49 protein-coding genes and 1 pseudogene (1 of these 50 running past the window's edge) are annotated in these 57,671 nt (G+C 71.5%); 21 read left to right on the top strand and 29 right to left on the bottom strand.

The window, feature by feature from the left end; all coding sequences use genetic code 11:
• A partial coding sequence (locus OO52_RS36495; protein WP_030649997.1) for a biotin carboxylase N-terminal domain-containing protein occupies positions 1–183 on the bottom strand: 183 nt, incomplete at its 3' end.
• Between the two features lie 378 nt (positions 184–561).
• On the opposite strand from OO52_RS36495, the gene OO52_RS36500 reads away from it, so the two are divergent.
• A complete protein-coding gene (locus tag OO52_RS36500) occupies positions 562–1,131 on the top strand; it encodes a hypothetical protein (RefSeq protein WP_199820006.1) in 570 nt (189 codons plus the stop codon).
• Here the strand turns inward: OO52_RS36500 and OO52_RS36505 are convergent.
• The 4 genes from OO52_RS36505 to OO52_RS36515 form a co-directional block, all read right to left on the bottom strand.
• Entirely contained in the window at positions 1,103–1,720 is a 618-nt protein-coding gene (locus OO52_RS36505) for a Maf family protein (RefSeq protein ID WP_030652114.1), read from the bottom strand. The genes OO52_RS36500 and OO52_RS36505 overlap by 29 nt on opposite strands.
• A 32-nt stretch (positions 1,721–1,752) precedes the next feature.
• Positions 1,753–1,881, bottom strand: a complete 129-nt coding sequence (mmpB, locus tag OO52_RS54065; RefSeq protein WP_267881564.1) for a morphogenic membrane protein MmpB — start codon at positions 1,879–1,881, stop codon at positions 1,753–1,755.
• A gap of 83 nt (positions 1,882–1,964) precedes the next feature.
• Entirely contained in the window at positions 1,965–2,174 is a 210-nt protein-coding gene (locus OO52_RS36510; RefSeq protein WP_030652117.1) for an acyl-CoA carboxylase epsilon subunit, read from the bottom strand.
• Positions 2,175–2,197: 23 nt separating this feature from the next.
• Positions 2,198–3,820, bottom strand: a complete 1,623-nt coding sequence (locus OO52_RS36515) for an acyl-CoA carboxylase subunit beta (protein WP_030652121.1) — start codon at positions 3,818–3,820, stop codon at positions 2,198–2,200.
• A gap of 110 nt (positions 3,821–3,930) precedes the next feature.
• Between OO52_RS36515 and OO52_RS36520 the strand changes: the two genes are divergently transcribed.
• Entirely contained in the window at positions 3,931–4,791 is an 861-nt protein-coding gene (locus OO52_RS36520) for a biotin--[acetyl-CoA-carboxylase] ligase (protein WP_030652124.1), read from the top strand.
• Positions 4,792–5,005: 214 nt separating this feature from the next.
• Entirely contained in the window at positions 5,006–6,130 is a 1,125-nt protein-coding gene (locus OO52_RS36525; RefSeq protein ID WP_030652126.1) for an adenylate/guanylate cyclase domain-containing protein, read from the top strand.
• A gap of 25 nt (positions 6,131–6,155) precedes the next feature.
• On the opposite strand, the gene OO52_RS36530 is transcribed toward OO52_RS36525, so the two are convergent.
• Complete coding sequence (locus tag OO52_RS36530; protein WP_234337943.1) at positions 6,156–6,773, bottom strand: hypothetical protein; 618 nt, start codon at positions 6,771–6,773, stop codon at positions 6,156–6,158.
• 152 nt (positions 6,774–6,925) lie between these two features.
• On the opposite strand from OO52_RS36530, the gene OO52_RS36535 reads away from it, so the two are divergent.
• The 3 genes from OO52_RS36535 to hutH all read left to right on the top strand — a co-directional run bounded on the left by OO52_RS36535 (position 6,926) and on the right by hutH (position 10,674).
• Positions 6,926–7,720, top strand: coding sequence for an enoyl-CoA hydratase/isomerase family protein (locus OO52_RS36535; RefSeq protein ID WP_030652130.1), 795 nt, complete (start codon positions 6,926–6,928; stop codon positions 7,718–7,720).
• A gap of 184 nt (positions 7,721–7,904) precedes the next feature.
• Complete coding sequence (locus OO52_RS36540) at positions 7,905–9,047, top strand: GGDEF domain-containing protein (RefSeq protein WP_030652132.1); 1,143 nt, start codon at positions 7,905–7,907, stop codon at positions 9,045–9,047.
• A gap of 88 nt (positions 9,048–9,135) precedes the next feature.
• Positions 9,136–10,674, top strand: coding sequence for a histidine ammonia-lyase (hutH, locus tag OO52_RS36545; RefSeq protein WP_030652135.1), 1,539 nt, complete (start codon positions 9,136–9,138; stop codon positions 10,672–10,674).
• Between the two features lie 52 nt (positions 10,675–10,726).
• On the opposite strand, the gene OO52_RS36550 is transcribed toward hutH, so the two are convergent.
• Positions 10,727–11,521, bottom strand: a complete 795-nt coding sequence (locus OO52_RS36550) for a hypothetical protein (protein WP_231406430.1) — start codon at positions 11,519–11,521, stop codon at positions 10,727–10,729.
• A 42-nt stretch (positions 11,522–11,563) separates the two neighbouring features.
• Positions 11,564–11,890 carry an LAETG motif-containing sortase-dependent surface protein gene (locus OO52_RS36555; RefSeq protein ID WP_030652140.1) on the bottom strand — a complete coding sequence of 109 codons (327 nt, stop codon included), beginning with the start codon at positions 11,888–11,890 and terminating at the stop codon, positions 11,564–11,566.
• Between the two features lie 109 nt (positions 11,891–11,999).
• Here OO52_RS36555 and OO52_RS36560 point away from each other — a divergent pair, with 109 nt between their 5' ends.
• The 5 genes from OO52_RS36560 to OO52_RS36580 all read left to right on the top strand — a co-directional run bounded on the left by OO52_RS36560 (position 12,000) and on the right by OO52_RS36580 (position 19,727).
• Positions 12,000–12,344 (top strand): hypothetical protein, encoded by a 345-nt coding sequence (locus OO52_RS36560; RefSeq protein ID WP_196944368.1) that lies wholly within the window; start codon positions 12,000–12,002, stop codon positions 12,342–12,344.
• A 227-nt stretch (positions 12,345–12,571) separates the two neighbouring features.
• Positions 12,572–13,819: a L,D-transpeptidase gene (locus tag OO52_RS36565; protein WP_030652146.1), complete on the top strand. Its 1,248-nt coding sequence runs from the start codon at positions 12,572–12,574 to the stop codon at positions 13,817–13,819.
• Positions 13,820–13,930: 111 nt separating this feature from the next.
• A complete protein-coding gene (locus tag OO52_RS36570) occupies positions 13,931–15,376 on the top strand; it encodes an ABC transporter permease (RefSeq protein ID WP_030652149.1) in 1,446 nt (481 codons plus the stop codon).
• A 119-nt stretch (positions 15,377–15,495) separates the two neighbouring features.
• Entirely contained in the window at positions 15,496–16,179 is a 684-nt protein-coding gene (locus OO52_RS36575) for an ABC transporter ATP-binding protein (protein WP_030652152.1), read from the top strand.
• 302 nt (positions 16,180–16,481) lie between these two features.
• Positions 16,482–19,727 carry a S8 family peptidase gene (locus tag OO52_RS36580; protein ID WP_234339856.1) on the top strand — a complete coding sequence of 1,082 codons (3,246 nt, stop codon included), beginning with the start codon at positions 16,482–16,484 and terminating at the stop codon, positions 19,725–19,727.
• A 69-nt stretch (positions 19,728–19,796) separates the two neighbouring features.
• On the opposite strand, the gene OO52_RS36585 is transcribed toward OO52_RS36580, so the two are convergent.
• On the bottom strand, positions 19,797–20,705 hold the full coding sequence (locus tag OO52_RS36585) for a helix-turn-helix transcriptional regulator (RefSeq protein ID WP_030652157.1): 909 nt from the start codon (positions 20,703–20,705) through the stop codon (positions 19,797–19,799).
• 170 nt (positions 20,706–20,875) lie between these two features.
• Between OO52_RS36585 and OO52_RS36590 the strand changes: the two genes are divergently transcribed.
• The gene (locus tag OO52_RS36590) at positions 20,876–21,916 is read left to right on the top strand and encodes an NAD(P)-dependent alcohol dehydrogenase (protein ID WP_030652160.1); all 1,041 of its coding nucleotides are present in this window, start codon (positions 20,876–20,878) and stop codon (positions 21,914–21,916) included.
• A 516-nt stretch (positions 21,917–22,432) separates the two neighbouring features.
• On the opposite strand, the gene OO52_RS36595 is transcribed toward OO52_RS36590, so the two are convergent.
• The 8 genes from OO52_RS36595 to OO52_RS36630 form a co-directional block, all read right to left on the bottom strand.
• Positions 22,433–23,158: a hypothetical protein gene (locus OO52_RS36595; RefSeq protein WP_030652161.1), complete on the bottom strand. Its 726-nt coding sequence runs from the start codon at positions 23,156–23,158 to the stop codon at positions 22,433–22,435.
• Between the two features lie 120 nt (positions 23,159–23,278).
• Entirely contained in the window at positions 23,279–25,507 is a 2,229-nt protein-coding gene (locus OO52_RS36600) for a DEAD/DEAH box helicase (protein ID WP_030652163.1), read from the bottom strand.
• Complete coding sequence (locus tag OO52_RS36605) at positions 25,504–26,334, bottom strand: hypothetical protein (RefSeq protein WP_158712603.1); 831 nt, start codon at positions 26,332–26,334, stop codon at positions 25,504–25,506. The genes OO52_RS36600 and OO52_RS36605 overlap by 4 nt, the downstream gene beginning before the upstream one ends.
• A gap of 416 nt (positions 26,335–26,750) precedes the next feature.
• The gene (locus OO52_RS54365) at positions 26,751–27,434 is read right to left on the bottom strand and encodes a hypothetical protein (protein ID WP_063738835.1); all 684 of its coding nucleotides are present in this window, start codon (positions 27,432–27,434) and stop codon (positions 26,751–26,753) included.
• A gap of 7 nt (positions 27,435–27,441) precedes the next feature.
• Complete coding sequence (msrA, locus tag OO52_RS36615) at positions 27,442–28,107, bottom strand: peptide-methionine (S)-S-oxide reductase MsrA (RefSeq protein WP_030652168.1); 666 nt, start codon at positions 28,105–28,107, stop codon at positions 27,442–27,444.
• 88 nt (positions 28,108–28,195) lie between these two features.
• Complete coding sequence (locus OO52_RS36620; protein ID WP_030652179.1) at positions 28,196–29,314, bottom strand: hypothetical protein; 1,119 nt, start codon at positions 29,312–29,314, stop codon at positions 28,196–28,198.
• Between the two features lie 54 nt (positions 29,315–29,368).
• Entirely contained in the window at positions 29,369–31,000 is a 1,632-nt protein-coding gene (locus tag OO52_RS36625) for a M48 family metalloprotease (protein WP_030652181.1), read from the bottom strand.
• Positions 31,001–31,225: 225 nt separating this feature from the next.
• Positions 31,226–32,353: a hypothetical protein gene (locus OO52_RS36630; protein ID WP_030652183.1), complete on the bottom strand. Its 1,128-nt coding sequence runs from the start codon at positions 32,351–32,353 to the stop codon at positions 31,226–31,228.
• Between the two features lie 516 nt (positions 32,354–32,869).
• On the opposite strand from OO52_RS36630, the gene OO52_RS36635 reads away from it, so the two are divergent.
• Positions 32,870–34,027, top strand: a complete 1,158-nt coding sequence (locus OO52_RS36635; protein WP_030652186.1) for a cystathionine gamma-synthase — start codon at positions 32,870–32,872, stop codon at positions 34,025–34,027.
• A 6-nt stretch (positions 34,028–34,033) separates the two neighbouring features.
• Here OO52_RS36635 and OO52_RS36640 read toward each other — a convergent pair whose 3' ends face one another.
• From OO52_RS36640 to OO52_RS36650, 3 genes are all read right to left on the bottom strand, one after another.
• A complete protein-coding gene (locus OO52_RS36640; RefSeq protein WP_030652190.1) occupies positions 34,034–34,282 on the bottom strand; it encodes a hypothetical protein in 249 nt (82 codons plus the stop codon).
• 97 nt (positions 34,283–34,379) lie between these two features.
• The gene (locus tag OO52_RS36645; protein WP_030652193.1) at positions 34,380–34,883 is read right to left on the bottom strand and encodes a sigma factor-like helix-turn-helix DNA-binding protein; all 504 of its coding nucleotides are present in this window, start codon (positions 34,881–34,883) and stop codon (positions 34,380–34,382) included.
• Between the two features lie 139 nt (positions 34,884–35,022).
• Entirely contained in the window at positions 35,023–35,529 is a 507-nt protein-coding gene (locus OO52_RS36650; protein WP_030652195.1) for a MarR family winged helix-turn-helix transcriptional regulator, read from the bottom strand.
• Positions 35,530–35,691: 162 nt separating this feature from the next.
• On the opposite strand from OO52_RS36650, the gene ilvA reads away from it, so the two are divergent.
• The 3 genes from ilvA to OO52_RS36665 all read left to right on the top strand — a co-directional run bounded on the left by ilvA (position 35,692) and on the right by OO52_RS36665 (position 38,982).
• A complete protein-coding gene (gene ilvA, locus OO52_RS36655) occupies positions 35,692–36,921 on the top strand; it encodes a threonine ammonia-lyase (RefSeq protein ID WP_030652199.1) in 1,230 nt (409 codons plus the stop codon).
• A gap of 229 nt (positions 36,922–37,150) precedes the next feature.
• Entirely contained in the window at positions 37,151–38,134 is a 984-nt protein-coding gene (locus tag OO52_RS36660; RefSeq protein WP_030652202.1) for a daunorubicin resistance protein DrrA family ABC transporter ATP-binding protein, read from the top strand.
• Positions 38,131–38,982, top strand: coding sequence for an ABC transporter permease (locus OO52_RS36665; RefSeq protein WP_030652205.1), 852 nt, complete (start codon positions 38,131–38,133; stop codon positions 38,980–38,982). Before OO52_RS36660 ends, OO52_RS36665 begins: the two co-directional genes overlap by 4 nt.
• Before the next feature lie 106 nt (positions 38,983–39,088).
• Here OO52_RS36665 and greA read toward each other — a convergent pair whose 3' ends face one another.
• Positions 39,089–39,586, bottom strand: a complete 498-nt coding sequence (gene greA / locus OO52_RS36670) for a transcription elongation factor GreA (protein WP_030652208.1) — start codon at positions 39,584–39,586, stop codon at positions 39,089–39,091.
• A 200-nt stretch (positions 39,587–39,786) separates the two neighbouring features.
• Positions 39,787–40,185, bottom strand: a complete 399-nt coding sequence (locus OO52_RS36675) for a DUF4307 domain-containing protein (protein WP_030652211.1) — start codon at positions 40,183–40,185, stop codon at positions 39,787–39,789.
• Between the two features lie 101 nt (positions 40,186–40,286).
• Between OO52_RS36675 and mca the strand changes: the two genes are divergently transcribed.
• Both mca and OO52_RS36685 read left to right on the top strand, forming a co-directional pair.
• A complete protein-coding gene (gene mca / locus OO52_RS36680; RefSeq protein ID WP_078629940.1) occupies positions 40,287–41,168 on the top strand; it encodes a mycothiol conjugate amidase Mca in 882 nt (293 codons plus the stop codon).
• Positions 41,161–41,409, top strand: a complete 249-nt coding sequence (locus tag OO52_RS36685; RefSeq protein ID WP_106972123.1) for a hypothetical protein — start codon at positions 41,161–41,163, stop codon at positions 41,407–41,409. The genes mca and OO52_RS36685 overlap by 8 nt, the downstream gene beginning before the upstream one ends.
• Positions 41,410–41,419: 10 nt before the next feature.
• Here the strand turns inward: OO52_RS36685 and OO52_RS36690 are convergent, their stop codons facing one another.
• Complete coding sequence (locus tag OO52_RS36690) at positions 41,420–44,626, bottom strand: tetratricopeptide repeat protein (protein WP_030652220.1); 3,207 nt, start codon at positions 44,624–44,626, stop codon at positions 41,420–41,422.
• A 508-nt stretch (positions 44,627–45,134) separates the two neighbouring features.
• Here OO52_RS36690 and OO52_RS36695 point away from each other — a divergent pair.
• The gene (locus OO52_RS36695; protein WP_030652223.1) at positions 45,135–47,168 is read left to right on the top strand and encodes a thioredoxin domain-containing protein; all 2,034 of its coding nucleotides are present in this window, start codon (positions 45,135–45,137) and stop codon (positions 47,166–47,168) included.
• Between the two features lie 83 nt (positions 47,169–47,251).
• Here the strand turns inward: OO52_RS36695 and OO52_RS36700 are convergent, their stop codons facing one another.
• A complete protein-coding gene (locus OO52_RS36700) occupies positions 47,252–48,457 on the bottom strand; it encodes a glycosyltransferase (protein ID WP_063738836.1) in 1,206 nt (401 codons plus the stop codon).
• Positions 48,454–49,680: a glycosyltransferase gene (locus tag OO52_RS36705; RefSeq protein ID WP_037630192.1), complete on the bottom strand. Its 1,227-nt coding sequence runs from the start codon at positions 49,678–49,680 to the stop codon at positions 48,454–48,456. The genes OO52_RS36700 and OO52_RS36705 overlap by 4 nt, the downstream gene beginning before the upstream one ends.
• A 506-nt stretch (positions 49,681–50,186) precedes the next feature.
• Between OO52_RS36705 and OO52_RS36710 the strand changes: the two genes are divergently transcribed.
• Entirely contained in the window at positions 50,187–51,614 is a 1,428-nt protein-coding gene (locus tag OO52_RS36710; protein WP_051818777.1) for an ArnT family glycosyltransferase, read from the top strand.
• 69 nt (positions 51,615–51,683) lie between these two features.
• The gene (locus OO52_RS36715; protein WP_078877242.1) at positions 51,684–54,125 is read left to right on the top strand and encodes a galactose oxidase early set domain-containing protein; all 2,442 of its coding nucleotides are present in this window, start codon (positions 51,684–51,686) and stop codon (positions 54,123–54,125) included.
• On the opposite strand, the gene OO52_RS36720 is transcribed toward OO52_RS36715, so the two are convergent.
• From OO52_RS36720 to trhA, 4 genes and pseudogenes are all read right to left on the bottom strand, one after another.
• The gene (locus OO52_RS36720; RefSeq protein WP_030652237.1) at positions 54,122–54,832 is read right to left on the bottom strand and encodes a Mut7-C RNAse domain-containing protein; all 711 of its coding nucleotides are present in this window, start codon (positions 54,830–54,832) and stop codon (positions 54,122–54,124) included. The genes OO52_RS36715 and OO52_RS36720 overlap by 4 nt on opposite strands.
• A gap of 33 nt (positions 54,833–54,865) precedes the next feature.
• Positions 54,866–55,507 carry a TetR/AcrR family transcriptional regulator gene (locus tag OO52_RS36725; RefSeq protein ID WP_030652240.1) on the bottom strand — a complete coding sequence of 214 codons (642 nt, stop codon included), beginning with the start codon at positions 55,505–55,507 and terminating at the stop codon, positions 54,866–54,868.
• A pseudogene (locus tag OO52_RS36730) lies at positions 55,504–57,104 on the bottom strand (MFS transporter). Before OO52_RS36730 ends, OO52_RS36725 begins: the two are co-directional and overlap by 4 nt.
• A 113-nt stretch (positions 57,105–57,217) precedes the next feature.
• Positions 57,218–57,671, bottom strand: the 3' portion of a protein-coding gene (trhA, locus tag OO52_RS36735; RefSeq protein ID WP_030652243.1) for a PAQR family membrane homeostasis protein TrhA. The gene runs 260 nt beyond the window's last position; 454 of the gene's 714 nt are visible here — the last part of the coding sequence; the start codon falls outside the window, past its right edge — the gene reads right to left on this strand; it ends in the stop codon at positions 57,218–57,220.

Below are 57,671 nucleotides of genomic sequence, written 5' to 3' on the forward strand. Positions count from 1 at the left end.
GACCAGGTAGCTGGTGGCCGGGGTGTCACCGCCCAGGGCGAACGCCTCATCCGCGGCGCGGACATGCAGAGCGTCCCGGTCCGGGTCGGCGTAGACGGCCACGCTCGCGATCCCGGCGTCCCGGCAGGCCCGGGCCACGCGGACAGCGATTTCGCCACGGTTGGCGATGAGCACCTTGCGCACGATTGAGGCTCCCTCCTTGAAACAAGCCGAGTTTAGGGACTGCCGACACGGCACTTCGACCCGTCCCCTGTGGTGAGCTTGCCCACACGGAGCGTGATACGAGGCCCGCTCGACCCGCGAAAGCCCATGTCGCACCTCGGTACGCAGGACTCCTGCGGAAAACCCTAGCCCTGCCATGTGGCCAAGGTCTCTGTGAAGGCGTGCTGCGGCCCACTCGGATTCTTTGTCGAGTCCCTACGAATGGCCCAATGATTCTTTGCCGGCGCCCGAACCCTTGTCCCTGGGTTTACCCGTTAGTAGCGTTCGCGCTGTCTTGAACGTACCTGGGGTAACAGGCTGCTGGTGTGAGAGTGGGTGGGACCGGTGGTGCGCAGACCGGTGGCAGGGGTCGTGGCGGTCGTCCTCCTCGCGGAGGCCGTCTTCATCGCCGCGCTGAACTGGTTCCTCGGAGTGGTCGTCGACCGGCAGGACATGTCCCTGGCCGGCCTCGACCCGGACGTCATGTCGATGTCCTCGAAGATCGGCGGAGTGGTCTTCGGCCTCTACTTCGCGCTGTGCGCGCTGGTGGCCGCGCTGGTCGCGATACGTGACCGCGCCCCGGCGGGTCTCGGCCGCGTCCTGCTGATCAGCGCGGCCGTGGTGCACGGCCTGCTCGGCGCCTTCGCCTGGGGCCTGGTCGGCTGGACGGCGTTCCTGTTCATGGTGGTCGTACTCGGGCTGATCGTGCTGCTCCTGATGACGTACGACCGCGCGGGTGGCCCGGAGGGCACGGCACCCGGCGGCACGCCCGGGGAGGACGCCGGACCGGCCGCGCGGGCGGAGCCGGGCGCGGCTCCCGTGGGCGCGGGCGCGCCGGTGAGCCGTACGGACGAGCCGCAGGACGGGGACGACGAGCCGCAGGACTCGGTCCCCGCCCAGATCACCGCTCCGGTGCCCACAACTCCGTGATGCCCACGCCCAGTTCGGCGAGGAGCTTGCGGACCAGGGGCATGCTGATGCCGATCACGTTGCCGTGGTCGCCGTCGATGCCCTCGATGAACGGCGCCGAACGGCCGTCCAGGGTGAACGCGCCGGCGACGTGCAGCGGCTCCCCGGAGGCCACGTAGGCGGCGATCTCCTCGTCGCTGGGCTCGCCGAACCGGACGACGGTGGAGGCGGTCGCCGACACGTACCGCTTGGCCTCCGTGTCCCAGACGCAGTGACCCGTCTGGAGCACTCCGGCCCGCCCGCGCATGGCCTTCCAGCGGGCGGTGGCCTCCTCGGCGTCGGCCGGTTTGCCGAGCGCCTGCCCGTCCAGCTCCAGCACCGAGTCGCAGCCGATCACCAGGGCGCCCCGCACCTCCGGCTTCGCCGCCACGACGCTCGCCTTGGCCTCGGCGAGGGCGAGGGCCAGCTCCGCCGGGGTGGGCGCGGTGACGGCGTCCTCGTCGACGCCGCTCACGATCACCTCGGGGGCGAGGCCGGCCTGCCGGAGCAGGGCCAGCCGGGCGGGGGACTGGGAGGCGAGCACGAGTCGCCTGCGGCATTTGGCAGTCATGCGGTCAGGTTAGTCAGGATGCGCCGTTCGGCTCACCTCAGGCCGCTGATGATCATGAACAGCACCATGGCCAGGGCCACGAGAAGACCGAGCCGCCGAAGCATGTCCTGCGCGTCGCGCAGGTCCTTCGGCGGCTCGTTCTCCGGGTCTGACCACAGCACTCCACCAGCGTGGGGCTTCGGCCGGGGAGGGCGCCTGAGTACGGCTACTCAAGTTCGCGCCCGGGTGTGGTTCCCGCGATCCCTCAGCTCGGCCAGTAGGTGCGGGTCCAGGACGTCGGGCCCGGCCGGGGTACGCGGTGGGCCGCGATCCGGGACGGGTCGGACCACGCGTCCCTCGGGCGGTCCGCGCCGGACGGCGTCGCCGCTGCCGCCGCGGCGCGGGCGCGGACCACCGCCAGTGCGGCGGCCAGCTCCTCCGGGGTCGGGTTGCCTCGTACAACCTTGATGTTCATGACCGCTCCCAGGGTCCGCGGGCCTAGAGGGGGATGTTGCCGTGCTTCTTCGGAGGCAGGGATTCCCGCTTGGTGCGCAGCTGACGCAGCCCCCGGACGATGTGCGCGCGGGTGTCGGACGGCATGATCACCGCGTCGACGTAGCCGCGCTCGGCCGCGACGTAGGGGTTGAGCAGGGTGTCCTCGTACTCCTGGATCAGCCGGGCGCGCACCGCCTCCGCGTTCTCGGGGTTCTCGCCGCTCGCCTCCGCCTCCGCGATCGTGCGGCGGTGCAGGATGTTGACCGCGCCCTGCGCGCCCATGACGGCGATCTGGGCGGTGGGCCAGGCCAGGTTCAGGTCGGCGCCCAGGTGCTTGGAGCCCATGACGTCGTAGGCGCCGCCGAAGGCCTTGCGGGTGATCACGGTGATCAGCGGGACGGTGGCCTCGGCGTAGGCGTAGATCAGCTTGGCGCCGCGCCGGATGATGCCGTCGTGCTCCTGGTCGACGCCCGGCAGGAAGCCCGGCACGTCCACGAAGGTCAGCACCGGGATGTTGAAGGCGTCGCAGGTCCGCACGAAACGGGCGGCCTTCTCGCTCGCCGTGATGTCGAGGCAGCCGGCGAACTGCATCGGCTGGTTGGCGACGACACCGACCGGGTGGCCCTCGACCCGTCCGAACCCGGTGAGGATGTTCGGCGCGAACAGGGCCTGCGTCTCGAAGAACTCGGCGTCGTCCAGCACGTGCTCGATCACCGTGTGCATGTCGTACGGCTGGTTGGCGCTGTCCGGTACGACGGTGTCCAGCTCGCGGTCCTCGTCGCTGAGGGAGAGGTCCGCCGCCTCCGGGAAGACCGGGGGCTCGGACAGATTGTTGGACGGCAGGTACGACAGCAACTGCTTGACGTACTCGATGGCGTCCTTCTCGTCCCCGGCCATGTGGTGGGCCACGCCGGAGGCGGTGTTGTGGGTGCGGGCGCCGCCCAGCTCCTCGAAGCCGACGTCCTCGCCGGTGACGGTCTTGATGACGTCCGGACCGGTGATGAACATGTGCGAGGTCTGGTCGACCATCACCGTGAAGTCGGTGATGGCGGGCGAGTAGACCGCGCCGCCCGCGCAGGGCCCGACGACGAGCGAGATCTGCGGGATGACACCGCTGGCGTGGGTGTTGCGCCGGAAGATCTCGCCGTACGCGCCCAGGGAGGCGACACCCTCCTGGATGCGGGCGCCGCCGGAGTCGTTGATCCCGATGACCGGGCAGCCGGTCTTCAGGGCGAAGTCCATGACCTTGACGATCTTCTGGCCGTAGACCTCGCCGAGGGCGCCGCCGAAGACGGTGAAGTCCTGCGAGAAGACCGCGACCGGGCGGCCGTCGACCGTGCCGTAGCCGGTGACGACGCCGTCCCCGTACGGGCGGTTCTTCTCCAGCCCGAAGTTGGTCGACCGGTGCCGGGCGAACTCGTCCAGCTCGACGAACGACCCCTCGTCGAGCAGCAGTTCGATCCGCTCACGCGCCGTCAGCTTGCCCTTGGCGTGCTGCTTCTCGACGGCGCGCTCCGAGCCGGCGTGCGTCGCCTCGTGGATGCGGCGCTGGAGATCCGCGAGCTTCCCCGCGGTCGTGTGGATGTCGATCTCTTGGATCTCGTGACGCTCTTCCGGCTCGGACATCGGGATGCGGCTCCCTGCCTGCTCAAAAGGGGGGACGGTTACTCATCCGTAGACTAGTGGCGGGCCTGCGGATCAGCAGTGCGTCGTTTACCACACCTAGGGTGGCTTGCATGACGCCGCAGAATCCATCAGACGACAGCCGCTGGTCCGACCTGGACCGTCCGCCCCTGAACGGCGCCGCCCTGCGCCGTGGGCTGGTCAGGGAGGAGGGCCTGTACTGCGACATCGAGGTGGTGCAGCGGACCGGTTCCACCAACTCCGACCTGGCCGCCCTGGCCGCCGCCGGGAACGCCGACGAGGGCGCGGTCCTGGTGGCGGAGGAGCAGACGGCGGGCCGGGGCCGGCTGGACCGCCGCTGGACGGCTCCGCCGCGGTCGGGTCTGTTCTTCTCGGTCCTGCTCAAGCCCACCGAGGTGCCGGTGGCCCGCTGGGGGTGGCTGCCGCTGCTGACGGGCGTGGCGGTGGCGACCGGGCTGTCCCGGGCGGCGGGCGTCGACACGGCGCTCAAGTGGCCCAACGACCTGCTGGTGACCGTGGGCGGGGAGGAACGCAAGGCCGGGGGCATCCTCGCCGAGCGGGCCGGCGACGACGGCGTCGTCATCGGCGTCGGCATCAACGTCTCGCTCAGGGCGGACGAGCTGCCGGTCCCGCAGGCGGGCTCCCTGGCCCTCGCCGGTGCGCTGGGTACGGACCGGGACCCGCTGCTGCGGGCGGTGCTGCGGTCGCTGGAGGGCTGGTACGGGCGCTGGCGGGCCGCGGGGGGCGATCCCTCGGCGAGCCGGCTCCAGGAGACGTACACAGCGGGCTGCGCGACCCTCGGGCGCATGGTGCGGGCCGAGCTCCCGGGCGACCGCTCGGTGGTGGGGGAGGCCGTGGCGCTGGACGGCGACGGGCGGCTGATCATCGCCACGGAGGACGGGGTGCAGGAGCCGGTGGGCGCGGGCGACATCGTCCACCTGCGGCCGGCGTAGAGCGCACCGAAAGCGCGCGGGGAACCGCGCGACCAGCCACAATGGAGCCGCAGCCGGGCACGGCGATCACGCGCCGTCGGACCACGCCGGTTCGCTCGACCGGTGCCGGGAGCGCGTGCCGTCGGCCCAACCCAACGGAGTGAGCTGGCGCACACCTGCCGTAGAGTTGAGGCCGGTCGATACCTGACCGCGGCAGATCGGAAGGGCAGCAGGCGTGACCGTCGACGACACGGGCTCCGGCGCTGGCGGGGACGGCCGGGTGGACCCCCACGCCCCCGAGACCGGCGATGACCCGCTGGCCCTGCGTCTCGAACAGCTCATCCTGGGCGCCGAGCGCCGCTACACCCCGTTCCAGGCCGCCCGCAGCGCCGGCGTCTCCATGGAGCTGGCGTCCCGGTTCTGGCGGGCGATGGGCTTCGCGGACATCGGCCAGGCCAAGGCCCTCACCGAGGCCGACGTGCTGGCCCTGCGCCGCCTCGCCGGCCTGGTGGAGGCGGGACTGCTCAGCGAGGCCATGGCCGTGCAGGTGGCCCGGTCCACCGGGCAGACCACCGCCCGGTTGGCGGAATGGCAGATCGACTCATTCCTGGAGGGCCTGACCGAGCCCCCGGAGCCGGGCATGACCCGCACCGAGGTGACGTACCCGATCGTCGAGCTGCTCCTGCCCGAGCTGGAGGAGTTCCTCGTCTACGTCTGGCGGCGCCAGCTCGCCGCGTCGGCGGGCCGGGTCGTCCAGACCGCCGACGACGAGGAGATGGTCGACCGGCGGCTCGCCGTCGGCTTCGCCGACCTGGTCGGCTTCACCCGGCTCACCCGCCGCATGGAGGAGGAGGAGCTGGGCGAGCTGGTCGAGGCGTTCGAGACGACCGCCGCCGACCTGGTGGCGGCGCGCGGCGGCCGGCTCATCAAGACCCTCGGCGACGAGGTGCTGTACGCGGCGGACGACGCCGGCGTGGCCGCGGACATCGCGCTGCGGCTGGTGGAGACGCTGGCGAACGACGAGACCATGCCCGAGCTGCGGGTCGGCATGGCGTTCGGCACGGTGACCACCCGCATGGGCGATGTGTTCGGCACGACGGTGAACCTGGCCTCCCGGCTGACCTCGATAGCGCCGCGCGACGCCGTCCTCGTGGACAGCGCGTTCGCCGAGGAGCTGATCCGCAGCGGCGAGGCGCCCGCCTCGGAGGCGGAGGCGGCGGAGGCCGCGGCGGCGGCCGAGAAGGAGGGCGAGGACCCACCGGTGTACCGCTTCGCGCTCCAGCCGATGTGGCAGCGCCCGGTGCGCGGGCTCGGCGTCGTCGAGCCGTGGCTGCTCATGCGCCGCGACGGCCAGTCGTAGCCGCCCGCGGCCGGACGGGCAGGCCCTAGCCGTCCCGGCCGCCGAACAGGTCCACGCACAGCCCTATCACCGGTACGCACACCCCGCCCGGACCGGGCTCCGCCGGGCCGTGGCTCGGGGTGGGGGTCGGGGTCGGTGTGGGGGTCGCCGGGGCGGGGCGCGGGGCGGACGTCGCCGGCGCGGGCGGCCGGCTGGTGGCGCTCGGCGGACCCGGGGTCCGGCTCGGCAGGGCGGTCGGTACGGCGGTGTCGCCGGGCGTCGTCGTGGCGGTGCCCGGGCCCGGTGCCGTACGGACCGGGGATCCGGCGGGTGTGGGCGCGAGGCTCCTGCCGCCCATGGCGGAGGTCGCGGACGGCAGCGCGGTGGGGGCGGCGGCGATGGTGGCCGCGGTGTTGGCGGTGCGGTCCGTGGGCCCGCCGCCCGGGTCGAGCCGGGGCTCGGCCTCCGCCGTGCCGGGGGCGCCGACCGTCGAGTCCGGGGCGGCCCGGACCAGGCTGAGCACGCCCGCGGCCAGGGCGAGGCCGCCGGCGGCGAGCAGCACCTTGCGCGGCCGGGGCTTGCGATGCCGACCGCGCCGTACTCCCGGCGTACGCTCCGGCGCGCGTTCCTGCTCCGCGTCGGAGTGTGCAGGTATCGGTGTCATGGGTCCCGCACGCTATGCGCTCGTGTGGGCGGTGTGCGCGAAGAAGGGTGGGATGTCACTCGAACGGGTGTAGCCCCCTGGACTTCACGGGACGGGACACGGCTGCGATGATCGGGCCGACGGCAGTTAACCCGCGTTAACCGGAGGGTGTCATGAGCGAGGAGCGGTTCGGGGAGTTCGTGCTGGTGCGGCGGCACGGGCACGTCGCGGAGCTGGTGCTGGACCGGCCCAAGGCGATGAACGCGGTCTCCACGGAGATGGCCCGCTCCCTCGCGGGCGCGTGCGCCGCGCTCTCCGCCGACCGGGACGCCCGCGTGGTCGTCCTGACCTCGTCGCACGAACGGGCGTTCTGCGTGGGGGCGGACCTGAAGGAGCGGAACTCCTTCACGGACGCCGACCTGGTAAGGCAGCGGCCGGTGGCGCGCGGGGCGTACACCGGCGTGCTGGAGCTGCCGATGCCGACGATCGCGGCGGTGCACGGCTTCGCGCTGGGCGGCGGATTCGAGCTGGCGCTGTCCTGCGACCTGATCGTGGCCGACCGTACGGCCGTGGTGGGGCTGCCGGAGGTGTCCGTGGGTGTGATCCCGGGCGGCGGCGGCACCCAGTTGCTGCCCCGGCGGGTCGGCGCGGCCCGCGCGGCCGAGCTGATCTTCTCCGCGCGGCGGGTCGAGGCGGCGGAGGCGGCCGAACTGGGTCTGGTGGACCGGCTGGTGGAGCCCGGCCGGGACCGCGAGGAGGCGCTGGCACTGGGCGAGCGGATCGCCGGGAACTCGCCGGTGGGCTTGCGGGCGGCGAAGCGGGCGCTGCGGTTGGGGCACGGGCTGGACCTGCGGGCCGGACTGGAGGTGGAGGACGCGGCCTGGCGCTCGGTGGCCTTCTCGGGCGACCGGGCGGAGGGGGTGGCGGCGTTCAACGAGAAGCGCAAGCCGGAGTGGCCGGGCGAGTAGGGGCTCCCGAAGGGGCGCGGGACACTGCGCGACCGGCGACCGGCGACCGGCGACCGGCGACCGGCGACCGCGCGCCCGTACCCGCTCCCGGCAACGGCCCGCGGCGCCGGGCCGGTAGCCGCACATTCCACCTGATCGCCGCACCCATGCACGCAAAACCCTCATTCCTCCCTAACCTGGAGTAATGGGTGAGGACAAGCGGCTGGCCGCAGTCGTGGCGCTGGCGCAGGGCATGGCGGCGGCGCACACCCCGCGGGAGTGCTGGCAGGCCGCCGCTCTGGGCGCCTGTCACGCGCTGGACGGCAGCTTCGCCGCGCTGTCCGTGTGGGAACGCGAACTCGGCCGGCTCCGGGTCCTCGTGAACGTGGGCGACCGTGCCCCGGACGAGGAGGAGTTCCCGGAGGCCGAGACCTACCCGGTGCACCAGTTCCCGGAGATCACCGAGTTCCTGCACGAGCGGTGGGCGGGCGGCGGCGGTCCCAACGCCTGGGTGGAGACGGCCGGGGGCACGGCGAAGGGCACCCCCGGCTACTTCCACCAGCGGGTCGCCGCCCTGCGCCGGCGCGGTCGCGGCTGCTGCGTGGTCGCCCCCGTCGTCCTGCACGGCCGGGCCTGGGGCGAGCTGTACGTGGCGCGGGCGGTCGGCGAGCCCCTCTTCGCGCGGGCCGACGCCGACTTCGCGACCGTCCTCGCCGCCGTCGTGGCCGCGGGCATCGCGCAGACCGAGCGGCTGGAGGAGGCCCGCAGGCTCGCGTTCACCGACGCCCTCACCGGTCTGGCCAACCGCCGTGCCGTGGACGTACGCCTGGAGGAGGCCGTGGAGCGGCACCGGGCGGAGGGCGTGGTCGTCAGCCTGGTCGTCTGCGACCTCAACGGGCTCAAGCGGGTCAACGACACCCTCGGGCACGCCGTCGGCGACCGCCTCCTCGAACGCTTCGGCTCGGTGCTGTCGCTGTGCGGCGCGATGGTGCCGGGCGCGCTGGCCGCACGGCTCGGCGGGGACGAGTTCTGTCTGCTCGCGGTCGGCCCGCCCGCCGACGACGTGGTGAAGGCGGCCGACGAACTGTGCCGGCGGGCCGGGGAACTGGAGCCGGGGGAGGGGGTCGCCTGCGGGGTCGCCTCGACCGAGGACGCGATCGGGGAGGTGCGGGACGCCCGCCGGCTGTTCCGGCTCGCGGACGCCGCCCAGTACCGGGCCAAGGCGCTGCGCCTGGACCGGCCGGTGGTGGCCGGGCGGGAGGGGCCGGAGGACCCGGTCGTGCGGCTGGCCGACGCGCCGCCGCCCGCGCGGGCCGAGCGGCGCCGGTTCCGCGGACGCCGTCCGTGAGGCGAAGCCCACACCGCGCGGTAAGGGTCTCTCCCGGTCCCCACTAGTGACACCAAGGCATTCAATGCGTACGCTCCTGAATATGGATATGCACACTGTGGTGGTGGGGACGTCCGGTGTCACGGCGTCCGACGTTCTCGCCGTGGCGCGCGGCGGTGCCCGCATCGAGCTGTCGGCGGAGGCGGTGGCGGCCCTCGCGGCGGCCCGGGAGATCGTGGACGCCCTCGCGGCCAAGCCCGACCCGGTCTACGGCGTCTCCACCGGCTTCGGCGCCCTGGCGACCCGGCACATCAGCCAGGAACTGCGCGCCCAGCTACAGCGCAACATCGTCCGTTCGCACGCCGCCGGCATGGGCCCCCGGGTGGAGCGCGAGGTCGTGCGGGCCCTGATGTTCCTGCGCCTGAAGACCGTCTGCTCCGGGCACACCGGTGTGCGGCCCGAGGTCGCGCAGACCATGGCCGACGTCCTGAACGCCGGGATCACCCCGGTCGTGCACGAGTACGGCTCCCTCGGCTGCTCCGGCGACCTGGCCCCGCTGTCCCACTGCGCCCTCACCCTCATGGGAGAGGGGGAGGCGGAGGGCCCGGACGGCACCGTCCGGCCCGCCGGCGAGCTGCTCGCCGAGCACGGGATCGCCCCCGTCGAACTGCGCGAGAAGGAGGGCCTCGCCCTCCTCAACGGCACCGACGGCATGCTCGGCATGCTGATCATGGCCCTCGCCGACCTCGACACCCTCTACAAGTCCGCCGACGTCACCGCCGCCCTCACCCTGGAGGCGCTGCTCGGGACCGACAAGGTGCTCGCGCCCGAGCTGCACGCCATACGGCCCCATCCGGGCCAGGGCGCCTCCGCCGCGAACATGCTCGCGGTGCTCAAGGGCTCCCAGCTCACCGGGCACCACCAGGACGACGCCCCGCGCGTCCAGGACGCCTACTCGGTGCGCTGCGCCCCGCAGGTCGCCGGCGCCGGCCGCGACACCCTCGCGCACGCCCGTCTGGTCGCCGAGCGCGAGCTGGCCTCCGCCGTGGACAACCCGGTCGTCCTGCCCGACGGGCGCGTGGAGTCCAACGGCAACTTCCACGGCGCTCCCGTGGCCTACGTCCTGGACTTCCTCGCCATCGCCGCCGCCGACCTCGGCTCCATCGCCGAGCGCCGCACCGACCGGCTGCTGGACAAGAACCGCAGCCACGGCCTGCCGCCGTTCCTCGCCGACGACGCCGGCGTGGACTCCGGTCTGATGATCGCCCAGTACACGCAGGCGGCGCTGGTCAGCGAGTTGAAGCGGCTCGCCGTACCGGCCTCCGCGGACTCCATCCCGTCCTCCGCCATGCAGGAGGACCACGTCTCCATGGGCTGGTCGGCCGCGCGCAAGCTGCGCACCGCCGTGGACAACCTCACCCGGGTCATCGCCATCGAGCTGTACGCGGCCACCCGCGCCGTGGAACTGCGCGAGGGCCTCACCCCGGCGCCCGCCTCCCAGGCGGTCATCGAGGCCGTCCGGGCCGCGGGTGTGCAGGGACCTGGTCCGGACCGGTTCCTGGCGCCCGACCTGGCCGCGGCCGACGCGTTCGTGCGCGGCGGTGAGCTCGTGGCGGCCGTGGAGAAGGTCACCGGCCCGCTCCGGTGAACACGCGGGGGCCCCGGCAGCTGCCGGGGCCCCCGAACGCTATGACGGAACGTCACTTCAGCTTGGCGGCCTGCGCCTTCACGACCGGAGCGGAGACCGTGTAGGCCTTCTTGCTCATCATCGCGCCGATGTTGATGGTGGTGTACGTGGCGAGGGTGTTCCCGTGCCGCACGACCTCGGCGTGCAGCGGCAGGGAGCCGTCCTTGCCCGCGTCGTTGGTCGCCGTGAAGGCCACCGACGCGTCACCGGTGCCCGAGGACTTCTCCTCGGCGATCTTCGTGAACTTGCCCTTCTCGCCGTCCTGCTCGCCGGAGAAGCCGCCCGCGCAGGCCTTGACCGCGTCGGAGACCGACTTCAGGGCCTGCTCGGCGCCGTCGCCGTCGTACGAGGCCAGCGTGACCACGGTGACGTCCAGGTCCATGGACTCGTTGATCGCGTCCTCGAACTTGCCGTCGGCCAGGTCGTCCAGGGACGTGGCGTCGTCCGTGGGGTCCTTCTTGTCCTCCGTGGCCATGCGGCTGGTGTTCGCCGCCGGCTCACCGGGCGCGATGCCGGTGAACGCCTGGAGTACCGGCTCGCACTTGGCGTCGTCGGACGTCACCTTGCCGCGGTCGGGGACACCGCCCTCGACGGGGCCCACCTCGTACCCGGGCACCTCGCCCTTGGCGATGATCAGCTTCTTCAGTTCGGCGGCGCTGAGCGCCTTCGCGGCCGGCTTCGCCGCGTCCGAGCCCTTGGCGTCCCCGGAGTCCTTCGACCCCCCGTCGCCACAGCCCGTGATGAGGGCGAGCGACAGCGCGCTCACAGCTGCGGTGGCGCACAGCCGCACGCCCGATGATCTCTTCATGAGCGAACTATGAGCGGGCTGTCAAAGTTTCGTCAAGGACGATTAAAAGCCCAGGCGTTCCCGGCGCACCGAATACACGACGAATCCGGCACCCACGGCGAGGAAGAGGCTGCCGCCGACGACGTACGGCGTGGTGTCGAAGCTTCCCGTGTCGGCCAGTTCGGTCTCCTCGGCCGTCACCCGGTCCGCCCCCTCGGCGGTCGCCACCGTCACCGCTCTGGCCTGCGTGACCTGCGTCGGCGCGGACGTGTGCGCCGCCTGTCGTGCCGGAGCGTCCTGCGAGGCGTTCGCGGACGGGACGAACCACAGGGCGCACAGCAGGGTGCCCGCGGCGGTGGCGGTCAGCAGCGGACGGCGAGCGGATGACACGGAATATCGATCCCCTTGTGACGCTGGCGAATTGGCCGTGTGGGGCGATGTTAGTGAAAGGCGCGGGTCACAGGAAAGTCACGGGAGGTTTCGGTCGTACGCTCCCGCCATGAGCACAGAAGAGACATCACGTTTTGTGCGGCTTCGCGTGGAGCTGGTGCTGGAAGTACAGGACGACGACGAGGTGGCCAAGGCCGCGCTGCGCCGGATCGCCCAGGACCCGGAGCTGCCGGAGGGGGAACGGGCCCAGGCCGAGGCCGCTGTGACGGAAGACACCGCGGAGGCCCTGGCGTATCTCGTGGACCCGTTCGACCTGGTCAGCCACGTGCCCGGAGTGGAACTCCAGCAGGCGTCCTGGTCCAGCGAGCGGGTCGACTACGACCCCGATTCGCCCGACTGGGACCTGGACGAGGATGATGGGGGCGACGACGAGGAAGAGGACGGCATCGGCTGAGCGTCGCGGGGCACCCAGGACCCCGGACGGCAACCGCCGTCCGGGGTTTCGTCGTCCCAGGGGACGCACGGACCGACTCCCGCACCACCCCCACGTCCGCGATCGCGGACGTGGGATGCCCCACAGGCCGACGGGCTGGGGAACGGGACTGACCGGCCGTAGCGTTGAAGGCTCTTGGCGGGGACTCTCGGGGTTATCGCGACTCGGCAACGATGGAGAAGTTTGTGATGACGGACAGTAAGCGGCGCAGGCGCCTGACGGCCGCGTCCGCTCTGCTCGGTGGCGTGCTGGTGCTGACGGCGTGTTCCGGCGGCGACGCCGGCGCCACTTCCGGCGGCAATGACACCTCGCAGGCCAAGGCCGACGAGGCGGCGGCCAAGAAGTCGTCGGAGGCGCAGATCACGATCACGCCCAAGGACGGCTCCAACAACGCCTCGATCAACAACTCCGCGACCGTCACCGTGCGCAAGGGCACGCTCACGACCGTCACGATGACCGGCCAGGACGGCAAGACCGTCGCCGGCCAGCTGTCCGCCGACAAGAAGAGCTGGAAGCCCACCGTCCAGCTGGAGCGCTCCACCACCTACAAGCTCGCCGCGGAGGCCAAGGACTCCGAGGGCCGCATAGCCCACGAGAACGCGTCCTTCACCACCGTCTCCCCGGCCAACAGCTTCATCGGCACCTTCACCCCGGACAACGGCGCCACGGTCGGCGTCGGCATGCCGGTGTCGATCAACTTCGACAAGGCGATCACCAACAAGGCGGCCGTGCAGAAGGGCATCACGGTCAGCTCCAGCAGCGGCCAGGAGGTCGCCTGCCACTGGTTCAACGCCAACCGCATGGACTGCCGCCCGGAGGAGTACTGGAAGGAAGGCTCCACCGTCACCCTGAAGCTCGCGCTCGACGGCGTCCAGGGCGCCAGCGGCGTCTACGGCGTCCAGCAGAAGACGGTCACCTTCCACATCGGCCGCAACCAGGTCTCGTACGTCGACGCGCAGACCAAGCAGATGAAGATCACGCAGGACGGCAAGGTCGTCAAGACCATACCGATCTCCGCCGGTTCGCCCGAGAACAAGACGTACGAGGGCCAGATGGTGATCTCCGAGAAGTTCAAGGAGACCCGGATGAACGGCGCGACGGTCGGCTTCACCGACGACGACGGCAAGGGCGAGTACGACATCAAGGACGTGCCGCACGCCATGCGCCTGACCAACTCGGGCACCTTCATCCACGGCAACTACTGGGGCGCCCCCTCGGTCTTCGGCAACGTGAACACCAGCCACGGCTGCGTCGGCCTCCAGGACAAGAAGGGTGCCAACGACCCCAGCACGCCGGCGGCCTGGTTCTACAACCACACGCTGATCGGTGACGTCGTGGTCGTCCAGAACACCGGCGACAAGACCGTCTCGCCGGACAACGGCCTCAACGGCTGGAACATGGACTGGGCGCAGTGGAAGGCCGGCTCGGCCGTTTGACGCTCCCTCACCCGCCGTACCGGTGCCGCCCCCAGGGGCGGCACCGGTGTTTTCATGCTTCTTTTATGCCCGCCTTATGGCGCCATCACGGTCCGTACCTAGCTTGCGGCCATGTTCTTCACCTACCTGAGGCGCGAACTGCGCCGCCGCAGAAAGGCGGCCCTCGTCGTCGCCTCCGGCCTCGCGCTGGGCATCGCGCTGGTCATCGTGGTCAACTCCGTGTCCAACGGCATGGGCAAGGCCCAGGACAAGGTGCTCCAGTCGCTGTACGGGCTGGGGACCGACATGACGGTGACCAAGGCGGCGTCGGCGTCCACCGGCGACGCCCAGCGGCCCCGCTTCCGGTTCGACGCGCAGAACGACGGCGACGACTCCGCCCAGAGCAGCGACCGCGTCATGGTGCAGGGCTTCCAGACCCTGTCGGCCTCCACGGTGACCAAGGTCGGCTCGCAGTCCGGCGTCGCTGACGCGGTCGGCGGGCTGAGCCTCCAGGTCCTCAAGGTCAGCGGCCAGTTCACGCGGGGTCAGTTCCAGCAGGACGGCAGCGGCGGCGGCTTCCAGCGGGGCGGCGAGAACGGCCGGCCGCAGGGTGAGGTCAAGGGCGGCGGCGCCGACTTCGACGTCAACAACTACTCCGTGTACGGCACCGACGTCACCAAGCCCGGCCTCGGCCCGCTGACCTCTTCCAAGATCACCAGCGGCCGCACGTTCAAGGCGACGGAGACGGACGCCAAGGTCGTCGTGGCGGACTCCGCCTACGCCAAGGAGAAGAAGTACGAGGTCGGATCCACCGTCACCATCAAGGGCGTCAAGTTCACGCTGATCGGCATCGCCACCGCCGACAGCGGTGACGCGGCCGCCAACCTGTACATCCCGCTGAAGCAGGCCCAGAGCCTCGGCGACGCCAAGGACAAGGTCACCACGATCTACGTCAAGGCGGCCGACTCGAAGAAGATCGACAGCGTCAAGTCGGCGATCCGGAAGAACGTGTCGGGTACGACGGTCACCACCTCCGCCGACCTCGCGGACACCGTCTCCGGCTCCCTGTCCACGGCCTCCTCCCTCGCCACCAGCGTCGGCAAGTGGCTGTCCATCGCGGTACTGGCGGCCGCGTTCCTGGTCGCCGGCCTGCTCACCTCCTCGGCGGTCTCCCGGCGGGTCCGCGAGTTCGGCACGCTCAAGGCGCTGGGCTGGCGGTCGGGCCGGGTGACCCGGCAGGTGGTCGGCGAGGCCGTGGTCAACGGCCTGGTCGGCGGTGCCCTCGGCATCGCCCTCGGCCTGGCGGGCGCGTACGCCGTCACCGCCATCAGCCCCGGCCTCCAGGCCGAGCTGGGCGGCGGCACCGGTGGCGGCTTCGGCGGCGGCACCGGCTTCCCGGGCGGTCCCGGCCGCCGGACCGCGAAGACCCTGGAAGTGGCCCTCACGGCCCCGGTGAGCGTGACGACGATCGTCCTGGCGGTGGGCCTCGCGGTGGCGGGCGGCCTGATCGCGGGCGCGTTCGGCGGCTGGCGGGCGTCCAGGCTGCGCCCGGCGGACGCGCTGAGGCGGGTGGAGTAGGCCGGCTTCCCGGCGGGCCGGCCGGTGCGGCCCAGGGGGCGGGGAACCGCGCGCCCAGCCCCCACGGACCGCCGGCCCGGACGAGCGCGCGACCAACCCGAACAGATCCCGGAGCCACCATGTACGAACTGAACGACGTCACCAAGCGCTACACCCGGGGCAAGGACACCGTCCACGCCCTCGACGGCATCGACCTCACCATCCCCGACGGGGACAGGCTCGTCATCCAGGGCCCCACCGGCGGCGGTAAGTCCACGCTGCTGCAGATGCTCGGCGGACTCGACCGTCCCACCTCCGGCCAAGTCTTCCTGGACGGCACCGACCTGGCCCGGCTGAGCGAGGCCCGGCTGACGAAGGTCCGCAGCGAGAGCATCGGCTTCGTCTTCCAGTCCTTCAACCTCATCCCCACCCTCACCGCCCAGGAGAACGTGGAGACCGCCCTCGTCCCCCTCGGCATCAAGGTGAAGGAACGCCGTGAACTCGCCGCGGAGGCACTGAAGTCCGTCGGTCTGGGCGAGCGCCTCGGCCACCTACCCGGCGAGATGTCCGGCGGGCAGCAGCAGCGCGTCGCCATCGCACGGGCCGTCGTGAAGAAGCCCAAGGTGCTGCTGGCCGACGAGCCGACCGGCAACCTGGACGAGGGGATGCGGGACGAGATCATGGACGTACTCGAACGCCTGTGGAAGGAGCACGAGTTGACCTTCATCATGGTCACCCACGACTCCACGCTGGCGAAGAAGGCTCCGCGCCTGGCCACACTGCGCAAGGGGAAGATCACCGTGAAGGAGAACGCGGCCACGTGACGGCGCATAACACAGGCCGGTCGCGGCGCACTTCGCGGTTGTGTAACGGTGTCCCGGACGCCGCGTAACAGTTTCCGGGCGCGCTTTCTCACCGTCCTCTCATCTATTGAGCCCACTGATCACCCCCCGGCATACTGCGTGCTCCGGGGGGTTGACGTGCATACGTGCGAGTCCACCCCCGACCGGGTGAATGGGGAATTCGCCCGGTACTTCATCTCCAGGGGGAGAACTTGCGCAGACAAGTGAAAAGAGCGGCTGCGGCCACCGTGGCAACGGCCGCAGCAGTCGCCCTCGCAGCGGGTATGACCAGCCCGGCGTCGGCGAAGCCCGGACGCGCCTCGGTGGCGGCCACCGCCGCCTCGAAGGCCGCCGCCAAGCACCACGTCACCCTGATCACCGGTGACCGCGTCGCCCTCGACGCCAAGGGCCGTGTCGTCGGTCTGGAGCGGGCCAAGGGCCGCGAGCACATACCCTTCCAGGTCCGCAAGGCCTCCGGACACACGCTGGTCATCCCCGCCGACGCGGCCCACCTGGTCGCCTCCGGCACGCTGGACCAGCGCCTGTTCGACATCACCGAGCTGAACAAGGCCGCCACCCGCAAGGCTCAGAAGAACGGCCTGAAGGTCATCGTCGGCTACCGCGGCTCCGCGACCGCCGCCAAGGCCGACGTCCGGGACGCGGGCACCCTGCGCCGCAGCCTGAAGGCGCTCAACGCAGACGCCGTGCAGACGCCGGTCGAGGACACCGCCGAACTGTGGGACGCCGTCACCAACGGCGACCGGACGGCCTCCGGCATCGCGCACGTCTGGCTCGACGGCGTCCGCAAGGCCGCCCTCGACAAGTCCGTGCCGCAGATCGGCGCCCCCACCGCGTGGGCCGCCGGCTACACCGGCAAGGGCGTGAAGGTCGCCGTCCTGGACACCGGTGTGGACACCAGCCACCCGGACCTCAAGGACCAGGTGATCGAGTCCAAGAACTTCACCCCCGCCGCCGACGCCACCGACCACTTCGGGCACGGCACGCACGTCGCCTCCATCGTGGCCGGCACCGGCGCCAAGTCGGGCGGCAAGTACAAGGGTGTGGCCCCGGACGCCAAGCTCCTCAACGGCAAGGTCCTCGACGACACCGGCTCCGGTGACGACTCCGGCATCCTCGCCGGCATGGAGTGGGCGGCCTCCCAGGGCGCCGACGTCATCAACCTGAGCCTCGGCGGTTACGACACCCCCGAGGTCGACCCGCTCGAAGCCGAGGTCAACAAGCTCTCCGCCGAGAAGGGCATCCTGTTCGCGATCGCCGCGGGCAACGAGGGCCCCCAGTCGATCGGTTCGCCGGGCAGCGCGGACGCCGCGCTCACCGTCGGCGCCGTCGACGACAAGGACAAGCTGGCCGACTTCTCCTCCACCGGCCCGCGCGCCGGCGACGGCGCCATCAAGCCGGACGTCACCGCACCGGGCGTGGACATCACCGCCGCCGCGGCCAAGGGCAGCGTCATCGACGAGGAGGTCGGCGAGAAGCCCGAGGGCTACCTGACCATCTCCGGCACCTCGATGGCCACCCCGCACGTCGCGGGCGCCGCCGCCATCCTGAAGCAGGAGCACCCCGACTGGGGCTACGCCGAGCTGAAGGGCGCCCTGACCGGCTCCACCAAGGGCGGCAAGTACACCCCGTTCCAGCAGGGCTCGGGCCGCATCCAGGTCGACAAGGCCATCAAGCAGTCGATCGTCGCCGACCCGGTGTCGGTGAGCTTCGGCGTGCAGCAGTGGCCGCACACCGACGACAAGCCCGTCACCAAGAAGCTGACGTACCGCAACCTCGGCGACAAGGACGTCACGCTCACCCTGAGCAGCACCGCCACCAACCCCAAGGGCGCGGCGGCCCCGGCCGGCTTCTTCAAGCTCGGCGCGACGACGGTGACCGTCCCGGCGCACGGCACGGCCTCGGCCGACTTCACCGTCGACACCAAGCTGGGCGGCACCGTCGACGGCGCCTACTCGGCGTACGTCACGGCGACGGGCGGCGGCCAGACCGTCCGCACGGCCGCCGCTGTGCAGCGCGAGGTGGAGTCGTACGACCTCACCCTGAAGTTCATCGGCCGCGACGGCAAGCCGGCCCCGTACTACAGCGCCGACGTCAGCGGCGTGGCGGGCCTGGCCAACGGCGTCTGGCTGAACCCGTACGACAAGTCCGGCACGGTGAAGGTGCGCGCGCCCAAGGGCACGTACATCCTCAACACCTCCCTGTACGGCGACCCCCAGGACTCGTCCAAGGGCATCGACTGGATCGCGCAGCCGAAGCTGACCGTCGACAAGAAGCAGACGATCACCATCGACGCGCGCAAGGCCAAGCCGGTGGACATCACCGTTCCGGCCTCGGGCGTGAAGTCCGAGTTCGCCTCGCCGGAGTACGACGTCACCATCGGCGACGGCCAGTACGGCTACGGCTGGTTCCTCGACTCGTACAAGAACTTCCACACCGCCCACCTGGGCCCGCAGCTGCCCGCCGGGACGCTGTGGCAGCAGTGGGACGGCCACTGGAGCAAGGGCGCGACCGAGGAGTACGACGTCACCTCCGGCGGCGCCGTCAAGCAGCTCGCCACCGGCTTCACCAAGCACTACAAGGCGAGCGAACTCGCCACGGTGAAGGCCCGGCTGGGCGCGGCGGCGAGCGGCAAGAAGGGCACGATCGACGCGGTGGGCTGGCTGCCCGGCAGCACCGGCGCCTCCTCCATCGGCATCCCGCAGAAGCTGCCCGGCACCCGCACCCTGCACCTGTCCGCCACGGGCGGCGTGAAGTGGGAGCTGGAATTCCAGCAGAACGGCGGGGTCGACCAGGACGGCTTCCCGGTCCCCGAGGCCGGCTACGGGCTCGGCCCGTTCACCTTCAAGGGCGGCCAGACCTACTCCAAGACGGTCAACACCGCCGTCTTCGGCCCGCACCTCAACAAGGACTACGGCCTGTTCCGCGACGGCAACGAGATCTTCGGTTCGCTGCCGCTGTTCGCCGACTCCGGCAAGCACGCCGGGTCCTCGGTGTTCACCTCGGCGAACACCACGCTGTACCGCAACGGCACCAAGGTCGGCTCGAACACCGACCCGCTGTTCGGTGAGAAGACCTTCAAGGTGCCGGCCGGTGACGCCGCCTACAAGCTGACCACCTCGGTCAAGCGGTCCGCGAAGGTGTCGGAGGCCTCGACGCGCATCGACGCGGCCTGGACCTTCCGTTCGAAGAAGCCGGCGGACTTCGTCCAGCTCCCCGCCTCGGCGCTGCACTTCGGCGCCACGACCGGCCTCGACAGCCGTGTCACGGCCGGCAAGACCGTCACCTTCCCGGTCACCGTGGAGGGCTCCGCCGCCGGCGGCAACCTGAAGTCCCTCGCCGTCTACGTCTCCTACGACGGCAAGAACTTCAAGAAGGTCACCGTCAAGAACGGCAAGATCACCGTCAAGAACCCGGCGAAGAACAAGGCGATCTCGTTCCGCGCCAACATCACCGACAAGAAGGGCAACACGTCGGCGATCACGATCTACAACGCGTACTTCGGCAAGTAGGCCGCAGCGCGGTGGACCGCAACGCTCCTTGACGAGGGGTGCACCGGAGGAAAGCCTCCGGTGCACCCCTCATCGCGTTGCCGTGCGGGTCGCGTCGGCGCCCCAGCTGGCGAGGAGACGCAGGGAGTCCGCGGAGGCGGAGTCCGGGTCGGCGTGATAGGTGACCATGGACTGCTCCGAGCCGTCCGTCAGGCGGAAGCTCTCGAAGTTCAGAGCCAGATCGCCCACCAGCGGGTGGTGCAGGTACTTGACGCCATGGCTCTTCTCCTTGACGTCGTGCGTGGCCCACAGCCGGCGGAACTCCCCGCTCTTGACGGACAGCTCACCCACCAGAGCCGACAGACGCGCGTCGTCCGGATCGCAGCCCGCGTCCATGCGCAGGGCGCACACGATGTCGATCGCCTTCTGCTCCCAGTCGACGAACAGCTCGCGGTACTCGGGGCGCAGGAAGACCAGCCGCGCCCAGTTGCGCTCACCGGGCGGCAGCTTCCCCCAGTCACCGAAGAGGGCCGCCGCCATCCGGTTCCAGGCGAGGATCTCCGAGCGCCGGCCCACGACGTAGGCCGGTACGCCGTCCATGGTGTCCAGCAGGTGCCGCAGCACCGCCCGCACCTGCTGCTGCCGTGCCACCGGCTTCTTCTTGAGCGTCTTCGGCTTGGCCAGGTGGGTCAGGTGCGCGTGCTCGGCGTCCGTCAGCCGCAGCGCCCGGGCGATCGAGTCCAGCACCTCGGCCGAGACGTTCCGGCCGTTGCCCTGCTCGAGGCGGGTGTAGTACGCCACCGACACCCCGGCGAGCTGCGCCAGCTCCTCGCGGCGCAGCCCCGGCACCCGGCGGTGCCGTCCGAAGTCGGCCAGTCCCACGTCCTCGGGCTTCAGCCGGGCCCGCCGGCTGCGCAGGAACTCGCTCAGCTCCGCCCGCCGGTCCAGGGGCCGGCCGGTGGCCACGCTTGCGTCCGGCTGCTCGTCCCTGCTGTCCATACGTCCAGTATTCCTGGTCGTAGGCCCCCGAGCCTGACCCCGCCGGTGGTAGGCACGGCGGTCGTACGCAAAGGCGTGGTCTGGGTGGACGGCTCCTCGCGCGGCAGGCTCGACGCCGTGCCCGGCAGTAAGGCAGCCGGGCGCGGAATCCCCCGCTAGGAGATCCCGGCATGACCACTGTTGCTGCGTACGCCGCGCCCGCCGCGAAGGCCCCGCTGGAGCGGACGACCATCGAGCGACGCGCGGTCGGCGAGTTCGACGTCCTGATCGACATCAAGTTCTCAGGCATCTGCCACTCCGACATCCACCAGGCCCGCGAGGGCTGGGGCGAGGCGATCTTCCCGATGGTCCCCGGCCACGAGATCGCGGGCGTGGTCGCCGAGGTCGGCCCCGGCGTGACCAAGTTCCAGGTCGGCGATCGCGTCGGGGTCGGCTGCATGGTCGACTCCTGCCGCGAGTGCGAGAACTGCCTGCGAGGCGAGGAGCAGTACTGCCTCAACGGCCTGGTCGGCACCTACAACGCCGTCGGCAAGGACGGCCGGCCCACCTACGGCGGCTACTCCGAGAAGATCGTCGTCGACGAGAACTACGTCGTCCGCATCCCCGACGGGCTCTCCCTGGACGTCGCCGCGCCGCTGCTCTGCGCCGGCATCACCACGTACTCGCCGCTGAACCACTGGAACGCGGGCCCCGGCAAGAAGGTCGCGGTCGTCGGCCTCGGCGGTCTCGGCCACATGGCCGTCAAGATCGCGCACGCCATGGGCGCCGAGGTGACGGTCCTCTCCCAGTCCCTGCGCAAGAAGGACGACGGCCTCAAGCTGGGCGCCGACCACTACTACGCCACCAGCGACCCGAAGACCTTCGAGGAGCTGGCCGGCACCTTCGACCTGATCGTGTCCACCGTGTCCGCGCCGATGGACTTCGGCGCCCTGCTGTCACTGCTGAAGACGGACGGCGCCCTGGTCAACGTGGGCGCCCCCGAGGAGCCCATCGCGTTCAACCTCTTCTCGTTGATCGGCGGCCGCAAGACGCTCGCCGGCTCCATGATCGGCGGCATCCGCGAGACCCAGGAGATGCTGGACTTCTGCGCCGAGCACGGCATCGGCGCCGAGATCGAGCTGATCGACGCGGCCGAGGTCAACGAGGCGTACGAGCGGGTACTGGCGAGCGACGTCCGCTACCGCTTCGTGATCGACGCGGCCACGATCTGACTCCGTCGGCCGGGGCGGGGCCGGGGCCGGGGCGGGGGCGCGGCCGGCCGGGGTTCGGCGGCTCAGCGGCTGGTGTCCGACGGTGGACCGTGGCTGAGGTTCGGCGGCTCAGCGGCCGGTGTCCGACCGTCGGCTGACCCGAGCTTGGGTGGGGTCCCGCTTCTGGGCGGGGTCCCGTTTTCGGGCGGGGTTCCATTGCTGGGCCGGGGGCCCGTACCCAGGTGGGGTTTCCTTCCCGGGGGGCCATTTCTTGGGCGGCGTTCCGTTCCCGGGGGCCCGTTCCTGGGCGGAGTTCCGTGCCTGGGCTGGGGGCACGTCCCCGGGCGCGTTCCCGTCCCCGGGCGTCGGCGGCCGGGCGACCCACGCCGCCCGCACCAGGCCCGCCACACAGCCGGCCGGCCTCACCGCCCGCGCATGCCTCCAGCCGTTCGGGTTTCCGGTGAGCCACGGCCTGGCCTGCTCGGCCGCGTCCGGCTCGTCGGCGGTGCCATGCCGGCGGTGCCCGACCCACCCGCGCTACTCCACCCCGAAGCCGTCCCCGGTGCCGTAGGCCCGCACCACCACGCCGCCGTCCGCGGCGGGCCGCACCACGTGCACCCGGCCGGCCCCCGTCACCCGGGCCTCGCCGTCTCCCACCGTGAGCAGCGTGTTCTCGTCCACGGCCACCCCGTACGGCGCCTCCCCCCGCGCGACCGCCGCGACCAGCCGCGCCAGCGTGCCCCACTGGGCCGCGTGCACGTCCACCGCGAACGGCACCAGGCCGAGCCCCGGCCGTACCTCGATCTCCGCCAGATCCTCCCCGGTCTCCTCCGGGCACACCGGAACCCCGTCCAGCAGCCACCCGCCGACCACGGCCCGCCGCGCGGCCACGGCGGCACCGGCGGAGAAACCGGCGTACGGCATCCCGCGCGCGGCCAGCAGCGCCGGCAGCCGCTCCAGGCAGTCCGCGAGCGCGTCCTGGTACGCGGGCGTGAGCCCACCGCACACCAGCAGCCCGTCGATCCCGTCCAGCACGGCCTCCGGCTCGAACCGGCCGCCGAGCGGCACGAGCAACGGCACCGGCGTGCACGGCGGCCCCGCCTTCCGCAGCGCCGCCGTGTACCGCTCGAACTGCGCGGCCCCGTCCCCCTCGTCGAGGATCAGACACCCGACCCGCCGCTCACCACCCAGCTCCCGCAGGAACGGCTCGTACACCTCCGGGTGGTCCCAGCCCCCACCGACGAGAAAAACCCGACTGCCCATGCGCTCCCCTTCGCTCCTTGCCGATCCCTCTCGACACGAGGGGCGAATCTACGGTGCGGAACCGGGAGCCGTCGCCCGAATTAGCCGCCGTCCGCCGGACATCCCGGGCTGCACGGCGTGCTAGACGCGACTTCCCTGGTCCAATTCCATCAGGTGGTTGTTGATCGCCCGGAGAAGGACCTCGGGCGCCCCGCCGTCGTCATCTTCGTTGACGAAGACACGTACCTCTCCTTGTGCGCGGCTGAGCGCAAGGTACAGAAGTGACAGATACCTGATGCGTTCATTGGCGGTCGGAGCGGACGTGTTCAGATCCGGTATGCCGGCTACGAGCACCGCGTCGAACTGAAGCCCCGCCAAGTACTCCGCCGTCCCGACGACGAGTCCCCGACGCCGGTATCCCAGACCTTCGATGTCGGAACGACCGGAGACAGTGGACACATGGAACTTACCGGAGTGGCCGATCCGCGACGCGAGCCTGCTGAACCTCGGCCACTGGCGGAAGTCGACCACCGCGAGCGCCAGCCGGCCCGATGGGTACAGGTCCTGCACCGCGCGGACGATGTCGTCCTCCTCGCCCGTACGGGAAGCCGCCGAGATCAGGCGCGGCAGGGAGCCGTCCGCTTGGGCCGACTCCACTCGGGTGAAGTCGATGTCCCACTCCTGCCCGAGGTTGAGGGTCGGGAACTCGTAGTGCACGTGCTTGATGAGTTCGAGAATCTGCGGCGTGAATCGGTGGATCGTCGTGAGCTCGAAGTTCGTGACGTCGCCGAGTCCGTCGTCCGCCGACGCCCCACTCGACGACCTGGTTTCGTCGGCAGCCAAACCGATGAAGGCCTCGGACGGTGACTGCCGAGGATCCATGGCCATGAAAACGCGGGGGTAGACGGACGTGTCACGGGTGAGGTAGTGGAGCACTTGCCGCTCCAGCGGGCTGAACAGGTGGAACTCATCCACGAACACGAGGTCGTAGCCCTGGACCCGGCGTGCGCGATTCCAGGTGTTCGTCGACAGATGGATCAGGAAGTCCGCGAGCACCTGATCGGACGTGGTGAGTGAGCGCTCGTCGAGACTCGCCCAATAGCGGGTGTACAACTCGAAGACGACACGCAGGTCTTCCCGTGTGTTGAGAGGCAGCATCCAGGACGCGCGCGGAATCTGGAAGTACCGCAAATCCGACCCCGCTCCCGGAAAGATGGCCGCAGCGCCGATGACCGATCCGAACTCGATGAGTAGATCCCAGGCGAGCGCGCGCCGTTCGGCGTCGTCTGTCGAGTCGAACCTTGTGCGAAGACCTTCGCTCACACGCCCTCTGTAGGTGATCCAGTCACCGGTGATGAATTCGTCCAGTACCTCCTGGATCTCGTCGAGCTGAGCCTGTTTGCCGCTGAGGCTGTCCTCTCCGATCAAACTGAACCCGGAGGACACGTCCTGAACGTACTGGGGAGAGATCATCTTGGCGATTTCGAGCAGGGGGAAGACATCGATCTCGTGCAGCAGACCGAGACCCATCGAGTCGATGGAGTCCGAGATCTGAGCAGCCAGTGCCCAGCTATGGGTCACGATGAGAACGCGTACACCCCCTCCCGCTTCACGGGCTTTGAGGATCTCCCGGATCGCCTTCAGCGTCAGGGCGAGTGTCTTGCCGGATCCCGCCGGGCCGCGGAGCCGGATCGACTTGTCCGTGTCCGCGTCGATGAAGGCACGCTGCTCCTTGCTGATGGCCCCCAGCCACTGCTGGTAGGTCCAGCCCTTGGTCGTCGACTGTTCGAGTGCGGGAAGGCTCATCTCGACATCGGCGGGCTGCGAGCGCACCTGTGCGAAGTGTTCCCGGGCGGCTGCGACGGCCTGTGGCCAGACGGCGCCGAGATCGGGCGCCAGCGGTCGCCGGGAGTCGAACTCTTCCAGCGTCGATTTGTTGTCCGACGTGGTGGTCGTCCAGAAGATGATGTCGGCCCGATCACCGGGAGCTACTTCCGTGATCCATCGGCTCGAATGGGTGTCGATCTTCGACGTCGCCCGGAAAGCTATGTAGTTGTTGAACTTGTACTGGTGCCACTGCCGCGGAAGGGAAAGCGGTCCTGGAGTCCTGGCTCGCTCGGCGAAACTCTTCATCCGGCTCAGAACGTCTCTTCTCAGACTGACGAGATGCTCCGGGACGAAGGGCTCCCTCGTGTTCTGTTCGCGCATGACGATGATGCGCTGGACTCCTTCGTCGTCATCCGCGGCGAGCAGGAGGTCCACTTCCGCGGCGCTGAATGCGAAGAGGACTGGTGATGACGAGACGGCCTCAGGGGACAGGCCGGTTGCAAGCTCACTCAGCGCACGGACGGTCGTGACCAAGGGCTTCATGCGAGGTTTCCCCCCAGGAGGTCTGAATAGAGGTCGCGAAGTTCTTCGTACTGCTGAGGAAGCCCGATCGCCATGAAGACCATCGCGAATCTCTGCACGAGAGCATGCGCGAACCGGTCCCGCATGCGTGAGATACGGCGGTACGTAACCTCCCGGTGGGCCGGCCCGAGCGAGATCTCGGGCTCCCAGATCTGCTCGATGTGGCGGAGATAGGCGAAGTAGCCCTCGTCCTGCCCGGGGCCGATCGCAGTCAGGAACAGCGCGTCACCTGGTGGCTGTGTGTAGGGTTCTCTCAGCTTTTCCATCACCCGCTTCACCGCGTTCTCCCGCTTCGGCGGGTTGGCGGCGACGAGTTGCGCCTCCACCAGCAGACGGATGCCCTCGTCAAGGTTGTCCGTCGGCGTGTCCATCATGCGGATGGCGTTGAGAGCGGCCATGACCTTCTTGGCGTCCGCCTGCTGCAACCCGAGCACCTTGACGATGTCAGCGGGTGCGTCTTCGCTCGCCCACTCCCGCAGCCGGCGGTCGCTGATCGTGGGAACCGGGTACTTCGAGAAGATCTGACGTATCTCGCTCAACTGCGGCTTGGCGAGTCGTGCCCGAATCTTGGGGATCTGCATTTCTGAGAGGTAATCCTCCGCCGCGAGCAACGGCACGCAGGTGACGCGGCCCTGATGCTTGGCGTGGGCGAAGTCGCAGTCGGCCGTCATGACGAGGAGGTGTCGCCGCCACATCGTCGCTCCTGGATCCACGGCCTCCAGGACGTCACCTTGCCGTAACGGGTCAGCCGCGCCGACCTCACGGTACTCGGCGAACGATCTGTCCACGGTGCGCCCCCCGTCTGGTGCGGTCCGCGTCGCGCCGCTGCGGCCTCCGGCTTGCGGCGGTGTGGCACACCATTCTGGACCACACCAGGGCATCTCGCGCGTCCCTTGCAAGACTGTGATGCTGCCCGATGAGGCGTCACTCCTGGACCGTCGCGTGCCCAAAGTCGTTTGGGACGGGCGCACTTGGCATGACGCGTTGGTGCCGAGCGCGCGCGGACCAGGGCGATCCGCGCGCGCGACAAGGAGGTGAACACCTCATGTGCCGTGTGGCCTCGGCCCGTCAGCGGTTGGCCGGCGCGATCGAGCTGTCCTGACCTGGCTCGAAGTTCACCTCGGTGCGATCTCGTAGCGCGCCATGACCTCAAGGAGCAGTTCGACGCGGTTCCGGGTGCGGCTGTTCAGCGAGCCCTCGATGCTCACGGACACCTCGGTGCCGCCCACGGATCGGGCGATGTGGAGATCGATGCGGCCGCGCCCGGCGAGGGGGTGCGTGTACCAGGCCGACCGCGGCTGCTCGTCGTCGGTGTCCGGGAGTGCTGCCTCGACGGCCAGCCAGTCGCCGTCGTCGAAGTCGACGCCACTTCTGCTGCAAGAGCCTCACAGAAGGGACGGAGGTTGGTTCCCCAGATCCAGCCTTCCGCGACTGTTCTGCCCCTCGGCGCGCCGACTGAGGGGTCACCCATGGTGTTCAGGTCTTCGTACAGGGCACCCAGCACGCGGTGCGTCGGTTCGCCCGCGGGCGTGGTCTCCGTGAGGACCCAGCCAGGCATCTGCTCCCGCATGCCGGCCGGGAGGTCGTCGCCGTCCGGATCCGCCAGCCGGTACAGGACGCCGAAGGTCGTTTCTCGGGCGACGAGTCGAGCCAGTCGCCCGAGATCCACCGCATGATCCGGCGCTGTGGCGCCCTGCGCGTCGGTGGCGTCGCGGAGTGAGTCGACCGAAGCGCTGTCCCACGCCCGGATGTCTTGCCACAGCGCTCGCAGGAGCCGGTACCGAGCCAGCTGGGGAAGGTCCTCCCGGACCTCTGACCCGGCCCAGCTCTCCGGATCCTCTGCGCCGAGCGCGGCGAACAGACGTGTGATCTTCTCGGCGTCCGTCACGTCCGGATCAGCCGGCGGCCTTGGCGACACCGATCGGACAGGACACGCCCGTGCCGCCCAGGCCGCAGTAGCCTGCGGGGTTCTTGTCGAGGTACTGCTGGTGGTACGCCTCGGCCGGGTGGAAGGGGCGGCCCTCCGCCGGGAGGATCTCCGTGGTGATCGTGCCGTGGCCGGAGTAGGTCAGGACCTTCTGGTAGGCCTCGCGGGAGGCCTGCGCCGTGGCCGCCTGCTCCGGGGTGTGGGTGTAGATCGCCGAGCGGTACTGGGTGCCCACGTCATTGCCCTGGCGGAAGCCCTGCGTCGGGTCGTGGGACTCCCAGAAGGTCTTGAGCAGGCGGTCGTACGAGATCTGCCGCGGGTCGTAGACCACACGGACCGCCTCCGTGTGGCCGGTCAGGCCCGAGCAGACCTCCTCGTACGTCGGGTACTCGGTGTAGCCGCCCTGGTAGCCGACCAGGGTCGTGTACACGCCCGCCGGAAGCTGCCAGAACTTGCGTTCCGCGCCCCAGAAACAGCCCAGTCCGAAGTCGGCGACCTCCAGGCCCTCCGGGTACGGGCCGAGGAGCGGGGTGCCGAGGACGGTGTGCCGGTCGGGGACCTCGTAGGCGAGTGCGGGGCGGCCCTTGAGCGCCTGCTCGGGAGTGGGCAGCTGGGGCGTGCGGCCGAAGAGCATGAGGTCTCCCTGTCGGTCTGGGGTGGGGTGCCGGCGGCCCTGCCGCCCGGCAGCCTTCATAACGTCCGGGACGCCCGCCGCATTCCGGTCAGGCAGGCGCCGCCGCGGCCTCCCGCACCGCCTGCACCACCGTGTTGCGGACCCGGCAGTAGTACCCGGCCATGTCACCCCGGTAGCGCCACGGCAGCGCGTTCACATGGCCGTCCACCAGCTTGAACTGCTCCAGCGCCGCCTCGTCGCGGTCCTGGAGGTGCAGGTAGAACGCCAGCAGGTGCCGCAGCTCCGGCAGCCGCGGGTGGGACGGGTCCGCCGCCGCGGCGTCCTGGAGCGCCGCCTCGACCCGGGCCAGCATCTCCGGCGTGTTGTCGGCCGCGGTGTCCTCCGAGTCGTCGTGCTCGAAGTGCGCGATGAGCGGCAGCGCCGTCAGCAGGCTGCCGAGCGGCGCGTCGGCCGCCGCCCGCTCGGCGAACTCGAAGGCCAGCCGCTGCGAGCCGCGCCACTTCGCGCACCAGTACTGGAGCGCCGAGAAGTGGGCCTCGTAGTGGTGCGGGGCGCGGGCGGTGATCTGCGCCCACAGCTTGTCCATCTCGGCGTTCGGGTAGCCGAGGCCCAGCGCCACCCATATCTCCGCGATGTGCGGCGTCGGGTCGTCCGGGTTCAGGGCCGCCGCCCGTGCGATCTCCTCGCGGGCGCCGGTCAGCGTGCGGTGGAAGCCGTCGAACTGCTCCCGGGTCGTGTACTGCGCCTTCTTCCCGCCCCGCAGCTTCCACGCCAGGATCACCGTGCTGCGCGCCCTGACCACCGCCGCGTCCGGATCGTCGCGCCGCTCGGCCTCCCACGCCAGCAGCCACGCGTCCTCCTCGGCCGCGCGGTCCGCCAGCAGGTACGCGAGTGCCGACCGGCGCTCCCAGTCCCGGCCGATCGCCGCGAGCAGGTCGGCGGCCGGACGCCAGTCACCACCGCGCACCGCGGTGAGCACGGTGGTCCACTCCGCCGGCAGGGGCGCGGCGAGGTCGGTGTTCTGCCGCTCGGCGGGCAGCAGCCCGAGCTTCTCCGCGGCCTGCGCGGCTTCCGCCGCTTCCGTCGCCTCCGCGTCGTCGTCGGGGCTCGGGTTGAACAACTCCTTCAGGAACACCCAGGCCAGCCACAGCACGAAGATCAGCGTGGGGACGGCCAGGATGCCCAGGATCCAGAAGAGGACGGTCATCGGGGGTCGGTCCGTTCGGTTCGGAGACAGCGGCGGATTGCGGAGGCAGCGGCGTCAGGCGTTCTGGATCGCCGGTGGCAGGAGCGCCCGCAGCGGCGTGGTGTCGGGGTGGTCGGCGAGCGCCGCATCGACGGCCGCGTCCAGCGCCGCCTCCGGACCGTCGTCCTCCGTCTCCGAGCCCCAGCCGGGCAGCCGCACCGTCGCCGGGCGGGACCAGGAGAACTCCCAGTGCAGCAGCGAACGGGAGCTGAACTCGGCCAGCACCATCGTGCGCAGCGAGCGGCGCAGCACGGGCCGTACGAACTCGCGGAACGCCCGTCCCTTCGCGGCGGCCGCCTCCTCCGACAGCGGAAGCTGCTCGGCCAGCCGCCACAGCCGGCCGTCGTCGATGACGTCCAGCAGCACGGACAGCGTCGCCGGCTGACCGGTGTACTGGGCCAGCGCCCGGTGCAGCGGGGTCTGCGCCGCCGACAGGCCCGCGGCCATCGAGGCGTCCAGCAGATCCTCCCAGCCGGTCGCGCGCGGGTAGCGGAGCAGCTCGTCGACGAGGACGGCGTCCTCCAGGGCGGCCAGGGTGCGCGCCGGGTCGGTCAGCAGGGCCAGTGCCGCCCCCTTGGCCTCGTCGGCGCGGCCGTCGGCGGGCAGCGCCTCGATCCGGCGCACGCGCTCGGCGATCGGCGGGTGCGAGTCGTACGGTCCCGCCGGCTCCTCCGGCAGCTCCGAGCGGAGCCCCGCCAGCTCCAGTTCACGGGCCGTCAGCAGCCGGCCGAAGCCCCCGAAGAACTCGCCGCGCGGCGGCAGCAGCCGGGCCTGCAGACCGAGGGTGGCGTAGGAGTCCAGGTAGAAGTCGTGGGAGGCGGACAGGACCGGGATCTCGCGCAGCGCCGAAGCGGTCGCGTCGCGCCCGGCGATCCGTGCGGCGGTCATGTCGGCGGCGTACTCCTGGCCGCGCGCGGTGGAGAGCGAGGCGCGCAGGTAGAGCTTGCCGTACGCGGTGTAGATCTTCGCCATCGTCCGGTACGTCGCTCCGACACCGGTCGTGTCGATCTGCTTGGCGTTCTTGCCCTTGGCGACCCGCTTGGCGGACTTCCGCTCCTGCCGGGCCCGGTCGGCGGCCACCTTGTCGTCCGCCTTCTCGTGGAACTGGCCGATGACCCGGCCGATCTGCACGCGCCCCCGCACGACGAGCGCGGAGAGCCGGGTGTCCCCGCCGGTGAAGTGCCCGAACTCATGGGCGAGTACGGACCGCAGCTGAGCCTCGGTCAGTCCGGTCAGCAGCGGGACGCCGAGGTAGAGCCGGCGCGGGCCGGGGAGCAGGCCGAGCAGCCGCGGATTCTCGCTGACGGCCGCGTTGACCTCGCCGGTCAGCAGGATCCGGTCGGGCGCCCGGGTACCGGCCGCCGCGGCCAGCTCCCGGACCAGTGCCCACAGCCGGGGCTCGTCCGCCTCGGTGACCGGGACGCCCGGCCCGTCCTCACCCTTCGGGGTGCGCAGCATGAACATGCCGCGGACGACGGGGATGGCCAGCAGTACCGTGACGAAGCCGACCTTCACCGTGAGCGGGCCGTGTCCCCAGCTGAACACGAGGACGTCGACGCCGATCAGCGCGGCGAGCAGGACGAGGCTCAGCAGATAGAAGCCGAGCAGCAGGACGAGGGCGCGCAGCGCGCGCAGAGTTGCGCCCATCGGGCAGATCCCCCCACAGGACCTCAGAAAGGGACATGACGGAGCGCCGGGCCGGCGACGGGCCGGTCGGTACGCGGGTGGTGCTTGGTGGTGCCGGCGGTGCTTGGTGGTGCGGGTGGTGCGGTGTGGGGGGATGCGGAGTATGCCCTACTGCAGGTCAGGAGGGCAATGCGGTTGTGTGGAAGGGAGGGGGCGGTCCCGGGCGAGGGGCCCGGGACGGCCGGGTCAGCCGGAGAGGCCGGGGAGGCCGGCCGGGTTGCCGCCGTTGGCCTCGTAACCGGCCACCGCCAGCGCGCGCTGCAGGGCGAACTCGGCGGCCGGGTCGGCGAACAGGGTCCACGGCAGCGCGCCGACGTGGCCGTCGATGTGTATCAGCTGCTGCATGGCCTCCGCCCAGCGCTCGGCGCGGACGAGGAAGAAGAGCAGCAGGTGCCGGACGTGCGGCAGCGTCGGGTCGTCGGGGTCGGCCGCGTGCACCGCGTGCAGCGCGCCGTGGATCGCCTTGGTGACGACCTCGCTCTGGTAGAAGCTCGCGACCAGGTTCACCTCCGGCAGGTGCTCGAACACCGCGAACAGCGGCAGCGCGGCGAGCAGTGAGCCCTCCGGAGCGCGGGCCGCGGCGGCCTCCGCGAAGGAGTACGCCTGCTCGCGCGAGCCGTGCCACTTCTCGCACCAGTAGTGCAGCGCGGCCAGATGCGCGCCCATGTGGTGCGGGGCGCGGTCGAGGATCTTCAGCCACAGCTGGTCGAACTCGGCCTGCGGGTAGGCCAGTCCGCGTGCGATGGACAGCTCTGCCACGTAGGGAACGGGGTCACCGGGAGCCAGCAGGGCCGCCTGCGCGCAGGCCTCCCGCGCCTCCTCCATGATGATCCGGAACTCGTCCGTGCCCGGCGTCGACGTCCGCCAGGCCTGCTGCACCAGGAACTCCGCGTGGACGGCGGCGCCGCCCGCGTCCTTGGGCTGCTCGGCCCGCCACACCCGCAGCCACTGGGCGCCCGGCGTCTCGTGCACCCCGCCGGGGCGCTGCTGCAGCTCCAGCGCGGCGGCACCGGCGAAGGCCTGCACCCGCTGCCAGCGGCGCTCGCCCTCGGACTCGGTGCCGGCCAGCAACTGGGCGGCGGCCCGGTAGTCCTGGGTGCGCTGCACCAGCTCCAGGACCTGGAGGAGGTCCTCGTCCGGGCCGGGCAGGCGCACGTCCAGCTCCTCCTGGCGCACGAAGCCGTAGGCCGCCGGGTCGGCGGCGTCCGGGTGTCCCGGGGGAACCTGCTCGATCACCCCGCGCCTGCGCCGTACGACCGGGAGCAGCACGAAGCCCAGCAGGAGCAGCGCAAACAGCAGCCAGAGAATCGACATGCCTCAAGCGAACCAGACGCCGCCGACAATTGGCGAACCCCGCCACCAGTCTGTGGAAAACTCCGGACGAGGGCATGACAGCGGAACGCGTGGCAGCGGAAACGCCTCGGAGGCGTGAAGCGGAGCGGCTCGGGCTGCGCCGGCGGGAGGGCTCGGGGCGTGTCGGGGGATGGCTCGGAGCGTGCCGGTGGGATGGTCCCGAGCGTGTCGGGGGGGGATGGCTCGGGCCATGTCGGCTGGACGGCTCCGAGCATGTCGGCGGGATGGCCCCGAGCGTGTCGGCGGGATGGATCGGACCATGACGCCCGGATGGCTCGGGCCATGACGGCCGGACGGCCCCGAATATGCCGGCCGGACGGCCCCGAACATGCCGGTCGGACGGCCCCGAACATGCCGGCCGGACGGCTCGGACCATGCCCAGCGGAGCGGCCCGGAGCGTGACAGCGAGATCGCCGGGGACGGCGAGACCTCATGGCGGGCGTCACGATCCTGCCGGGCGCATTACGCTCGGTGCACATGAGCGACAGGCACATCAGTCAGCACTTCGAGACCCTCGCGATCCACGCGGGCAACACCGCGGATCCCCTCACCGGCGCGGTCGTCCCGCCGATCTACCAGGTCTCGACCTACAAGCAGGACGGCGTCGGCGGGCTCCGCGGCGGCTACGAGTACAGCCGTAGCGCCAACCCGACCCGGACCGCCCTGGAGGAGAACCTCGCCGCGCTGGAGGGCGGCCGCCGCGGCCTCGCCTTCGCGTCCGGCCTGGCGGCCGAGGACACCCTGCTGCGTACGCTCCTCACCCCCGGCGACCACGTGGTGATCCCGAACGACGCCTACGGCGGCACCTTCCGGCTCTTCGCCAAGGTCGCCACCCGCTGGGGGGTGGAGTGGTCGGTCGCCGACACCAGCGACCCGGCCGCCGTGCGGGCCGCGATCACCCCGAAGACCAAGGCCGTCTGGGTGGAGACCCCCTCCAACCCGCTGCTCGGCATCACCGACATCGCCGCCGTCGCGTCTGTCGCCCACGACGCGGGCGCGAAGCTCGTCGTCGACAACACCTTCGCCACGCCCTACCTCCAGCAGCCGCTGTCGCTCGGCGCCGACGTCGTCGTGCACTCCCTGACCAAGTACATGGGCGGCCACTCCGACGTGGTCGGCGGCGCGCTGATCGTCTCCGACGCGGCGCTCGGCGAGGAACTGGCCTACCACCAGAACGCGATGGGCGCCGTAGCCGGCCCCTTCGACTCCTGGCTGGTGCTGCGCGGCACCAAGACCCTCGCGGTGCGCATGGACCGGCACAGCGAGAACGCCACGAAGATCGCCGACATGCTGTCGCGGCACGCGCGCGTGACGAGCGTGCTCTACCCGGGGCTGCCCGAGCACCCCGGCCACGAGGTCGCCGCCAAGCAGATGAAGGCGTTCGGCGGCATGGTGTCGTTCCGGGTCGAGGGCGGCGAGCAGGCCGCGGTCGACGTGTGCAACCGGGCCCAGGTGTTCACCCTCGGCGAGTCCCTCGGCGGCGTCGAGTCCCTCATCGAGCACCCCGGCCGGATGACGCACGCCTCCGCGGCCGGTTCCGCGCTGGAGGTCCCGGCCGACCTGGTGCGCCTGTCGGTCGGCATCGAGAACGTCGACGACCTGCTGGAAGACCTGCAGCAGGCCCTCGGCAAGTAGCGGGGATCACCAGCCGGTGAGCGGTGGGGTTGTCTGCGAGGGCGGCTCCACCCAGGGTTGGGTCTCGGCCGCCCACACGGCGAACGCGACGGCCGCCACGCAGGCCAGCAGCCACAGCACCCGGCGGACGAGCCGCCGTCGTCGCAGCAGGCGTTCTCCGCGGCGTACCGCGTCCCCGTACAGCTCCACCGGCACCGGCGCCCCGCCCTGTTCCATGATCCGCCGAACAGCGGCCTCCCGTTCGAGCCGTTTCACCTTGACCTCCCGCCGCCGGACCGGCGCTTGCGCAAGAAGGGGCTGCCCTGGTGGCGGTCGTGCGAGGCGACGCGCCGTACGAGGTCGCCGGCGCGGCTCATGACGGCGCCACCTCGGTGTTCGCCGGGCGGGGGGCGGCCGGGCGGGCGGGGTGCAGTACGTCGGCCGTCGCGCGGTCGCAGAGGGTGTGGACGCGTTCCGTGGGCAGGCCGAGCAGAGCCGCCGCCTGCTCCTCGGCCACTCCCTCGTAGAACCGCAGGACCAGGACCAGCCGCTCCTGCGGCTTGAGCGCGGCGAGCGGACTGCGCGGATCCGGCCGGGCGCGGCGGAAGAGGCCGTACCGGTGCCAGGTGGTGCGCGCGAAGCGGGTGGCCAGGTACTGGCGGGCGCAGTCGTACGGGTCCTCGCCGAGCAGCCGGTCCCAGCGGGCGTAGGTGTGGGCGAGCGCGAGCGTCAGCAGGCGCCGCGCGCGCGGGTTGGCGTCCGGCGCCTCCGCGGTGAGCAGCATGGCGGCGTGCAGCAGGCGCCCGGCCGCGCCCGCGACGAACGCCTCGAACTCCCGGGCCCGGCGCGCATCACGGGCCACTTGCCGATCACCCACCGCGCCTCCCCCCGCCGGGGTCCCGTTCCGCACCCGGCCGGAACGGTCCGGACGAGCCCGTCCGCGGACCCGGTCTCATATCAGGCCAGTGGGGCGGGCCGGGGTCAAGACCTCGGAGGCTCTGCTGTGCGGTGCGCGGTCAGGAGGCCGGGGGCTGCTCCGCCGCCGGCACGCCCTGGACCGTCATCCGCGCGGAGAGCGCGTGGTTGAAGCGGGTGAGGAGCGTGCAGAACTGCTCGCGCTCCTCCGGTGCCCAGTCGTGTGTCAGCTCGGCCATCAGCTGACGCCGGGACGAGCGCACCTCCTCCAGCCGCGCGGCGCCGCGCGGCGACAGCTGGAGCACCACCGCGCGCCCGTCCTCGGGGTGCGAGGTGCGCTTGACGAGCCCGCTGTCGACCAGGGGCGCCACCTGCCGGGTGACCGTGGAGGAGTCGATGCCCATGCTCGCGGCGAGCGCCTTGACGCCCATGGGTCCTTCTTTGTCGAGCCGGTTGAGCAGCAGGTACGCGGCGCGGTCCATGGAGTTGCGCACCTGGCCGACGCCGCCGAGCCGCGTCTGTTCGGCACGGCGGGCGAACACCGCCACCTCGTGCTGGAGGGTGTCGAGGAGACCGGTGTCACCGACGGTCGTCATGTCCATCGACATTTCAGGTGTTGTGGGCATGGCCGGAGGCTCGCTTCATGAAGGGCTGCTGGGTTGGGGGACAGGGTACGCGGCCCGGCGCCGAGCCGTACCAGCGCTGCACGAACCGGTCTCGCTGCTTGGTCACACCCGCCGTGCGCGAACGTGAACTGCGATGCTGGAGTCATGAGCTATCGCACGGCTGACTCCTTGCGCTCCGTGACCCTCGACGATGTGCGCGGCGCTCAGAAGATGCTCTCGGGGGTGGCCCGCGTGACCGCGATGGAGGGCAGCCGGCACCTGTCCCAGCTCGTCGGCGCGCCCGTGCAGCTCAAGTGCGAGAACCTGCAGCGGACCGGCTCGTTCAAGCTGCGCGGCGCCTACGTGCGGATCGCCGGGCTGCTGCCGGAGGAGCGGGCGGCCGGTGTCGTGGCCGCGAGCGCCGGCAACCACGCGCAGGGTGTGGCGCTGGCCTCCTCGCTGCTCGGTGTGCACGCGACGGTGTTCATGCCGAAGGGCGCGCCGCTGCCGAAGATCAGCGCGACCCGGGACTACGGCGCCGAGGTGCGCCTGCACGGCCAGGTGGTCGACGAGACGCTGGCCGCCGCCCAGGAGTACGCCGCCGAGACCGGCGCGGTGTTCATCCATCCCTTCGACCACCCGGACGTGATCGCCGGCCAGGGCACGGTCGGCCTGGAGATCCTGGAGCAGTGCCCGGAGGTCCGCACGATCGTCGTCGGCATGGGCGGCGGCGGGCTCGCGGCGGGTATCGCGGTGGGGGTGAAGGCGCTGCGGCCGGACGTGCGGATCGTCGGCGTGCAGGCGGAGGGGGCCGCCTGTTACCCGCCCTCGCTGGCCGCCGGGCGCCCGGTGTCGTTGCTGAACCCGGCGACGATGGCCGACGGCATCAAGGTGGGGCGGCCCGGCGTGGTGCCGTTCGGGATCGTCGGCGAGCTGGTCGACGAGGTGCGCACGGTCAGCGAGGACCAGTTGTCGGCGGCGCTGCTGCTCTGCCTGGAGCGGGCCAAGCTCGTCGTGGAGCCGGCCGGGGCGAGTCCGGTGGCCGCGCTGCTGGCCGCGCCGGACACCTTCGAGGGTCCGGTCGTCGCGGTGCTCTCCGGCGGCAACGTCGACCCGGTGCTGATGCAGCGGGTGCTGCGGCACGGCATGGCCGCGCAGGGCCGCTACCTTGCCGTCCGGCTGCGGCTGACGGACCGGCCGGGCGCCCTCGCCACGCTGCTCGGGGTGCTGTCGGCGGTCGACGCCAACGTCCTCGACGTCAGTCACGTCCGCACCGATCCCCGGCTCGGCCTCACGGAGGCCGAGGTGGAGCTGCACCTGGAGACGAAGGGCCCGGTGCACTGCGCCGAGGTCGGCCGGGCCCTGCGGGACGCCGGCTACACCGTCATGGCCTGACCCACAACGGCCGACCACGGCCGTCACCTGTCCGGGTGAGGTCTCTTGAGAGACGCGATACATCGCGTTATGGTGTGTCGTGTGGTCGCCGGTCCACCTGCTCGCACGTGCGGCGGCACCCGCGTACACCGGCATGCGCATCCGCGAAAACCCCGGACGCGGCCGAGCGAACAAACCTAGCCTTTGCGAAGAATCCGTCCCCGAAAATCCCGACGACGTGGAGACTCATATGCCAGGTGCCATCTATGCCGAAGGTCTGGTGAAGACCTTCGGCGACGTAAGGGCACTGGACGGCGTCGACCTCGATGTGCCCGAGGGCACGGTCCTCGGCCTCCTCGGGCCGAACGGCGCCGGCAAGACGACGGCCGTCCGCTGCCTGACGACCCTGCTGCGCCCCGACAGCGGCAAGGCGGTGGTCGCCGGCGTGGACGTGCTGCGGCACCCCGACGCCGTGCGCCGCTCCATCGGCCTGTCCGGCCAGTTCGCCGCGGTCGACGAGTACCTGACCGGCAGGGAGAACCTGCAGATGGTCGGGCAGCTCTACCAGATGAAGGGGAAGGCGGCCAAGGCGCGCGCGACGGAGCTGCTGGAGCAGTTCCACCTCGCCGACGCCGCCGACCGCCCCGCCAAGACCTACTCCGGAGGCATGCGCCGCCGGCTGGACCTCGCCGCGGCCCTGGTGGTCTCACCGCCGGTGATGTTCATGGACGAACCGACGACGGGCCTCGACCCGCGCAACCGCCAGCAGCTGTGGGAGGTCATCAAACAGCTCGTCTCCGGTGGTACGACGCTGCTGCTCACCACGCAGTACCTGGAAGAGGCCGACCACCTGGCCCACGACATCGCGGTCGTCGACCACGGCCGGGTCATCGCCAAGGGCACCTCCGACCAGCTCAAGGCCCGCACCGGCGGCGAGCGTGTCGAGGTCGTGGTGCACGAGCGGGAGGAGATAGCCGCCGCCGCGGAGGTGCTGCGCGGCTTCGGCAAGGGCGAGACCACGGTCGAGGAGCACACCCGCAAGCTCACCGTGCCCGTCACCGGCGGCGCCAAGCTGCTCGCCGAGGTCATCCGCGAGCTGGACTCGCGCGGGATCGAGATGGACGACGTCGGGCTGCGCCGCCCCACCCTCGACGACGTCTTCCTGTCCCTGACCGGACACGCGGCGGAGAACGCCGACCAGGACGAGCGGAACGGCAAGGAGGCCGTGAAATGAGTGCCGTCACCGAGACCGCGCCCGTCGCGGCACCCGGCAACCCGGTGAGCAGATCCGTCCGCGACTCACTGGTCATAGCCCGCCGGAACCTGATCCGCATGGGCCGGATTCCCGAGATGCTGATCTTCGGACTGATCCAGCCCATCATGTTCGTGGTGCTGTTCACCTACGTGTTCGGCGGCTCGATCCAGGTCGGCTCGTCCAGCTCCACCCAGGCCTATCGCGAGTTCCTGATGGCCGGCATCTTCGCCCAGACCGTCACGTTCGCAACGGCGGGCGCCGGCGCGGGCATCGCCGACGACATGCACAAGGGCCTCATCGACCGGTTCCGCTCCCTGCCCATGGCGCGCGGCGCGGTCCTGACCGGGCGCACCCTCGCCGACCTGGTCCAGACGGCGCTGACCCTGCTCGTCCTTGCGGTCGTCGCCGTGCTCGTCGGATGGCGCACGCACGAGAACTTCGGCAAGGTGCTCGCCGGATTCGGCCTGTTCCTGCTGCTCGGATACGCCTTCTCCTGGATCGGCGCGCTCATCGGCCTGTCCGTGCGCACCCCGGAGGCGGCGACCTCGGGCGGCCTGATCTGGCTGTTTCCGCTGACGTTCATCTCGAACGCGTTCGTGGACGCCAACCAGATGCCGGCCTTCCTGCGGCACATCGCGGAGTGGAACCCGTTCAGCGCCACGGTGCAGGCCTGCCGCGAGCTGTTCGGCAACCTCCCCCCGGGCTTCCGCACACCCGACGCCTGGCCCATGCAGCACCCGGTCCTGGCCTCGCTGATCTGGTCGGTCCTGATCATCCTGGTCTTCCGCACCCTCGCGGTGCGCAAGTACCGCTCCGCGACCGCCTGACAGCAACACGGCGGCGGACCCGGGCCGCGCGCGACGGCCCGGAGCATGACAAAGCCCCCGGCGGCCCTGAGGGCGCCGGGGGCCGGAAGTCCACCGGGGGCCGGGATCAGCCCGTGTACGGCTCGGCCTTCAGGATCCGGACCGAGGCCTTCTTGCCGTTGGGCAGCTCGTACTCCGCGTCCTCGCCGACCTTGTGGCCGATGACGCCCGCGCCGAGCGGGGACTGCGGAGAGTAGGTCTCGATTTCGGCGCTCGCGTACTCGCGCGAGGCGAGCAGGAACGTCAGCGTGTCGTCCTCGTCACCGTCGAAGGCGATCGTGACGACCATGCCGGGGGCGACGGCGCCGTCCGCGGCCGGCGGCTCGCCGACCTTGGCGTTTTCGAGGAGCTGGGTCAGCTGGCGCACGCGCAGCTCCTGCTTGCCCTGCTCCTCCTTGGCCGCGTGGTACCCGCCGTTCTCGCGCAGGTCGCCCTCCTCGCGCGCAGCCGCGATCTTGGCGGCGATCTCCGTGCGCGCAGGACCAGTAAGGTACTCAAGCTCGTCCTTGAGCTTGTTGTACGCCTCCTGGGTCAGCCAGGTGACGTTCTCGCTGGTCTGGGTCACAGGGTGCTCCTCGTCGGTACTGGGAATACAAAGCATCGCCCTACCCAGAAGAATGTTCCCTCATGGATGGGCGAAACCACGAGCCTAACAATTCAACGCCGGAAGGGGGAGGACATAAGCCATCAGAATCACATCAACGCAGGTCAGGGCCTACGCATTCCGGGTGAACCAGGGGAGTGTCCGAGGGTGTCCGCCGCGGGTCAGTCGGCGTGACATCCCACCAGCTCGGCCGTCGTCCCCTGGGCCGTCGTACGGAGCGTGACGACCTTGTCGATCCGCGTGGACGACCCGGAGAAGCGGAAGTCGGCCCGGCCCACCTCGGCGCCGTCGGCCGACTGCGAGCGCAGGGTGCAGTAGCCGGACGCGCCGGCGTCCTTGCGGACCTCCAGGTGCACCTGGACCGCGTCGTCGGACGCCTTGAAGGTGATGACCTCGGCGCTGATCTCGTTCTGGGCGACGTAGTGGTAGAAGAAGAAGCCGACCAGTGCGAGCAGGACCGCGCCCAGCACCGAGCCGGCGATCCTGAGCTTGCGGTCGGCGCGCTGATCCGAGGAACGGCCGTAGCGGCCCTCGGGCAGCCGCGTGCTCGCGGTACTCATGATCGTCCTCTCCGCGGAATTATTCGCCCCCCGATTCGGTCACTATAGAAGCCGCCGACCGCGCCACAGACACGGGGCGCCGACTTACCGAGGATTGAGTCTTGACTGACCAGCTGCGACTGATGGCCGTTCACGCGCACCCCGACGACGAGTCGAGCAAGGGCGCGGCCACCATGGCGAAGTACGTGTCCGAGGGGGTGGACGTGCTGGTGGTGACCTGCACCGGCGGAGAGCGCGGGTCCATCCTCAATCCCAAGCTGCAGGGCGACGCCTACATCGAGGCACACATCCACGAGGTCCGCCGGAAGGAGATGGACGAGGCCCGGGAGATCCTCGGCGTGAAGCAGGAGTGGCTCGGCTTCGTCGACTCCGGCCTGCCGGAGGGCGACCCCCTGCCGCCGCTGCCCGAGGGCTGCTTCGCCCTGGAGGACGTCGACAAGGCGGCCGGTGAGCTGGTGAAGCAGATCCGCTCCTTCCGCCCGCAGGTGATCACGACCTACGACGAGAACGGCGGCTACCCGCACCCCGACCACATCATGACCCACAAGATCTCCATGGTGGCGTTCGAGGGCGCGGCGGACACCGAGAAGTACCCCGAGGACGAGTTCGGCCCCGCCTACCAGCCGCTGAAGCTGTACTACAACCAGGGCTTCAACCGTCCCCGCACCGAGGCGCTGCACCAGGCGATGCTCGACCGCGGCCTGGAGTCGCCGTACGGGGAGTGGCTCAAGCGGTGGAACGAGATGGAGCGCACCGAGCGCACCCTGACCACGCACATCCCGTGCGCGGACTTCTTCGAGATCCGCGACAAGGCGCTGATCGCCCACGCCACGCAGATCGATCCGGACGGCGGCTGGTTCAAGGTGCCGCTGGAGCTCCAGAAGGAGGTCTGGCCGACCGAGGAGTACGAGCTGGCGAAGTCCCTCGTCGATACCTCCCTCCCCGAGGACGACCTCTTCGCGGGCATCCGGGACAATGCCTGACATGAGCGCAAGCGTGAGCCTGGCAGTGACGCACCTCGTCCCCCTCGCCAAGGAGGTCGACGAGAACAAGGTCACCCCCGGCGTCCTCGGTTTCATCGTCTTCGCGGTGATGGCCGTGGCCGTGTGGGGCCTGATGAAGTCGATGAACAAGCACATGCAGAAGGTCGACTTCAAGGAGTCCCCGGACGCCGAGGCGGACCAGGCCCGGGAACAGGCCGGCTCCGCGCCCCGGCAGCGCTGACCCGCCGGGGTCAGCGTCCCGCCGGCACCGCCACTCCCATCACCTCCCGGGCGTGGCGGTCCGGCGTCATGCGCAGCCGCCAGGCCTGCCAGCCGTCCTCCAGCCGGACACCCCGCTCCAGCAGCAGGGCGTACGCCGAGACGTAGTCCTCCAGCTTCTCGTCCCGCAGCGGATGCGAGGCGCGGGCGAGCTGGGCCAGCTCCTCCTGGGCGACGGCCGTGCCCACCTCCACCCCGCCCGGCGCCGCGTACGGCAGCAGGGTGCAGCGCAGGAAGCGGGCCCAGTCCTCGCCGCGCCGGTCGCCGTAGGACGTGAACAGGGTGAGCGCCTCGTCGCACAGCGCCAGCGCCTGCTGCGTCCGGGCGTTGCCCGCGTCCACCACCGCCAGCTCCAGGCAGGTCCAGGCCTCGCCGTGGGCGACGCCGATCCGCTGGAAGTCGGCGCGCGCGTCCACCAGGAGCTGACGGGCGAAACCGGAGTTGCGCAGCGAGCCGGTCTGCGCGGCCCGCTGGTCCCGGGTCGCCCGCGCCGAGTGGTGCCGGGCGCAGGCCAGGCCGTACACGTCCCGTATCCGGGAGAACATCGTCCGGGAGCGCTCCAGGTCGCGCACCGCCTGGTCCAGCTCGCCGGTCTCCTCCAGCGCCTGCCCCAGGTAGTACAGCGTCCACGCCTCGCCGCGCGCGTCCTCGTTCTCCCGGTGCCGGGGCACCGCCTGGCGCAGGCTCTCCACCGCCGCGGAGGCGTCGCCGGCCACCAGCCGGGCCCGGGCCAGCTGGGTCAGCGCCCACGCCTCCCCACGGGCGTCCTGCGTCCGGCCGTACCGCTCCAGGGCCGCCCGCAGCTCCGTCTCCGCGCGCGGTACGTCGCCCAGCCGCAGTGCGAGCTGGCCGAGCTGGAAGTACGCCCAGGCCTCGCCGTGCACCGATCCGCCCTCGCGGTGCAGGACCAGGGAGCGGGTGAGCAGGTCCAGCGCCTCAGCCAGCCGGGCCCGGTCCCGTTGGACGGCCGCCAGCGCGTGCATCGTCCACGCCCGGTCCGTCGCCAGCTCCGGTGCCGCCTGGAGGTCCAGGGCCTCCTGGAGCTTGGCCGCCGCCTCGGTGAGGTTGCCCTGGTGGTGCAGCGTGATCCCGAGCGAGGTCAGCGCGCGGGCCGCCCCCGCCTCATGGTGGGCCTCCCGGTACAGGTCCACGACCGAGGTCAGCGTCGTCCGCGCCTTGTCCAGCTCGCCGAGCTGCCGGGCCGCGATGCCGGTTCGCCACTGCACCGAGCGCACCAGCAGCCCCTGGTCCACCGACTGCGCCAGCTCGCTGATCTCACCGAGCCGGTACAGGTCGCCGCGCAGCAGGCAGTAGTCGCACAGCGCCCCGAGCAGGTTCAGCACGGCCGCCTGGTTCACGCCCTCCGCGTGCCGCAGGGCCGCCGTGATGAAGCTGGACTCGTCGTCCAGCCAGCGCAGCGCCTCGTCGAGCGAGGGGAAACCGTGCGAGCCGAACTGGTTCGACCGCGTCGACATGTTCCCGTCGACCAGGCGCAGCACCGAGTCGGCCAGCTCCGCGTAGTTCACGATCAGCCGCTCCTGCGCCGCCGCCCGCTCGGCCGGGTCCTCCTCGTCCAGCAGCCGGGCGTGCGCGAAGGCCCGCACCTGGTCGTGCAGCCGGTAACGGCTGCCGCGCACATGGTCGATCAGGCCCGCCCGGGCGAGCGCCACCAGATGCCGGGTGGCCTCGGCCTCGTCGGTGGCGAGCAGCGAGGCCGCCGCCGCCGCGCCCAGCGAGGCCCGTCCCGCCAGGGCGAGCCTGCGCAGCAGCCGGCGGGTGGGCTCCGGCTGGTCGGTGTAGCGCAGCCACAGCGCCCGCTCCACCGGCTCCACCGGGCCGTAGGCGCCCAGGTCCGCTGCCAGTTGCCGGGGTGAGCGCGGGCCCAGCGCCGAGCCCGCGATCCGCAGCGCCAGCGGCAGCCCGCCGCACAGCTCGCGGACCTGGTCGGCGGAGTCGGCGTCGTACGGCCCCGACGCGTCCTCCGCTGCCGCGCTCAGCAACTCCTCCGCGCCCGCCGCGTCCAGCGCCCGCACCGGCAGCTCGTGCACCCAGGCCCCCAGCTCCGCGGGCAGGTCGAGGGGCGTACGGCTGGTCACCAGCACCAGGCTGTCGGACCGCTCCGGCACCAGGGCGCGCACCTGCTCCGGGTCCGAGGCGTCGTCCAGCACGATCGTCACCGGCAGTCCGGTCAGATGCCGGTGGTACAGCTCGGCGAGCCGTTTGACCTGCTGGTCGGGGGAGGACCGCTCCCGGAACAGGAGCTGCTCCCGGGGCGCGCCCAGCCGGTTGAGCAGGTGCAGCAGGGCGTCCCGGGTGGACAGCGGCGCCTCCCCCCGGCTGCCGCCGCGCAGGTCCACCACCACCGCGCCCCGGAAGTGGTCCCGCAACTCGTGTGCCGCGCGGACCGCGAGCGTGGTCCGGCCGGAGCCGGGCTCGCCGTGCAGCACGACCACCGTCGGCCGGGTCTCGGTGGTCGCGCGGGCCGCCTGTGCCCAGTGCCTGATCCGCCCCAGCTCCGCCCGCCGTCCGGCGAACGCGCCGTCGGCTTCCGGGAGCTGCCCGAAGGACTGCTCCAGCACCGAGCGCCTGCGGGCCGCCGCGCTCTTGTCCGTGCCGCGCAACGCCGGGCCACCGCCGGTCTTCTTCGCGCCCGTGGAGGCGCTGAGCACCCGCTGCTGGTCGAGGAACGGGCGGATGCCCCGTACCTCCAGCGCGGTCAGCCACTGCAACCGGAGCTGCTCCGGGCCGCCGGGCTGGCCGGCGGCGCCCGCGCGGTGGTGGGCGGCGGGCAGATGCGCACCGGCCACCTTCACCACCGTAGCCGCGGCGCCCACCGCGGCCGTCGTGACGCCCGCGCCGAGGGCCGTGCCGGTACCGGTGCCGAGGCTCAGGTCGGCCACGGCGGCGGCGACGGCGGCGACCGCCGCCACCAGCAGGGCCGTGCCGGCTCCTTCGCGCGCGTACCGCTGGCCGAAGGTCAGCCGGCCGGCCTCCGCCTCGTCCAGCGCGCGCGTGTAGGCCTCGTACTCCTCGCCGGCCGCCCCCGCCATCGCGTCCAGCGCGCCGCGCGCCCGCGACAGCAGCAGCTGACCGTCGATCCGCCCGCCCGAACGCCGCACCTCCTCCTCGACGGCCCGCACCAGCAGCCGCTCGGCCTCCGCCCGATGACCGTCCCGCATGTCCCGTCCCCCTCCGGCGGCAACTTCCTTGCGTACGAGTGTCCTTCGGGGAAGGCGGGATGGCGAGGGGGTGGCGATCAGCGGGGGTGGTGAGGGTTTCGTGCCGACTCCCACGGGACGTGGGACCCGCCGCTGTGGCTGTTGGTGATCCCCGCATCGCCGGGTGAGCCGGTCGTGGTGACGAACTCCGCTCTCAAGGGCGCGGACCTCATCATCAACGCGTCGACCGGTGGGGCCCCGGATCTGTTCGTGCCGGAGTCCCGCACGGCACCCGCCCCGCCGGCCGGCTCCGGCGCCGCCACGGCCGACGCATGCGCCGCGAGGGTGGAGCGCGACGGCACCTACACCCTGCCCCGCGACACGCGGCGGCCGCTTCTGCCTGACGGCCACCGAGGGCCGCACCGTCCAGCTGAAGGTCATCACCGCGCCGCCCGCCGGTCCGGCGAAACCGGAGATCACCGTCTGGGCCTGACGTCCACCGCGAGGGTCGCTGCGGCAGGATGGGGTTATGCCGAATCGACTGGCCCATGAGACGTCCCCGTACCTGCTCCAGCACGCGGACAACCCCGTCGACTGGTGGCCGTGGTCCGGCGAAGCCTTCGACGAGGCCCGCAGGACCGGCAGGCCCGTCCTGCTGAGCGTCGGATACAGCAGCTGCCACTGGTGCCACGTGATGGCCCACGAGTCCTTCGAGGACCAGGCCACCGCCGACTACCTCAACGAGCACTTCGTCAGCGTCAAGGTCGACCGCGAGGAGCGGCCGGACGTGGACGCCGTCTACATGGAGGCCGTCCAGGCGGCCACCGGGCACGGCGGCTGGCCCATGACCGTGTTCCTCACCCCGGACGCCGAGCCGTTCTACTTCGGCACCTACTTCCCGCCCGCGCCCCGGCACGGCATGCCCTCCTTCCGGCAGGTGCTGGAGGGCGTCCAGCAGGCCTGGACCACCCGCCGGGACGAGGTCGCCGACGTCGCCGGGAAGATCGTCCGCGACCTCGCCCAGCGGGAGATCGTCCGGCAGGCCGCCGAGGCGCCCGGTGAACAGGAACTCGCGCAGGCCCTGCTCGGGCTCACCCGCGAGTACGACCCGCAGCGCGGTGGGTTCGGCGGGGCGCCGAAGTTCCCGCCGTCCATGGTGCTGGAGTTCCTGCTCCGCCATCACGCGCGCACCGGTGCCGAGGGCGCCCTCCAGATGGCCCAGGACACGTGCGAGCGGATGGCCCGGGGCGGCCTGTACGACCAGCTCGGCGGCGGGTTCGCCCGGTACTCCGTGGACCGCGACTGGATCGTGCCGCACTTCGAGAAGATGCTGTACGACAACGCCCTGCTCTGCCGGGTGTACACCCACCTGTGGCGGGCCACCGGCTCGGATCTCGCCCGGCGGGTCGCGTTGGACACCGCCCAGTTCCTGCTGCGCGAACTGCGCACCACGGAGGGCGGGTTCGCCTCGGCCCTCGACGCCGACAGCGACGACGGCAGCGGGCGGCACGTCGAGGGCGCGTACTACGTCTGGCGGCCCGCGCAGCTACGGGAGGCCCTCGGCGACGACGCCGACCTCGCCGCCCAGTACTTCGGCGTGACCGACGAGGGCACCTTCGAGCACGGCCAGTCCGTCCTGCAACTGCCGCAGACGGAAGGCGTGTTCGACGCCGAGAAGATCGCCTCCGTCAAGGACCGGCTCCTCGCCGCACGGGCGCGGCGCTCCGCGCCCGGCCGGGACGACAAGGTCGTCGCCGCCTGGAACGGGCTCGCCATCGCCGCGCTCGCCGAGACCGGCGCCTGCTTCGACCGGCCGGACCTGACCGAGGCCGCCGTCGCCGCCGCCGACCTGCTGGTCCGCGTCCACCTGGACGAACACGGCCGGCTCGCCCGCACCAGCAAGGACGGCCGGGTCGGCCCGAACGCGGGCGTGCTGGAGGACTACGCCGACGTCGCCGAGGGCTTCCTGGCGCTCGCCTCCGTGACCGGCGAGGGCGTCTGGCTCGACTTCGCCGGGCTGCTGCTCGACCACGTCCTCGCCCGCTTCACCGACACCGAGACCGGTGCCCTGTACGACACCGCGTCCGACGCCGAGCAGCTCATCCGCCGGCCCCAGGACCCCACCGACAACGCCGCCCCCTCCGGCTGGACCGCCGCGGCCGGCGCGCTGCTGAGCTACGCCGCCCACACCGGTTCCGAGCCCCACCGGGCCGCCGCCGAGCGGGCGTTGGGGGTCGTGAAGACGCTCGGGCCGCGCGTGCCCCGGTTCATCGGATGGGGGCTGGCCGTCGCCGAGGCGCTGCTGGACGGGCCGCGCGAGGTGGCGGTCGTCGGACCGGCCCCGGACGACGAGCGGACAGCGGCCCTGCACCGGACGGCGCTGCTGAGCACCGCCCCGGGTGCCGTCGTCGCCTGCGGAACCCCGGACAGCGACGAGTTCCCGCTGCTCGCCGACCGCACCCTCGTCGACGGCGCGCCGACCGCCTACGTCTGCCGCGGCTTCGTCTGCGACCTGCCGGTGACGGACCCGGACGCCTTGCGGGCGAAGCTGACGTCGTCCTGAACGGCCCGGCCGCCCAGCCGGGTGGTCCGTGACCGGCTCCCCGGGTCCGCACGAAGCGCCGGTACAGCCCGGCGATCCGGCCCTCAGCCCAGCGGGTCCGGCACCGGCTCCGGCACCGGCTCCACCGTGCCCGGGCCGCCCGGTACGGCCGCGGGGGCCGGGGTCCGGGCCCGTAGCCGGCGGTACAGCCAGCGGTCCACGACCAGGAAGCGGGCCGTGAACACGACCGTCATGCCGAGCGCGGTCGCGGGCAGCGGTGTCATGCCCGCGCCCGCGATGAGCAGCGCGGCGAGCGGGATGCGGGCCACCAGGTCGGCGTTGCCGACGGCCGCGAAGGTGAGCAGCCGCACTCCGCGCCGGTGATGGCGCCGCTGGTTGCGGTAGACGAAGGAGTCGATCAGGACGAAGTTCCACAGCAGCCCGGCCTGGTTGGCGATGATCTCCGCGAGCGCGTACGGCAGTTCGGGCGCCGAGACGGTCAGCAGCCACAGCAGGGCGAGGTTGGGCACGAAGCCGGACAGGCCGATCAGCCCGAAGACGACCGCGCGGGCCCGCGGGTCGGCGGTGCGCAGGGTGATCAGATGGCGCAGGAAGCGCACGCCCTCCTTCGCCGTGGACTTGGACGCGCCCGCGTGCCGCTCCCCGAAGGCGTACGGCACCTCGGCGATCCCGCGCGGCCGGCACCGTACGGCCAGCTCCAGCAGGATCTTGTAGCCCAGCGGCTGGAGGCCCTCGTCCTCGGCGGCGGCCCGGTCCACCGTCGTACGGCGGATGGCGAAGAAGCCGCTCATCGGGTCGGTGAGCCCGCTCAGGGCGCGCGGGAACAGGGACTTGGTCAGCAGGGTGGAGGAGCTGGAGACCAGCTTGCGGTAGCCGCCGGCCAGTCCGCCGCGGTCGCCGCCGGCGGCGTAGCGGCTGGCCACGACCAGTTCCGCGCCGGTCGACTCACCCCGCGCGACCAGCTCGAAGATCAGCTCGGGCGGGTGCTGGAGGTCGGCGTCGATGACGACGATCCAGGGGGCCGTGGCCCGGCCGAAGCCCTCGACCACCGCGCCGCCCAGGCCGCCGGCCGGCACCGGGCGGTGGTGCAGGACCACGGGGAAAGGGCAGTGGGCCGCCTCCTCCTCGACCACCTCGCAGGTGTGGTCGGTGGAGTCGTCGGCGAAGACGACCTCGGCGCGCACGCCGTCCGGGACGGCGGCGGCGACGCGGGTGAGCAGCGCGTGGATGTTGTCGGCTTCGTCGAACGTCGGGACGACGATGGAGACGTGGGCGGGCAGCGCCGTCACCGGGCCTCCTGCGGCTGCGGGGTCTGCACGGGCAGGTGGGCGCCGACATGGGAGGTCAGCTCCCAGTCGTGCCGCCCGGTGTACTCGCGCCAGACGGCGCGCAGCGCGGCGGCGGCCAGGACGACCGCGTACACCGGCCCGCCGGCGATGAGCTTGACGTACTGCAGGACGCCGATGCGGAAGCCGTACTCCTTGCCGAAGTCGTGCAGCGCGACGGCCTCGAAGACGACCATCGCGGCCATCGGAAGCATGGGCAGCCAGGCGAACAGCGAGAACGGCAGCGGTACGCCGCCGATCAGCGCGGCCAGGATGCCGAGCGGGATCATCACGCCGGTCGCGGCCTGCACGAACGGGGTGCTCAGCGTGTAGCGGGCGAGCAGCCGCTGGCCGACGCCGGGCAGCCGGCGCCACTCGCCCTTGCGCAGCACCTGGAGGAAGCCCTGGTTCCAGCGGGTGCGCTGCTTGTAGAGGCCCTTGAGGGAGTCGGGTGTCTCCTCGCGGGTGACGAGCGCGGAGTGGTAGGCGACGACGACCTTGGCTCCGCCGCTGGACAGCCGTACGCCCAGGTCGCAGTCCTCGGCCAGGCAGTTGCCGTCCCAGCCGCCGGTGGCCCGCAGCAGTTCGGAGCGGACGAAGACGGTGTTGCCGCCGAGCGGGATGAAGCCCTTGCGGGCGTGCAGGTGCAGCCGGCTGCGGAACCAGAAGAAGTACTCCAGGCAGTTGCGCAGGCTGTACCAGCTGCTCTGGTAGTTGATCAGCTGGACGCCGCCCTGGACGACGTCGGCGTTCTCCCGGCGGAAGGCGAAGTCGACGTGTTCCAGCAGCTCGGGGTGGACGACGTCCTCGGCGTCGAAGACCCCGACGACCTGGCCGCGGGCGTGCGGCAGCGCGGTGTTGAGGGCGCGCGGCTTGTTCTTCACCTCGTGGGTGTCGACGACCGTGCGGACCTTCTCCGGGTGTTCCCGGGCGAGTTGCCCGGCGATGGCGGCGGTGCCCGGGTCGTCGTGGCCGACGATCACCAGGATCTCGTAGGACGGGTGGTCGATGCGGAGCATCTGCTCGACGGTGTGCCGCAGGACGGCCTCCTCGTGCCGGGCCGGGACCAGCAGCGAGAAGGACAGGCCGGGCTCGCCGTCGGGCTCGGCGAACGCCGTGGACCGGAGCGTCTCCGGGGTGCGCCAGGCATGGAGCATCCACCACAGCGTGACGCCGGCCGCGACCATCAGGACGACGGAATCGATGAACAGGACAGCGGAGACCACGAATTCCCCCCTCGGTTCCCTGGTCTTCCTCGTGCTCGCGCAGCGGAATGCGATCGTCGGGCCCTTCTCAACCCCCCGGTTCCCCCCGGGCCCACTTCCCCCGGTCTTCCGGGGGTGATTTCCCGCATGATCGCAAAGCGATCGCGGCGAGCTTTCCAGCGAAGCTAGCAGGTTCACCAATTCCTCGGCAATGCGGCCTCGGCCCACGACCGGAATCTAATGTTCCGCACATGGGGTGGGTCGACCTGTGCCATGATGCTCCGGCCTGCCCGATTTCCAGGGGGTTCGAGGGGGAGGTCCCTGGGTCGAGTCGGGCCATAAGTGGGGGTGGGGGATTCCGCATGGGGACTGCCGTTGTTCTCCGGCCGGAGGCGGAGAATTCACAGGACGACCGGCCCGCGGCGCGCCGCACATTGTTTCGGTCGGATTATTTCTGGGTCACTCCGGTAATCATCATCGCGCTCGCGTTGCGCGCGCGGGGAATCGGGAAATACCCGTTTCCCAACGACGACGAGGGCACCTATCTCGCGCAGGCCTGGGCCGTCCGGCACGGGGCACTCGCGCACTACACCTACTGGTACGACCATCCGCCGCTCGGCTGGATACAACTCTCGGGCGTCTCCTGGCTGCCCGACCTGGTCCTGCCCGACCTGCCGACGTTCGTCCAGGGCCGGATCGCCATGCTCCCGGTGGCCGCCGTGACCTGCGTCCTGGTCCACGTCGTCGGCCGCCGCCTCGGCCTCGCCCGGCCCACCGCCACGGGCGCCGTCCTGCTGTACGCGCTGTCGCCGCTCGCGGTGGTCCTGCACCGGCAGATCTACCTGGACAACTTCGCCGTCCTGTGGGCGCTGGCCGCGTTCGCCTTCGCCCTCTCGCCGCGCCGCGACCTGTGGCACCACGTCGCGGCGGGCATGTCCTTCGCGCTCGCGGTCCTCTCCAAGGAGACCATCGGCGTGCTGCTGCCGGTGCTGCTGGTGGCGATGTGGCAGGGCAGCCACTCCAGCACCCGCAAGTTCTCCCTGGCCGGCTTCTTCTCCGGCTTCGTGCTGACCGGCCTGTTCTATCCGCTGTACGCCCTGCTCAAGGGCGAGCTGCTGCCCGGCGACGGCCATGTCTCGCTGCTCGGCACGCTGAAGTTCCAGCTCGGCGGCCGCGAGGGCAGCGGCTCCGCCTTCCAGGCCGGCACCGACGCCCACCAACTGTTCGCGGACTGGCTCGCCCGCGACCCGTACCTGCTGATCGGCGGCGGCGTCGCCGCGCTGTGCGCGCTGCCGGTACGGCGGCTGCGGCCCGCAGCCCTCGGCGTCCTGGTGCTCGCCCTGGTCGCGCTCCGGCCCGGCGGATACCTGCCGCAGATGTACGTCGCGCAGGCGCTGCCCTTCCTCGCGCTGACCCTCGCCGGACTCGTTCAGGTACTGGTCGAGCGGCTGTCCGGCCGGCCCCGGCTGCGGTCCACCGCCGCCGTCGCCGCGCTCCTCGCCGCCGCGGTGGTCGCCGGCCCCGCCTGGTACCACCAGGACCGGCTCGCCACCACCGCCGACGACAACCGCGTCTACCGCGACGCCGCCCGCTGGCTGCGCGAGACGGACACCGGCGACCGCGACAAGGTCCGCCTGGTCACCGACGGCGTGCTCTGGCTGGACGCCGTCGACGCCGGGTACCGGCCCGGCACCGGCGTCATCTGGCACTACAAGCTGGACCAGGACCCGGCGGTCACCAAGACCCTGCCGCACGGCTGGAAGGACATCGACTACGTCGTGTCCACGCCCGCCCTGCGCGGCGAGCGCGAGCATCTGCCCACACTGCGCGCCCTGTTCGCGCACGGCACGCCGGTCGCCACCTTCGGGGAGGGCGGCGGCCGGATCGACATCCTCCGCATCGGCCGCGCCGGCTGATCCGCAGGACCCGCCACCGATAGAGGGGGGACCTCTTTGCCGTACACCGTCGTGCCGTACCGTCCGGGCATGCCGTACCGCTCGCCCAGACCGGCCAGAGCCCGGCCGACCCGCACCCGTCTGCTGCTGACCGCGCTGCTGCTGTTCACCGCGGCGCTCGGTCTCGGCCCGCTCGGTACGCAGAGCGCCACCGCAGCGAGCAACCTGGTGAAGAACCCCGGCCTGGAGGTGCTCGACGGGCCGTCCCGGTTCCCGCAGTGCTTCGAGAAGTCGGGCTGGGGGGACAACGACTTCTCCTTCGCCGTCACCGACGACGCCCACAGCGGCAGCCGTGCCGTCCGCATCGAGCTGACCCGGCGCGCCGGCGGCGACCGCAAGACGATGATGCTGGAGAACTCCTGCGCCCCGCAGGTCACGCCCGACCACCAGTACGACCTGTCGTTCTGGTACAGGTCGAGCACCCCGGACGTGGCGTTCACCCTGTTCCGGCACGACACCACCCAGGGCTGGGTGTACTGGACCGACCTCAGGACGCTGCCCCAGTCGGCCGGCTGGATCCGCACCGAGGTGCGCACCCCGCTCATCCCGCCGAACACCGACCAGATCACCTGGGGCGGCGCCCTGTACGGCGTCGGCACCCTCACCACCGACGACTACGCGATGACCGACGCCACCGTGCCCGCCGCGCCGGACCCCTGCACGACGGGCGGCACCGGGCCGCAGTGCCGGGGCAAGTGGACCGTGCAGTCCGTCAACTCCCCGGTGCGCGCCATCCACTCGGTGCTGCTGCACACCGGCAAGGTGCTGCTCATCGCCGGCTCCGGCAACGACCGGGACGCCTTCGCCGCCGGCACGTTCAGGACCAGCCTGTTCGACCCGGCCACCGGCGGCTACACCGACATCCCGACCCCGGAGGACTTCTTCTGCGCCGGGCACGTGCAGCTCCCGGACGGCCGGGTGCTGGTGGTCGGCGGCAACAAGGACTACGCCTCACCGGACGGCAGCGTCGGCTACAAGGGCCTGCGGAGCAGCTACGTCTTCGATCCGGCCCAGAACAAGTACGTCAAGGTCAACGACATGCTGGCCGGGCACTGGTACCCGTCCGCGACCGCGATGGGCAACGGTGACGTCATCGCGCTCGGCGGTCTCGGCGAGGACTCCGCCGGCACGGTCGTCAACGAGCACTTCTCCTACGCCCGGAACAAGTGGCTGCCGATGGGCGAGGCCAAGCAGGCCTGGTCCTTCTGGGGCCTGTACCCGTCGATGATCCTGCTCCAGGACGGCCGCCTCTTCTACACCGGCAGCCACGTCTTCGGCGGCGGCCTGCCCGGCACCGGCGCCTCCGTCTACGACTACGACGCCGGGACCATCAGCGAGGTGCCCGGGCTGCGCAGGAAGGACGAGCGCGACCAGTCCATGTCGGTGCTGCTGCCGCCCGCCCAGGACCAGAAGGTCCTCACCATGGGCGGCGGCAACCACACCGTCTCCCCGGACGCCCACCGGCTGACCGACCTGATCGACATGAAGGCCGCCTCGCCGCAGTACGCGCCCGGCCCCGACCTGCCGCAGGGCCACTACGCCGACGGCAGCCCGCAGACCGGCACCCAGGGCAAGGTGTACGTCTCCGCGGTGATCCTGCCCGACGGCACGGTGCTGGAGACCGGCGGCGCCCTGCACACCTACCGCGAGGACCCCGTCTTCGAGGCCTCGCTGTACGACCCGGCGACCAACACCTTCCAGGCGGGCCTGGCCACCGACCCGGTCCCGCGGACCTACCACTCCTCGTCCACGCTGCTGCCGGACGGCCGGGTGCTCAGCATCGGCAACAACCCCGGTGACGGCTCCTTCGACCAGCGCGTGTCGGTCTACGAGCCGCCGTACCTCTTCAAGGGCGCCCGGCCGCAGATCACCTCGCTCGCGAGCACCCGCTGGACGTACGGCACCTCGCAGCGCATCACCGTGGACAAGCCGGTGGTGAAGGCGTCGCTGATCCGCCCGGCCGCCGTCACCCATTCCTCCGACCCGAACCAGCGCTACGTCGACCTGCCGATGACCGTCGACGGCAACACCATCGACCTCAGCCTGACCAGCAACCCGAACCTGGCACCGCCCGGCTGGTACATGCTGTCGGTGGTCGACGCGAACGGCGTGCCGTCGGTGTCGAAATGGGTCCGCGTCGGCTCCGAGGGGCAGGTCGCCGCGGCCCGCGTGCAGTCCTTCGCCGACGAACTGAAGGCGAGCGAGCCGGGCACGGGCACCCCCGCGCCGCAGCCGGGCCACCGGCACCACGGCGTGAAGATGGCCGCGGGATTCGACGGCTGCGACCACGCCTACGGCCGCATCGGCCAGTGCGTGCCCTGGACGTTCCCGAAGATGCCCCAGGCCGACCGCTGCGCCTGGCTCCTGGACAGGGGCTACGGGCGCCTCGAGGTACACGGCCGTGACCGCCACCGCCTGGACCGCGACAAGGACGGCATCGCCTGCGGGAAGGGGGACGTGAGGAAGCGTTAGCGCTCCTTCAGGGCGCGCGCCACGATGGCTTCCAGCTGGTCGTGGTGCGCGCCCTTCCAGTACGCCCGGCCGCAGGCCGTGCACTGGGCGAAGACGTCGTAGGAGCGTTGGGTGCCGTGCTTGAGCTGGGCGGCGACCTCGTCCTTGGTGGCCTGTCTCAGCAGGCCGTTGCAGGCGGTGCAGCGGGTCCAGGGGCGGAGGTCGGGGGCGAACCGGTCGAGGACGTCGTGGAGCTGGTCGTCGGGGCGGGTGCTGTAGACGAACGCGCCCGCCCACAGTTCCCGGCGGCGCAGCAGGCCCCGGTCGCGGCTGAGCATGACCCGCTTCTCGGCCGCCGAGCGGGCGGCGAGCGCCGGGTCGCCGATGTCCGTCGACTCGTACGCCGTGTCCACGCCGAGCAGGCGCAGCCGGCGGGCCAGCGTGCCGAGGTGGACGTCGAGGAGGAAGCGGAGGGGCGCGCCGGGCACCCGCTGCGGGCGTTCCACCGGCCGGACGACCAGCCGCTCGGCCGGCTTCGGGACGTGCGAGGGCGGAACCTCGTGGCCGTCCACGACCAGCGCGCCGACCTCGGTGAGCGGTACCCCGAGGGACTCGACGACATGGCCGAGGGACGAGACTCCGTCGGTGACGAGCGTCCGGTGCGGCTTGCGCTGGACGAACAGCGCCAGCTCGGGGGCGAACTCGACGTGGATCTCGGGACCGTTCACCCGGTCAGGATGTCACGGGAGCGGGCCGGGACTTCAGGGTTTTCCGGTGGGGAGGCCGTGCTCCAGGACGTCCAGGGCCCGGTCCAGCATGTCGCGCAGGTCCTCCTGGAAGCCGTTCTCCGCCCAGGACAAGTTGGCTTCCATCAGGCCGCCGACGAGGGCCGTCGCGTAGACGCGCACTTCGAGGCTGTCCGCGGCCAGCCCGGAGCGTTCGGCGAGGGCCACGCGCAGCAGGCGCCCGGTCTCCGACATGCTCTCGGCCATCCGGGACCGGACGGCGGGGACCTGGACCGCGAGGTGCGCCCGCACCCGCACCGCGTCGGGGTCCTCCGCCATCATCGCGTCGATGGCCTTGTGCATCACGTGCCGTACCGAGTCCGTCCACGATTCTCCCGCGGGCCGGGCGCGCAACTCCTCCAGCATCAGCGGGTCGTACTCGTCCGTGAGGACGATGTCCTCCTTGGTCGGGAAGTACCGGAAGACGGTCGACGGTGATACCTCGGCCCGGTCGGCGATCTGGTCGATCGTCGTGGCGTCGTAGCCCTGCTCCTCGATCAGCGCGTAGGTCGCGGCGCGGATCGCCTCGCGGGTCTTGATCTTCTTGCGTTCACGCAGGCCGAGCCGGGGACGGTCGGCGGGGGAGAGCGGGGAACGTGCGGGCGTCATGCCGGTCATTGTCCGGCATCGGCCGTGGTGGGGGCCATGGCCGGGGGCTCCTCCCGTGCCGTCCGCCGGGCGGCCGGGGCGTTCGGCAGCAGCAGGGCCGCGAGCAGGGCGGCCACCAGGGCGGCGACCGCGCACACCAGCAGCACCAGGGTCATGCCGTGCACGTAGGAGGCGTCCGCCGAGGCCGCGAGACGCGCCGAGCCGGCCCTGGCGGCGACCAGGTGCGCGGCCACCACGGACTCCCCGGCGGTGTGCGCGGCGCCGGAGGGCAGCCCGGTCACGTCGAGGCGGTCCCGGAAAGCGCCCGCGAGGAGGCTGCCGAGCAGGGCGATGCCGATGGCGCCGCCGACCTGGCGCAGGGTCATCAGCAGCCCCGATCCTCCCCCTCTGCCCGAAAGGCGTGGGGGGACCCCCAGCCGGCCCGGTCCGCGGGCAGGGCGCCGAGGGCGCCGTCCATGGCCGGGACGACCGAGAAACCGAAGCCGATGCCCGTGATCGACAGCCACAGCGCGGTGAAGCCGTAGCCGGAGTCCACCGTCGTACGGCTGCCCAGCAGGGCGGCGAAGGCGAGCACCACCAGACCCGCGCTGACCACGGCCCGGGCACTGAACCGGGCGACGACCGGCTGGGCGCCCCGCGCCGCCACCAGCAGCCCGCCCATCATCGGCAGCAGCCTGAGGCCGGTGCCGAACGCGTCGTTGCCGAGAACGGCCTGGAGGTACTGCGGCAGCACGAACAGCAGGCCGGACAGCACGAACATCACCAGGGTCGCGGCGAGGGTGTTGAGCAGGAAGCCGCGCCGGGCGAGCAGGGTCAGGTCGAGCATGGGGCGCACGGCCCGGCGTTCGCGCAGCACCAGTCCGGTGAGGAGCACGGCGGACGCGGCGAACGCGCCCAGCACCAGGGGATCGCCCCAGCCGCGCCCCGGGGCCTCGATGATCGCGTAGACGAGGGCGCCGAGGCCGATCGCGGTGAGCGCGGTGGAGAGGGCGCCGACCCTGGGCGAGGCCGGGTCGCGGGTCTCGGGCAGCAGGAGCACGCAGGCGGTGATGCCGAGGGCGGCCATCGGCAGGTTGATCAGGAAGACCGAGCCCCACCAGAAGTGGTCGAGCAGCCAGCCGCCGATGATCGGGCCGAGCGGCATGCCGAGTGCGGAGGCCGCGGAGATCAGGCCGACCGCCTTGGTGCGCTCGTCCGGGCCGAACAGCGACGGCAGCACGGACAGCGCGAGCGGCATGATCAGCGCGGCGCCGACGCCCATGACCGCGCGTGCGGCGATCACGGCGTTCACGTCGCCGGCCAGGGAGCCCAGGAGCGAGCCCGCCAGGAAGACGCCGAGCCCGGCGACGAGCATCCGGCGGCGCCCGAACCGGTCGCCCAGCAGCCCGGCGGGGAGCATCAGCGCGGCGAAGACGACGACGTACGCGTCCGCCATCCACTGCTGCTCGCCGGTGGTGGCCCCGAGCTGCTCCGCCATGGTCGGCAGGGCCACGTTGAGGATCGTCGTGTCGAAGCCGAGCACCAGCATGCTCGCGACCAGGGCCCCGAGGGCCCACCAGCGGCGGGGGTCGGGCCGCCTACCGTCTTCCTGAGTGACAGTCTCCATGAAATGACAGTAACTCTCAAAATCGTGAGACTGTCAATCATTCGGGGGGTGCCGAGGCATGAAAAACGGCCACGACTCGGGCGAGTCGTGGCCGGTAAGGCGAGGTGGGAGGGTTACGCGTGCTGGTACGCCACCAGCGAGATCCCGACGTAGTGGACGACGAACGCGGCGAGGGTGAAGGAGTGGAAGACCTCGTGGAAGCCGAACCAGCGCGGTGACGGGTTCGGGCGCTTGATGCCGTAGATCACGCCGCCGGCGCTGTAGAGCAGGCCGCCGGCGACCACCAGGATCAGCACCGCGATGCCGCCCGTGTGCAGGAAGTCGGGCAGGAAGAAGACGGCCGCCCAGCCCATCGCGATGTAGCAGGGCGTGTAGAGCCAGCGCGGGGCGCCGACCCAGAAGACGCGGAAGACGATGCCGGCCGCCGCGGCGGCCCAGATGCCCCACAGCAGCCACTGGCCCTTGGCGCCGGGCAGGAGCAGCAGGGTCAGCGGGGTGTAGGTGCCCGCGATGATCAGGAAGATGTTGGCGTGATCGAGGCGGCGCAGCACGCCGTCCATGCGCGGG

Source organism: Streptomyces flaveolus, assembly GCF_000716535.1.
Lineage (GTDB): Bacteria > Actinomycetota > Actinomycetes > Streptomycetales > Streptomycetaceae > Streptomyces > Streptomyces flaveolus_A.

Coding starts and splice junctions, on each gene's coding strand:
- OO52_RS36505 (WP_030652114.1), bottom strand. CDS start 1,720: ATGACTGCCAAATGCCGCAGGCGACTCGTGCTCGCCTCCCAGTCCCCC.
- OO52_RS36510 (WP_030652117.1), bottom strand. CDS start 2,174: ATGAACATCAAGGTTGTACGAGGCAACCCGACCCCGGAGGAGCTGGCC.
- OO52_RS36515 (WP_030652121.1), bottom strand. CDS start 3,820: ATGTCCGAGCCGGAAGAGCGTCACGAGATCCAAGAGATCGACATCCAC.
- OO52_RS36520 (WP_030652124.1), top strand. CDS start 3,931: ATGACGCCGCAGAATCCATCAGACGACAGCCGCTGGTCCGACCTGGAC.
- OO52_RS36530 (WP_234337943.1), bottom strand. CDS start 6,773: ATGACACCGATACCTGCACACTCCGACGCGGAGCAGGAACGCGCGCCG.
- OO52_RS36535 (WP_030652130.1), top strand. CDS start 6,926: ATGAGCGAGGAGCGGTTCGGGGAGTTCGTGCTGGTGCGGCGGCACGGG.
- OO52_RS36540 (WP_030652132.1), top strand. CDS start 7,905: ATGGGTGAGGACAAGCGGCTGGCCGCAGTCGTGGCGCTGGCGCAGGGC.
- hutH (WP_030652135.1), top strand. CDS start 9,136: ATGCACACTGTGGTGGTGGGGACGTCCGGTGTCACGGCGTCCGACGTT.
- OO52_RS36550 (WP_231406430.1), bottom strand. CDS start 11,521: ATGAAGAGATCATCGGGCGTGCGGCTGTGCGCCACCGCAGCTGTGAGC.
- OO52_RS36560 (WP_196944368.1), top strand. CDS start 12,000: ATGAGCACAGAAGAGACATCACGTTTTGTGCGGCTTCGCGTGGAGCTG.
- OO52_RS36565 (WP_030652146.1), top strand. CDS start 12,572: ATGACGGACAGTAAGCGGCGCAGGCGCCTGACGGCCGCGTCCGCTCTG.
- OO52_RS36570 (WP_030652149.1), top strand. CDS start 13,931: ATGTTCTTCACCTACCTGAGGCGCGAACTGCGCCGCCGCAGAAAGGCG.
- OO52_RS36575 (WP_030652152.1), top strand. CDS start 15,496: ATGTACGAACTGAACGACGTCACCAAGCGCTACACCCGGGGCAAGGAC.
- OO52_RS36580 (WP_234339856.1), top strand. CDS start 16,482: ATGACCAGCCCGGCGTCGGCGAAGCCCGGACGCGCCTCGGTGGCGGCC.
- OO52_RS36585 (WP_030652157.1), bottom strand. CDS start 20,705: ATGGACAGCAGGGACGAGCAGCCGGACGCAAGCGTGGCCACCGGCCGG.
- OO52_RS36590 (WP_030652160.1), top strand. CDS start 20,876: ATGACCACTGTTGCTGCGTACGCCGCGCCCGCCGCGAAGGCCCCGCTG.
- OO52_RS36595 (WP_030652161.1), bottom strand. CDS start 23,158: ATGGGCAGTCGGGTTTTTCTCGTCGGTGGGGGCTGGGACCACCCGGAG.
- OO52_RS36600 (WP_030652163.1), bottom strand. CDS start 25,507: ATGAAGCCCTTGGTCACGACCGTCCGTGCGCTGAGTGAGCTTGCAACC.
- msrA (WP_030652168.1), bottom strand. CDS start 28,107: ATGCTCTTCGGCCGCACGCCCCAGCTGCCCACTCCCGAGCAGGCGCTC.
- OO52_RS36620 (WP_030652179.1), bottom strand. CDS start 29,314: ATGACCGTCCTCTTCTGGATCCTGGGCATCCTGGCCGTCCCCACGCTG.
- OO52_RS36625 (WP_030652181.1), bottom strand. CDS start 31,000: ATGGGCGCAACTCTGCGCGCGCTGCGCGCCCTCGTCCTGCTGCTCGGC.
- OO52_RS36630 (WP_030652183.1), bottom strand. CDS start 32,353: ATGTCGATTCTCTGGCTGCTGTTTGCGCTGCTCCTGCTGGGCTTCGTG.
- OO52_RS36635 (WP_030652186.1), top strand. CDS start 32,870: ATGAGCGACAGGCACATCAGTCAGCACTTCGAGACCCTCGCGATCCAC.
- OO52_RS36650 (WP_030652195.1), bottom strand. CDS start 35,529: ATGTCGATGGACATGACGACCGTCGGTGACACCGGTCTCCTCGACACC.
- ilvA (WP_030652199.1), top strand. CDS start 35,692: ATGAGCTATCGCACGGCTGACTCCTTGCGCTCCGTGACCCTCGACGAT.
- OO52_RS36660 (WP_030652202.1), top strand. CDS start 37,151: ATGCCAGGTGCCATCTATGCCGAAGGTCTGGTGAAGACCTTCGGCGAC.
- OO52_RS36665 (WP_030652205.1), top strand. CDS start 38,131: ATGAGTGCCGTCACCGAGACCGCGCCCGTCGCGGCACCCGGCAACCCG.
- OO52_RS36675 (WP_030652211.1), bottom strand. CDS start 40,185: ATGAGTACCGCGAGCACGCGGCTGCCCGAGGGCCGCTACGGCCGTTCC.
- OO52_RS36685 (WP_106972123.1), top strand. CDS start 41,161: ATGCCTGACATGAGCGCAAGCGTGAGCCTGGCAGTGACGCACCTCGTC.
- OO52_RS36690 (WP_030652220.1), bottom strand. CDS start 44,626: ATGCGGGACGGTCATCGGGCGGAGGCCGAGCGGCTGCTGGTGCGGGCC.
- OO52_RS36695 (WP_030652223.1), top strand. CDS start 45,135: ATGCCGAATCGACTGGCCCATGAGACGTCCCCGTACCTGCTCCAGCAC.
- OO52_RS36705 (WP_037630192.1), bottom strand. CDS start 49,680: ATGGTCGCGGCCGGCGTCACGCTGTGGTGGATGCTCCATGCCTGGCGC.
- OO52_RS36715 (WP_078877242.1), top strand. CDS start 51,684: ATGCCGTACCGCTCGCCCAGACCGGCCAGAGCCCGGCCGACCCGCACC.
- OO52_RS36725 (WP_030652240.1), bottom strand. CDS start 55,507: ATGACCGGCATGACGCCCGCACGTTCCCCGCTCTCCCCCGCCGACCGT.